This window comes from Microvirga sp. Mcv34 (assembly GCF_024519725.1).
GTDB lineage: Bacteria > Pseudomonadota > Alphaproteobacteria > Rhizobiales > Beijerinckiaceae > Microvirga.
Genome location: NZ_JALJRK010000005.1, coordinates 1 through 57,671 on the forward strand (window position 1 = coordinate 1; position 57,671 = coordinate 57,671).

A 57,671-nucleotide genomic window follows, 5' to 3' on the forward strand; every position below is an offset into this window, starting at 1 on the left:
GCTCGACCCGCCGGTATCGTCGATGGAGGCGATGCGTCCAGGCAGGACGTTGAGCGCGCTCAACCCCTCGGGGCGGCGGAGGGAGAGAATGATGTCGCGGGCCCGCAGGCGCACGCGCAGGGTAGCGCCGATGAGGCGATCGACCCGTGGGACGGTCAGGGGACCGGCCTTGGCCTGAAGGATGGTCAGGCCGAAATCGTCCTCATGTCGCAGGACTTGAGCCTCGACCAGGGCGCCGGCTTCCGCTGGACCGGCCTGCGCGAAGAGATCGGTGTGCCGCAGGATTTCCGAGGCTGGCCCCGATGCCGTCACGCGGCCTTCGGACAGAACGACGATGGACGTGGCAAGCCGCGCGATCTCGGCCACCGAGTGACTGACGAGCACGATGGGCACTGCGCCCTCGTCGCGCAGGCGCTCGATATAGGGATAGATCTCGGCCTTTCTCGCCTCGTCGAGCGACGCCAACGGCTCGTCCATGAGCAGCAGGTGCGGATCGGCCAGGAGCGCCCGCCCGATAGCGACCCGCTGCTTCTCGCCGCCCGACAACGTGGACGGCCGCCGATCGAGCAGATGCCCGATGCCGAGGAGTTCGACCACGTGATCGAAACTCGCCGCCCGTTCCTGCCGGGGAGTGAACCAGCGCCCGAAAAGCAGGTTCTGGCGCACGTCCAGATGCGGGAAGAGACGTCCTTCCTGAAAGACGTAGCCGATCCGCCGCCGGTGCTTCGGCACGAAGAGGTTCTTCTCCGTATCGACCAGCACGCGATCCTGCACGACGATACGGCCGTGACGCGGCCGGATGAGACCGCCGATCGCGTTCACGATGGTCGTCTTGCCCGAACCGGACGGGCCGAACAGGGCCGTCAGACGGCCGCCGGATTGAAAGCGCGCCTGCAGAATGAACCCGCTCTGCTCATGCCGGATGTCGACCCCGAGGATCATCGCGCATGCACCCGCAGGCGCGCGCGGCGGGCGAGCCACTCCGACATCCAGAGCGCCGCGATGGAGATGACGACGGACACGAGCGTCAGGCGCATCGCGCCGCTCTCGCCTCCCGGCACCTGCGTATAGGCATAGATGGCGCTCGGGATGGTCTGCGTCTCGCCGGGGATGTTGGACACAAAGGTGATCGTCGCCCCGAACTCGCCCATCGCTTTCGCAAAGGACAGCACCATGCCGGCGATGACGCCGGGAAGGATCAGCGGAAGCGTCACGATCGCGAAGACCCACACGGGATGCGCACCCAAGGTGCCGGCCGCGTCCTCGAGCTTGCGATCAACCGATGCGATGGACAGGCGGATGGCGCGCACCAGCAGCGGAAAGCCCATGATGGCGCAGGCGAGCGCGGCGCCCGTCCAGCGAAAGGACAGGACGATGCCGAACTGCTCGGCAAGAAACGCCCCGAAGGGTCCGCGCCGCCCGAAGCCGATGAGAAGAAACCAGCCGACCACCACTGGAGGCAGCACGAGGGGCAAGTGCACGATGACGTCGAGCGCCTGCCGCCCCCAGAAGCGGCCGCGCTCCAGAAGCAGCGCCACGGCGATGCCGGGGATGAGACTTGCCGTCATCGCCACGAAGGCGACCTTCAGGCTAAGGCGAACCGCCGTCCATTCTTCCGGAGAAAGCCAATCGGTCACGAACCAGAGGTCGCCTTGCCGACATAGGTGAAGCCCTGCTTGTCGAAGAACGGTCTGGACTTGTCCGAGCGCAGGAACGCCAGGAACGCCGCCGCGTCAGGATTGGCCGAGTCCTTCGTGAGCGCGACCGGATAGACGATGGGCGGATGGCTTTCCGCCGGGAAGGTCGCGACGATGCTCACATTCGGATCGGACACGGCATCGGTCCTGTAGACGATGCCGAGCGGCGCCTCCCCGCGCGACACGAGCAGGAGAGCGGCGCGCACGTTGTCCGCCTGCGCCACCTTGTCCTTCAAGCCGGCCCAGACGCCGAGATGCTCGAGCGCAGCCTTGCCGTATTTGCCCGCCGGCACTGCCTCCACATGACCCATGGCCAACCGATCGTTGCCGAGAATGGCCGCGAGATCGATCCCGGGCTGGAGCGCGACCTGCAGGGTCGAGCCCTTGGCCGCTACGAGAACCAGCGCATTGCCGAGCAGGCTGACGCGGCTCTCCGGCGTGATCAGCCCCTTCGAGGCCAGATAATCCATCCAGTCGAGATCGGCGGAGAAGAAGAGGTCCGCCGGGGCGCCCGCTTCGATCTGCTTGGCGAGCGCATTGCTGGCCGCATAGGAAATCGTGACCCGCTTGCCCGTCTCGCGCATCCAAGCGGCGCCGGCATCATCGAGCGCATTCTTCAGGCTGGCCGCCGCGAAGACCACCACGTCCCTGGTCTGGGCCGAAGCCCCGCCGGCCAGGGTGAAGCCCGAGAGAAGCAGCCCGAAGAGAAGCGTCTTCGCGAAATGGCCGATCGAAGCTCGTGTCGAACGCATCCCTTGTCTCCCGCTTGGCATTGGCCTGCCCTGCTGCATCATCCTAGCGAAGCTGTCGAGGCCTTCAAGCGGGGCGCCTTCGTGGAGACGGCTTCTTCACCATCGGGCGGACCAGCCGGTAGCCGAGCAGCGCGGCCACGATGGCCGCGTAGACGAGCGGTTCGGGCGGCCAGGACTTCACCACGAGCAGGAAGTGCAGCGCCGCCCCGATGGCCGCGACATAGACCAGGCGGTGCAGCTTTGCCCAGGCCTGCCCGCCCATCCGCCGGATCGCGGCATTGTTGGAGGTCACCGCCAGGGGAATGAGGATGACGAAGGTCGCCATGCCGATGGTGATGTAGGGCCGCTTCACGATATCGGCCACGATGGCCGCCATGTCGAGCCCCTGGTCGAGCACCAGATAGGTGGTGAGATGCAGCGCTGCATAATAGAACGCCAAAAGGCCCAGGGCCCGGCGGTAGCGCAGCAGATTGACGTTGAAAAGCTGGCGCAGCGGCGTGATCGCCAGGGTGGCGATCAGGAAGCGCAAGGCCCAGAGCCCCAGGGCCTGCTCCAGATAGCGCATCGGATCGGCGCCGAGCCGATCGTCGATGCCCGCATAGAACAGCCAGACGGCTGGGATGAAGCCGACGATATAGACGGCGATCTTCGGCACTTGAGGCAGGGCAAACCCTTTCTTCTCGCTCTGAACGGAAGCTCGTCCCACCATCAGTAGAGCTTTCGCAGGTCCATGCCGGCATAGAGGCTCGCCACCTGCTCGGCATAACCGTTGAACATCAGCGTCGGACGGCGTTTCGCGAACAAACCGCCCTCCCCGATACGCCGCTCCGTCGCCTGGCTCCAGCGGGGATGGTCCACATTCGGGTTCACATTGGCATAGAAGCCGTATTCGCTCGGCGCCTGCTTGTTCCAGGAGGTCGGCGGCTGCTTCTCCACGAAGCTGATCCGGGTGATCGACTTGATACCCTTGAAGCCGTATTTCCACGGAACGACGAGGCGGATCGGCGCGCCGTTCTGGTTCGGCAAGGTCTCGCCGTAGAGCCCGACGGCCAGAAGGGTCAGGGGGTTCATGGCCTCGTCCAGGCGCAATCCCTCCACATAGGGCCATTCGAGCACCGGAAAGATCGAGTCGAGGCCAGGCATCTCGTCGGGCCGGAACGCGGTCTCGAAGGCGACGTATTTGGCGCTGCCCAGGGGCTCCACCCGCTTGACCAGGTCCGCCAGCGGGAACCCGACCCAGGGGATGACCATGGACCAGCCTTCGACGCAGCGCATGCGGTAGATGCGCTCCTCCAGAGGCGAGGACTTGATGAGATCCTCAAGGGCGAATTCGGCAGGCTTGCCCACCATGCCGTCAACCTTGACCGTCCAGGGCGAGGTCTTGAGGCTACCGGCCTTGGCCGCCGGATCCTCCTTGCCGGTCCCGAACTCGTAATAGTTGTTGTAGCTCGTGACGTCCTCGCGGCTCGTCTTCTTCTCGTCCGTCGAGAAGGGGCTCTTGGCCGCCGACAGGGGGGCGGCCTCCAGGCCCTTGGGAAGGGAAGCGGCCAGGGCCAGCCCGGCCGCGCCGGCCATCCATTGGCGGCGGTTGAAATAGACCTCCCGGGGGGTGATCTCGGAGGGCAGGATATCGTCAGGGCGGCGGATCAGCACGGCAGAACCTCGTTTGGAACCCATTGTGAATGGGTACACCCGAGAACGCCAGAAGTGGTCTCACGTTTGCGTTACAGATTTTCGTTCAAGGCTTTATGGCCTGGACGAACCGACGGGTAATCTCGCGCGGGTTGGTGATCGCGGTCCCAACCACCACAGCGTGAGCCCCACGCCGGAAAGCCTCGGCGACGAGATCGGGCGTATCGAACCGCCCCTCCGCGACGACCGGCGCCGAAAGTTCCGCAACGAGAGCCGACAGAAGCTCCAGATCGGGGCCCGATCCCTTGCGGGCCGCCGTTTCCTCCGTGTAGCCGGCCAGCGTGGTCGCGACATAGGTCGCGCCTGCCGCCTGCGCGGCCCGCCCCTCCTCCAGGGTCGAGATGTCGGCGAAGACCTCCCGGCCCAGCTCCGTCCTGATGCGGCCGATCAGGCGCTCCACCGGATCGCCGTTGCGCGGGCGCGGCGTGGCGTCGATGCCGACGATGTCCGCGCCGGCTTTCGCGATCTGCTCCGCCTGCGCGAAGCCCGGGGTGATGTAGACCGGGAAGCTTTCGTCCCAGACCTTGGAGATCCCGATGATCGGGAGGCCCGTCACGGCACGGATCGCCGCTACGTCGGCCTCGCCGTTGGCACGGATGCCCCGCGCGCCGCCCGCTTCCGCGGCCTGCGCCATGGCGGACATGTGGATGGAGCCGTGCAGCGGGTTGTCGGCCCGGGCCTGGCACGAGACCACGAGGGCGCCGTTCGGGATCAGCATCTTTCGTCTCCTACTTCACGGCGCCCGCGGTCATGCCCTGGATGAACTGGCGCGACAGGGCGATGTAGAGCAGCGTGATCGGCGCCGCCGCGATGGTGAGGCCGGCGAACAGCATGCCCCAATCGGTGGTGTATTCGCCCATGAAGGTGGTCAGGCCCTGCGGCAGGGTCTTGCGGCTATCCGTCTGGATGAAGACCAGCGGGAAGAAGAAGTCGTTCCAGATCGGTACCGCATTCTGAATGGCGGCGATCGCCATGGGCGGACGCGCCAGCGGCAGCATGACCGACCACATGATGCGGGGCTCGGAGGCGCCGTCCATGCGCGCCGCGTCCTCGAGTTCCGCCGGCAGGGTGCGCAGGAAGCCCGCCATGATGAACACGGTCGAAGGCAGGCCGATGGCCGTATAGGTGACGATGAGGCTCCAGCGGCTGTCGAGAAGGCCGAGGTCGCGCAGCAGGATGAAGAGCGGGATCACCGCGAGCTTCAAGGGCAGCATCAGTCCCGCCAGGAAGAACAGCAGGATGAAGGTGTTGGTGCGCGACTCGTAGCGCGCCACCGCGTAGCCCGCCATGGTGCCCAGCACCAGGATCAGGATGATCGATGTGCCCGTGACGAGAAGCGAGTTGACGAAGTAGGTCGGCATCGCGGTCTCGCCGAGCACCTTGGCGAAGTTGCCGACCTGCGTGAAATCGGGCAGCGCGAACGGATGCTCGAAGATCTCGCCCGTCGTCTTGAAGGCGGACAGCACCATCACCACGACGGGATAGAGCATGATGAAGGAATTCGCGATCAGGATGACCTGGGCGAGCAGGACGAACGGAATGGCCTGGCGCGTGGCCGGCGTATCGGACGTGATGGCGGTCAAAACTGGATCTCCCGACGGCGCAGCCACAGGGTCAGCATGGACGCGAAGACGACGATGAAGAGGAAGAGGAGCGTGGCCAAGGCCGAGCCCAGGCCGAAATTCTGGATGCTGGCGCTCTGGTTGCCGAAGGCCGTGCGGTAGAAGACAAGGCCGAGCACGTCCGTAGAACCGAAGGGCGAGCCGTCGAGGCCGACCATCACGTAGGGAATCTCGAACCAGTTGAACGCGCCGATGAAGAGCAGCGTGAAGAGAATGGTGGTGCTCGGCGCCACCAGGGGCCACACAATATTCTTCAGAAGCTGCCACTCATTGGTGCCGTCGAGCCGCGCCGCCTCGATGATCTCCGTCGGGATGCGTTGCATGCCGGCGAGATAAACGAGCGCCGGAAAGCCGACGAAGTGCCAGGCATTGGCGAGGATCAGCGCTCCCAGGGCCGTCGAGGAATCGCCGAGCCACGGCTTGGCCCATGAATCGAGTCCGAGAGAATAAAGCGCCTGATTGATGATGCCGAAATTCGGATTGAGAAAGAGCTTCCAGAGAAAGCCGACGATGATCGTCGACAGCACCACCGGCACGAAGACCGCAATGCGGTGGAAGCGGAAGCCGAAAGGCTCCTTGTAGAGAAGCCAGGCGAGAAGGAAGCCGCCGCCGTTCTGGATGATTATCAGGGCGATCAGCGCATAGACGTTATGCAGGAAGGCGTTCCACACCACCGGCGCCATGGTGACGCCGAACAGGACCTCCTTGAAATTCTTCAGACCGACGAACGGTCCGCGCGCCAGTCCCTGCCAGTCGTAGAAGGCATAAGCGAAGGCCGACAGGATCGGATAGACCACGAACAGCGACATGAAGACGATGGGCGGGACGACGAGAAACGCCACCCATAACCGGTGCTTCAGCGTGCGGGGCTGTTGGCGCGAGGCGTGCATGATTGAAACCTTACGGGGTGAACGCCCGACAAAACACCGACCTCATCCTGAGGAGCAGCGCAGCTGCGTCTCGAAGGAGGATCCAGAGAGCACTGGAGGCGCCCTGATCCTTCGAGACGGTCACTGACGTGACCTCCTCAGGATGAGGGCTCTCGTGGCCTTCTTCTGGAGCTTGAGCGGCAGCGAACTCATCCGTTCGCCGCCGCTTGTGTCAAACACTTACTTCTGGAAGGGCTTGTAGTAAGTCGCGATGCCCTTGTTGATCTCGGCCGCGGCCTGCTCGGGAGTCTGCTGGCCGGCGAGCATCTTCTGCACGTTCGACTGCAGCAGCACCGAACCGCTCGGCTCCTGATAGCGGAAGCGTACGAGCATCAGGTACGACATGGCGTTCTCGGCAAGCTTCGCCACGTCCTGGGTGATCGGATCCTCGATCTTGATGCCCTTGATCGGCGACAGGTTCTTGAGGGTGTTGGTGAAGGCCGTGCCGTATTCCGGCGTAGCGAGGAAGCGCACGAACTTGAGGGCCGCGTCCTTCTTCTCGGTCTTCGCGTTCACCGCGTAGCCGCCGTCGTAATAGGTGGCGATCAGCGCCTGATCGCCCGCCTTCAGGACAGGAGCCGGAAACACGCCGAGATCAAGCGTGGGGTTCTGGTTCTTGAAGTTCGCCACCTCGTAGGAACCGCCCGCAAACATGGCCGCGCGGCCCGCCACGAAGAGCTGCTGCGAGGACGGATAATCGACGCCGATGAAGTTCGGCGCGAAGTACTGGCTGATGTCCTTCAGCTTGGCGAGCGCGCTGACGAAGCGCGGATCGGTGAAGTTCGCCTTGCCGGACACGATGTCGGCCTCGAACTCCTTGCCGAGCATGGACGAGAGCAGGCCGCCCACGATGGTCTCGTTCTGCCAGGCGGTCGCCGTGCCGTTGGAGAACGGATTGATGTTCTTGGCCTTCAGGGCCTGAGCCAGGGCCATCATCTCGTCCCAGGTCTTCGGCGGGTTCAGGCCGTTATCCTTGAAGATCTTCTTGTTGTAGACGACGAGCTGCGCCTGCATGGCGAAGGGAACCGCATAGACCTTGCCGTCCGAGCGCAGGGTCTCGGCCGCGAGCGCCGCTTCCGGGAAGTTCGCCAGTTCCGGCACGTTCTGCTTGTCGAGGGCAAGCAGGTAGCCGGGGGTCGCGATGGTCTCCAGGTTGCCATAGGCGCGCACCTGGATCACGTCCGGGCCGCGACCGGCGGCGAGCGCCGTGGACAGGATGGTCTGGTAGTTCTCCGGCGCGTAGGTCTCGAACTTCACCGTGATGCCCGGCTCCGCGGCCTGGAACTTCTTGATGATGTCTTGGTAGAACGCCTTGTCTTCCTGGCGCCAACTCCAGAAGGTCAGCTCGGTCTGGGCCATGGCGGCCGTGCCTGAGAGCATGAAGCCCGCAGCGGCGGCGCCCATCAGAATGCGTCGGGTCAGTTTCATTGTCGGTTCCCTCATCGTTGAAGTCCTTGTCCTCCCACCGCCGGCCCGGTCCTCGACCAAGCCGGACGGAATTTTCATCGGCCGTATGGCTCGGCCGAGATCACGAGAAATGTCGCGTCGTCGTGGGTTTTAACACGTGGATAGGCGCCCGCCATGTGGTCGCCCCGCTCCCTTTCCCGCAATTCCTGCATCAGATCGGCTCCCTGGCCGGCCGCGAGCCGGGCATGGAGGGCACCCTCCGTATAGGCTCCGAATACATCGACGAGCCGCATGAATCCGTCCGTCGCCAGCACGACCGGGGCGCCTGATTCCACCAGCGCGTCGAAGATCAATTCCCGCCCGGCCCATGGGCGGCGCGGGTTGACGACCCAGTAGCCGTCGGGCCGGTTGAGCCTGCCGCGGTTCTCGAGAATCTGGCGCCTGACCGCCTCGGGGATCGAGCCCGGCTCGTGCTCCCTGGCCCCGAGATCCGCCAGGGTCTTCCTCTCGAAGGGCTTCGCCCGCTCGTCGCTCCACCGGACGACGCCCTGTTCCGTGGGCACAAGGGCGATCACGTCGCCGAGAAAGCGCCCCTGGATGCCGACACGTCCGCCCTGCTCCGGCCGGGCCTCGATCAGACCGAGGCAGGCGGAGGGTGTCTGATGGTCGTCGATGTCCCGGATATGGGCCGTCGCCTCCCGGAAAACCGCCTCGATGGCGCCCTCCAGCCGGTCCAGCACCGCTTCGGCGCTCCTCTCCCCGGCGAGGTTCGTCAGCCGCTCGCCGATCATGCCGGCAAGCCAGGCGGCATCGCTGCCTCCCGAAGTGAGTTGCTCGTCCGACAGACCCGTGGCCCCATCGATTACCCAGGCGAAACGACCATGCAGGCCGATCCCGTCCTCGTTGAAACGGGAGCCTGGCAGGGACATCCGGTCCAGGGACCGGAAAAGAGAAAGGGGACCAGTCGAGTTCACGGCTTAACTGGTCTCATATTGGTCGCTTCGTGTCTATACTGGTCTTAAGGGGTGTTCACATGCTTTGAGAGCCAAAAAAGCCTTCCGGACGCTCGGTTTGATCGAATTCCGCACCTAAGCGTTAGTGCTTTGATCAACCTGTTGTCGAAGGAAGAGCCATGGTCACATTGGAAATCGACGGCCAGGCCGTTGCCGTGACGAACGCGGACGAGGGGCAGGCCCGCGAACTCTTTTTCAGTGAGAGCTTTAAAGATGACTTAAAGTCGTTTAAGAGCGAGGGCCGATCCCTCTGGGACGGCTCAGCTGCCTTGACGACACGGCCCGCATCGGAACATGAGATCGATGCCTTCTATGAAGCCCTGGACGAAGAGGACGAGGTCGAAGAAGACGACGAAGACTATGACGGCGACCTCGATATCGATGTCGTGTTCCTGGTGTCCATCGACGAAATTGACGACGCCGCCGCCTCCGGCTGATCATCCTTACCGGAGCCTTTAGGAGGCTCCCCAAACACGGTTCAGCCCTATTCACATGCCTTTTCCCAAGACCAATCCAAGCCTCGAACGTGCCCTTGCCGACCGAGGCTACAACGACCCGACGCCCGTCCAGGCCGCCGTGCTGGAGCCTGATGCCCGCGACCGCGACCTCCTCGTCTCCGCCCAGACCGGCTCGGGCAAGACCGTTGCCTACGGCCTCGCGATGGCGTCCACCCTCCTGGGCGATGCCGAGCGCTTCGAGGCGCCCCGCGAGCCCCTGGCCCTGATCATCGCCCCGACCCGCGAGCTGGCCCTCCAGGTCCACCGGGAGCTCATCTGGCTCTATGGTCCGGCCGGAGCGCGGGTCGCCTCCTGCGTCGGCGGCATGGACGTGCGCCGGGAGCAGCGGGCCCTGGCCGATGGCTGCCACATCGTCGTCGGAACCCCGGGACGCCTGCGCGACCATCTGGAGCGCGGCCGCCTCGACACCTCGAAGATGCGCGTCGTGGTGCTCGACGAGGCGGACGAGATGCTCGATCTGGGCTTCCGCGAGGACCTGGAATTCATCCTCGACGCCACGCCTGAGGACCGGCGCACGCTCCTGTTCTCCGCAACCCTGCCGAAGAACATCATCACCCTGGCCCGGCGCTATCAGCGCGAAGCGCATCGCATCGACACCCTGGTCGAGAACGAGCCGCACGGCGACATCGAGTATCGCGCGCTCCGGATCGCTCCCAACGAAGTGGAGCATGCGGTCGTCAACGTGCTGCGGTTCTACGAGAGCCGGGGCGCCATGGTGTTCTGCCACACCCGCGAGGCGGTGCGGCACCTGCATGCCAGCCTGATCGAGCGCGGCTTCGCGGCGGTCGCCATCTCGGGCGAGCTGACCCAGAACGAGCGCAGCAACGCCCTGCAATCCCTGCGCGATGGCCGCGCCCGCGTCTGCGTGGCGACCGACGTAGCGGCCCGCGGCATCGACCTGCCCGATCTAGGCCTGGTGATCCATTTCGACCTGCCGAACGACCACGAGACGCTTCTGCACCGCAGCGGCCGCACGGGCCGTGCCGGCCGCAAGGGCGTCTGCGTGATGCTCGTGCCCTATACGCGCCGTCGCAAGGCCGAAAGGCTGATCGACATGGCCGGCGTCGACGTCACCTGGGCCGGGGCCCCCTCCGCCGACGATATCCGCCAGCGCGACCGCGAGCGGATGATGCAGGACCCGATCTTCTCCGAAGAAGCGACGGAAGAGGATCTCGCCATGGCGCGGGCTCTCCTTGCGGAACGCTCGGCCGAGGACATCGCCAACGCCCTGGCGCGGTTCTTCCGTGCGCGCCTGCCGGCGCCGGAGGAGATCGTCGATGCGGGCGGAGACCGCGAGCCGCGCCAGCGCAAGGACAAGCGCGAGCGCCAGGACGAGCGCCAGCGCGGCTTCAAGGAGAGAGGTCGCGGTGGTTCGGACGAGGGATTCGAACGCTCGTCGGAGGACATGGTGTGGTTCCGCATGAGCGTCGGACGCCGCAACAACGCCGATCCCCGCTGGCTGCTGCCGATCATCTGCCGCCTGGGCCACGTGACGAAGAAGGAAATCGGCTCGATCAAGATCTTCGATCGCGAGACCAAGTTCGAGATCGCCAAGTCCCACGCGCCGAAATTCGCCTCGGCGGTCCGCAAGTCCAACGACGAGGACATTCGGATCGAGCCCGCTGATGCCGGACCGGGCAAGGCCCCCGACAGGCGGCCCCGCGAAGGCAAGCCGTGGGACAAGCCGAAGGGCAAGGGCCCCCAGGAGCGAAGCGGCCCTCCTCCCTTCCGCGCCGCGAAGGACAGCAAAGGTCCAAAGGACCACAAGCGCCCGAAGGACAAGAAGCGGTCCGCCGATAAGCGCCCCTGAGGAACGAAACAGGCCGGGACATGCTGATGTCCCGGCCTGAATTTTTTTTTGCGACACAGAAGCGAGCGGAGAGTTCCCTATCGTGTCGGCTTCTCAAGACAAACGGCCCAGTTCCAGACGAACGACAGGAAGGCCGCTTGCCATGACGCAACGCAGCAAACATATTGTGCATTGCAACATCGACCCCATATGAGGCGTTGGCTTTGAGATAACTCCTTACCCGAAAGGGCCCAGTCATTATGCAACGCTTAGGGCAAATGATTCGCCAATTGGCGCATTACCGCCGCCAGTGGGAAACCGCGATGAACGCATCGAACGCGGCTTCCCCTGCAATGGGAACTCCATCGATGCCGACCCGGCTGAACGAAGTCACCGGATTCGGCTCCAATCCTGGCAATCTGAGAATGTTGACTTACGTTCCGGAAAGTCTGCCGCCCTCACCTGCCCTCGTGGTCGTCCTGCATGGCTGCACGCAGACGGCGGCCGGTTACGATCACGGCTCCGGCTGGTCGTCGCTTGCGGACCGCTACGGCTTCGTCCTCCTCTATGCGGAGCAGCAGGAGACCAACAACCCGAAGCGCTGCTTCAACTGGTTCCAGCTTGCCGACATCGAACGCGATCGCGGCGAGGCCCATTCGATCCGGCAAATGGTCGAGCATGCGGTCGAGCATCACAGCCTGGATCGCGACCGGATCTTCGTGACCGGACTTTCGGCGGGCGGCGCCATGACCGCGACCATGCTGGCAGCCTATCCGGAGGTCTTCGCGGGCGGCGCCATCATCGCTGGCCTGCCCTATCGCTCCGCCACCAGCATTCCGGAAGCCTTCGAGAGCATGTTCCAGGGGCAGACGCGTTCCGCTGAGGAGTGGGGCGCTCTCGTACGCGAAGCGTCCCCGCACAGGGGTCCGTGGCCCAAAGTGTCTGTCTGGCACGGCAGCGCCGACGCGACGGTCAAGCCAATGAATGCGGGCGAGATCATCAAGCAATGGACGAATGTCCACGGCCTGCCTGCGGAGGCGAGCCGCAGCGACATCGTGGACGGCTATCCGAGGCGCGCCTGGACCGATGGCTCGGGCGGCGAGATCATCGAGGAATACGTCATCACCGGCATGGCCCACGGCACTCCCCTGGCCGTCGGGAACGACGAGCACAATTACGGAACGGCAGGCCCCTTCCTGCTCGATGTCGGCATCTCGTCGAGCTATCGGATTGCCAAGTTCTGGGGATTGACGGAAGGCTTCGAAGGTCAAGCATTCCGCAGGGTCCCGGATGATGCCGTCGCACAGAACACGACAGCGACCATCCACGCGCTTCCCACCGCAAGGGATGAGCCGGTCCGGGAGGATGCCGCGCGCGACGCACCGCGGGGCAACCGGCCGCCGCCGTCTCACCTGGATATCGGCTCGGTGATCACGAAGGCACTCAGGTCCGCCGGCCTGATGAAGTAAACCGCGCGCTAAGGCGTGGGAGGCCATTCCGCGAGGAGCGAGGCTTCATCGAAGGTTCGAACAGGCATTCTGATCACTTCGGAATGCCTGTTCGACTCGTTGGACCTTGCGCCTTTCAGGGCTTCTTCTCCTGGCTCAAAAGGTCCTCCTGCTTTCGCTTCTCACCAGTGATGCAGTTCATGCTTCCCGCCTGAGCCGGGACGATCATGGAACGCGCGCCGCCGGTCCCCGCGACCTCACGCATGATCTTCGTGCGGACCACCATGGCGAACTGTTCCGGATCATGCACGGGGATCACGAAAGAGCCGGCCCCACCGATCACGCATTCCCTATAATAGAGATCCAGATCCTCCTGCTCCGCATTGCCGGTGCCGCGATTGAACATGATGGGCAGGCCATTGATGATGATGCCGTCCGCAACCGCCTCATCGCGCGCATAGGTGACATGGCGGCCATCGTTGTTCGGACCGTCGCCGGATATATCGACGACGCGGCGGAGCGGTGCGCCTCCCAACTGATCGAAGAGCTTGCGGCTTTGGTCGATGACCCCGGAGATCGAGGTCATCCCCGCCTGGCGAATGGGCTGGTAGGCGAGTTGGTTTGAGAACGACCTCGCCTTCTCAGGACTGTCGATGACCATCCAGGGCACGATGACCCGCTGATCCTTGACGCCCGACCATTCGACATAGGTCACCGCGATGCGGCCATTCAGGCCGCTCCCGATGGCTTCATGGACGAGGGAGGACCGGAAAGCGTCGATGAAACCTTCCCGCTGGAGTCCCTGCTCGTCGCTCTCCATGGAGGACGACACATCGACCGCGATCACGAGGGCGACATCGAGCTGGGTTTCCGGAGCGACAGGACTGGCGGCAAGAACTTCACCGGCCAGCAGAAAGAACGCGAGAGTACTCAGGAACCTATTCGCCATGACCACCTCCGCTCCCGGCCCTTGATCATGCGATCGTGGCCAAGATTACTGTGCATCAACATTCCACTGAGTCATTTGATACGCACACTTGGCCGATAAATCGGCAAATCTACTTCAAGCGATCGCTCGTCCTTTTCGACGATCCCCTGCAGGGCGTTCCACTCCGCAACCCTCCGGTACGACGTAATAAAATCCACCCTCTATACGCAGAGCAGACAGGGGGTAACCGTTCGAGTAATGATTTCTTACGCTACGCAAAGGGCAAAACCATGAAACCTGATATGGATATGATCGGCGCTCTCACCAGTTTCTCCGTTGGTACGCTCGACGGCCGTGATGCGATGATGGTGATCGAACTCGCGACAACGCCTGAAGAATACGAGCAGGGCATTCGCCATCAGATGCCGGTTGCCATGACCCCCGAGCATGCCCGGGAGTTGGGCGAGGCTCTCCTGCTCGCCGCCAGGGCGGCCGAGATGGGCGAGGCGCCGAGCTACGCGTTCAACTGATCGAAGCGTTCCCCTCAGAAAGCGTAAACACCAGTCGGCCGACACCGACCTGCCTCTTCCAAGTTCACATTGAAACGAAAGTGCTCGTGTGGAGCCTCATTGCGGTCAGGGCTGAGCACAGAAAAAATTGCGTATTGTTCCTTGGCGCATCGTGTGCCCCTCGGCCGCTCCGGATGATGCGTCACTTGAGAGCTCGAGCATCGGCTGCGTCCCAAAACCGGGCCCGCTTTGGGGCCGATGCTTCAGAACGTTCTTCGGTAAAGCTGATCCTACTCGCCGCCTCAAGATGTCGCGCGAAAACGCAGTGAGTTGGCGTTACGCGAATGGATGGATTTCTACATCAAGACGAATTGTCGAAGGGCGGATTTATCCCCTGCCCCATGGTCATTTATCTTCGTCAAGGCCGACTGACCGGAACGTTACCTGCAATGTCGGCGGATGTTCACGGCGCAGCGAGCGCCCGAAGCCTCTCGATTTCTTGCAGAACGGACCACGTCCACCGCTACACTCGGAAAGACGACACCACTTCGCAAACGAAAAGAGCAAGGCGGAGACCGCCTTGCTCTCTGGCTGGAGTTAGCCGGAACGCGCGTCAGACGCTGTTCCCTCGTGACCAGGATCAGATGGATTCCTTGAGGTCCTTGGCCGCGCGGAAGGCGATCTTCTTCGAAGCCTTGATCTTCACCGGCTCGCCGGTCTGCGGATTGCGGCCCATGCGGGCGGCGCGCTTGCGCACCTGGAGGATGCCGAGGCCCGACAGGCGAATCTTGTCGCCCTTCTTCAGGCTCTTGGTGATCATCTCGACGACGTGAGTCAGCATCTCGTTGGCTTGGCGCTTGGGAAGCTCGTGCAGCTCGGAGAGCTTCTCGGCGATATGGCGCAGCGTCAGGATCGGAGACGATGCCGAGGAGGATGCCTTCGCAACCTTCTTCACAGCCGCCTTCTTCGCCGGTGCCTTGGTCGCAGCGGCCTTGGTCGCAGCAGCCTTGCTGGCGGCCTTTGCCGGTGCCTTGGCAGCCTTCGACGATGCCTTCGCTGCAGCCTTAGGGGCCGCAGCCTTCTTGGCCGGGGCCTTCTTGGAAACCTTGGTTGCAGTCTTGGCCATCAGAAACTCCTTATTGTAGATGGTGAATGCGTAAGACAGCAGAATCTCAATAACGCGTTCAGCCAAGAATTAAAGATGGCAAAGCCAGCTTTCCGCACAATAGTACGGGTTACTTGTCGATTTCTCGTCAAGAAGGGCCTGAATGCTGGTGCTACGAGGCTTTCAAACGCGCTCGCAATCCGAACCCGGACGGGGATCGAAGCGGCTTGAGGGCAAAGAACTCGCGCTCGCAGAACCGCATTTAGAGCCCGCCCGTGGAATATCGCGCGAATGGCCTGCCTCTTCCTCGTCTTAGGGCTGGACATGCAGGGATATTTTGATGTCACCTCCCTTGTCGCAAAATCGCAGTATTCCGGTTATGGGATCGGAAATGGGCTGACGCTCACAACAGTCAAAAAAGTAGCGCCACGGTGGAAACATGACAAAAGTCGCCTGCATCGGTGAATGCATGATCGAGCTTCGTGAGGAGGCCGACGGCCGGTTGTCGAGGGGCTATGGCGGCGATACGTTCAACACCGCCGTCTATCTGGCTCGCCTCGGAACCCGGACCGACTACATCACCGCGCTGGGAGACGACAGCTGGAGCGATGAGTTGATCGCGGCCTGGAACAAGGAAGGCGTTGGGACGCAACGGGTGCTGCGCCTGCCCGGTCGCCTCCCGGGTCTTTACATCATCCAGACGGATCCGAAGGGCGAACGTCGCTTCTCCTACTGGCGCGAAACAGCGGCTGCGCGTCTGCTCTTCCAGGCGCCGGAAGCCGCGAGCATCATCGAAGCCATCGGCAGCTACGATCTCATCTATCTCTCGGGCATTTCCCTCTCGCTCTATGGGGAGAGCGGGCGCGAGCGCCTGTTCGACGTTCTTCGCGATGCCCGTTCCAAGGGCCGTCGCGTGGCCTTCGACACGAATTTCCGCCCGCGCGGCTGGCCGGATCCAGAAGTCGCGCGAGCCGCCTTCCGCGAGGCCTTCGCATGCGCCGACATCATCCTCGCGTCAACGGAAGACCTCGACCTGCTGTTCGGCGACACGGGGGGCGAGGAACTTCTAGCCTTCTCCGACCGTGCCGAGATCGTCCTCAAGCATCCCGACCTGACCTGCCGCGTCCTGTCGCAAGGAGAGGACATTCTCGTGCCCGGCAAGCCGGCGGAGGACGTGGTCGACACCACGGCGGCCGGCGACAGCTTCGCCGCCGCATATCTGAATGCGCGCCTGTCGGATGAAAGCCCGCGCTCCGCTGCGGCGGCAGGCCATCGCCTCGCCGGGCAGGTCGTGCGCTATCGCGGCGCGATCATCCCGCGCGAAGCCATGCCATAGTGCCCTATAACCGCTTTATCCAGGGAGTCCCTCTCATGCCTCAAGACCCGAAGGATCTCGCCAGCGCCCGCAGCAAGACGCTGGCCGATCTCCTCCGCGCCGGCCCTATCGTTCCGGTGATCACGCTGGAGCGCGTGGAGGACGCGGTTCCCCTCGCGCGGGCTCTCGTCGCGGGCGGGATGCGCCTGTTGGAGATCACCCTGCGCACTGCCGCTGCGGCAGAATCAGCGGAAGCGATCATCCGGGAGGTGCCGGAGGCCATCGTCGGCATCGGAACCGTTCTGACACCGAAGGATCTCGAGCGCGCTCAGTCCCTCGGCGCCCGCTATGCCCTGAGCCCCGGCGCCACGCCCGACCTGCTCGAAGCGGCGAGCCGGAGCGAGATGCCGTTCATTCCCGGCATCGCCACCGCGTCCGAACTCATGGCGGCCTTCGCCCATGGCTTCCAGACCGTCAAGTTCTTCCCGGCCGTCGCATCCGGCGGCATTCCGGCTCTGAAAGCCCTTGCCGGACCGTTCCCGCAGGCGCGCTTCTGCCCGACGGGCGGGATCGACGAGAAGAACGCCCGCGATTGGCTTGCCCTGTCGAATGTCGTGGCCATCGGCGGATCGTGGGTCTGCCAGACCTCCGACATCCGCGCCCAGGCCTGGGGTGAGATCACGGCGAAAGCGCAGCGCGCCATGATGTCGATCAAGGAATGAGGCGCCGCTGGCCGGTCAGCGACTGACACTTCGTAGCATTGTCAGTCTCCCGTCTCCTGGCGATACTCATCACCGGGAGAGGAAAGCCAATGACCTCAACGATCTACGATACGCACCTCGACAAGAACCCGGCAAATTATCAACCCCTGACGCCGCTCTCCTTCCTGGAGCGGGCGGCGAGCGTTCATCCGGATCGTCCGGCCGTGATCCACGGCTCTCTGGTTCGCGACTATCGTGACTTCTACGCACGCGCCCGCCGGCTCGCGTCGGCGCTCGCACGGCGCGGCATCGGGCGCGGCGATACCGTCTCGGTCATGCTTCCCAACACGCCCGCAATGCTCGAATGCCATTACGGTGTGCCGATGGCCGGTGCCGTGCTCAACACGCTGAACACCCGCCTCGATGCCAAGATCATCGCCTTCTCCCTGGAGCACAGCGAAGCCAAGGTGCTGATCACGGACCGGGAGTTCTCGGCCACCATCAAGGCAGCGCTCGCGCAATCCTCGGTAAAGCCCTTCGTCATCGACTACGACGACCCCGAATTCACCGGCCCGGGCGAGCGGCTGGGAACCCTGGAATACGAGGAGTTCCTCGCCCAAGGCGATCCCGAGTTCGTCTGGAGCCCGCCTCGGGACGAGTGGGACGCCATCACCCTGAACTACACCTCGGGCACCACGGGCGATCCTAAGGGCGTCGTCTATCACCATCGCGGCGCCTATCTGCTCGCCATGGGCAACATCCTCACCGCCGGCATGGGCCAGCATCCCGTTTATCTGTGGACGCTGCCCATGTTCCATTGCAACGGCTGGTGCTTTCCCTGGTCGCTCTCCATCGTCGCGGGCACCCATGTCTGCCTGCGCGCCGTGCGCGCGAAGCCTATGTATGACGCGCTGGCCGATCACGGAGTTACGCATCTCTGCGGCGCGCCCATCGTCATGTCGACCCTGCTGAATGCGCCCGCCTCCGAGAAGCGTCCCCTGCCTCATACGGTCAAATTCCTGACCGCCGCCGCACCGCCGCCGGAAGCGGTGCTCGCCGCGATGAAGGCCGCGGGCTTCGACGTGACGCATCTCTACGGCCTGACGGAGGTCTATGGGCCGGCGGTGGTCAACGAATGGCACGATGAATGGGATGCGCTCGACCAGGGCGGCTATGCGGCCAAGAAGGCCCGCCAAGGCGTGCGCTATCCGGTACTGGAGACCCTCGACGTGCTTGACCCGGAAACCATGAAGCCCGTGCCCGCCGACGGACGGACCCTCGGCGAGGTCATGTTCCGCGGCAACGTGGTCATGAAGGGCTACCTCAAGAATCCATCCGGCACGGCCAAGGCCTTCGAGGGCGGCTGGTTCCATTCCGGCGATCTCGGGGTGAAGTATCCCGACGGCTACGTGCAGCTGAAGGATCGCTCCAAGGACATCATCATTTCCGGCGGCGAGAACATCTCGTCCATCGAAGTGGAAGATGCCCTCTACAGGCACCCCGCCATCCAGGCGGCCGCCGTCGTTGCGATGCCGGATGAGAAATGGGGCGAGACGCCTTGCGCGTTCGTGGAGCTGAAGCCCGATCAATCAATCCCGGCGGAGGACATCCTAGCTTGGTGCCGCCAGCATCTCGCCTCCTACAAATGCCCCCGCACGGTCATCTTCACGGAGCTGCCCAAGACCTCAACGGGCAAGATCCAGAAGTTCCAGCTGCGGGAGATGGCACGGGCTCACAAGGCGGCAGGCTGATCGGGGACCGTCACCGCCCCTTCCACACGGGCTTGCGCTTTTCGATGAAGGCATCGATGCCCTCGCCGGCATCCTCCGCCATCATGTTGCAGGCCATGACGTCGCCCGCATAGGCATAAGCCTCCTCCAGGCTCATGGAGCGCTGTCGGCCGAACATGGCCTTGCCCGTCCGGATCGCCACCGGACTCTTGGCGCAGATATCCGCCGTCAACGCGGCGACGGCCTCATCCAGGCCGGCATCGGGCGCCACCCTGTTGACGAGACCGAATGACAGGGCCTCGGCGGACGAAACGAAGCGTCCCGTCACCAGCATATCGAAAGCATGCTTGGGCGAAACGTTGCGGGACAGCGCCACGGCGGGCGTGGAACAGAAGAGCCCCACATTGATGCCGGAGACGGCAAAGGTGGCGCTCTCGGCGGCGACCGCCAGATCGCAGGAGGCTACCAGCTGGCAGCCTGCCGCGGTCGCCATGCCATGCACCCGGGCAATCACCGGGACCGGCAGGTCGACGATCCCCTGCATCACCCGGCTGCACTGCGCGAACAGCGCTTGGTAATACTCCTGACGCGGGTTGGCCCGCATCTGCTTGAGATCGTGCCCCGCACAGAAGGCCCTGCCGGATGCAGCCAAAACGACGCAGCGAACCGCCTCATCCTGCCTCAGATCGTTCAGCGCGTCTTGAAGCGCCGACAGCATTTCCTCGGACAGGGCGTTGAACTGGGATGGTCGGTTCAGGGTCAGCGTCACAACCCCGCTCCGCTCGTCGCGCAGCAGAATGTCGGTGCTGGAAACGGCCTGCTGGGCACTCATCGGCATTCTCCTCCGGATCGTTCCTAAAGCATCGGACCCAAAAGTGGATTCGCACTTTTGGGATTGGATCCGATGCTTCCTCTCTAGATGAGAGCATTGTTTGCAGGATCCAACCTCAATAAGCTCGGTCTGGCAACAAGACCCTTGAGGAACGCCACCTTGTTTCAGGCCCGCAACAAGAGGTGACATTCGTGAGCAAGCCGCCGATCAGCCGCTTTCCCGCCCCCGAGATCTCGGATCTGCCTGAGGATATCCGCACACGGATCCTGGCGGTTCAGGAGAAGTCGGGCTTCGTGCCGAACGTCTTTCTCGTGCTGGCCCGCCGCCCGGACGAGTTTCGCGCCTTCTTCGCCTATCACGATGCCTTGATGGACAAGCCCGGCAATCTCACCAAGGCCGAGCGCGAGATGATCGTGGTGGCGACGAGCAATGCCAACCAATGCCAATATTGCGTCATCGCCCACGGGGCGATCCTGCGGATCCGGGCCAAGAACCCGCTGATCGCCGACCAGGTGGCGATCAATTACCGCAAGGCTGACATCACACCGCGACAGAAGGCGATGCTGGATTTCGCCATGAAGGTATCCCTCGAAGCCTATGCAGTCGGCGACGCCGACATTGAGGCATTAGCCGCCCACGGCTTCACGGAAGACGATGTATGGGACATCGCGGCGATCGCGGCGTTCTTCGCCATGTCGAACCGCCTCGCCAACGTCACCAGCATGCGGCCCAACGACGAGTTCTATTCGCTCGGCCGAGGCTGAACGCTCAAGCCGAAAGAACCTTACCTGGATTGAGCCGGTTGTCGGGATCGAGCGCCCGCTTGATCGTGCGGGCGAGCTCCATCTCGGGCGCTGCGCGGTAGCGCGCCAGCTCGCCCACGCGGTACTGGCCGATGCCGTGCTCCGCCGAGATGCTGCCGCCGAAAGCCGCCACGACATCGTGCACGATCCGGTTCACCTGGCCGGCGTCATGGCTCGCATCGACGAGAACGTTGTAGTGGATGTTGCCGTCTCCGAGGTGTCCGAAGGCGTTCACGCGCGCGACTGGCACGCCGGTGGCCAGGGCCTGCCCGGCTTCGACGAGGAAGCGCGGGACCTCCGTGAGTGGAACGGAGACGTCGTGCTTGACGCTCTTGCCCTCCCGCGCCTCGGATTCCGTCACATGCTCGCGCAGGGCCCAGAGCTGGGCGGCCTGGGCGCCCGATTCGGCAATGGCGCCGTCGAGCGCAATCGCCTGCTCGAAGGCCGCGCCCAGCATCGTCTCGGCAGCCTCCCGCAGGCCCGCAAGGCTGGACGCTGCTTCGATCAGCACGAACCATTCGCCTTCCGCGATGGGTGCTTTCAGGCCGGCATGTTTGGCGACGAGCTGCAGGGAGGTCGCCGAAATCAGCTCGAAGGCCGAGATCTGATCGCCCAACTCGTCCTGAGCGAGCTCCAGAAGGCGCAGGGCCGCCGCAGGGTCGGCGACCGAGAGCAAAGCCGTCACGGAATGCTTCGGTCGCGGCAGAAGCCTCAGGACCGCCGCCGTGACGATGCCGAGCGTTCCCTCGCTGCCGATGAAGAGCTGCTTCCAGTCGTATCCTGCATTGTCCTTGCGCAGCTTCCGCAGTCCATTGGCTATGGTCCCATCGGGCAGGACCACCTCGAGCCCGAGCACGAGGCTGCGGGTCATGCCGTAGCGCAGGACGTTCACGCCACCCGCATTGGCCGCGACCACACCGCCGATGGTGGCCGAACCCTCGGCCGCCAGGCTCATAGGCAGCAGGCGCCCCGCCGCAGCGGCGGCATCCTGAGCGACCTTCAGGATGCACCCGGCCTCGGCCTCGATGGTCAAGCCGACCGGATCGACGGAGCGGATGGCGGCCATGCGATTGAGGGAGAGAACGACCTGCCGGCCTGAGGCATCCGGCACCGCGCCGCCGGCCAGTCCCGTATTGCCGCCCTGCGGGACGATGGCGGCACCGGCCTCGCGGCAGATCTGCACGATCTGGGCAACCTGCTCGGCCGTTGACGGTCGGACGACACAGGCGGGCCTGCCCGGAAAGAGCCTGCGCCAGTCGACCGCGTAAGGCTCGAGATCCGCCCCTTCCGCGATGACGGCGGAGGGACCCAGGAGGCTCATCAGTCGCTGCGGCAGGTCCGTCGCATTGGTCATGGCAAAATCCCTCGCGGTCGCATCACCGCTCCTGACCGATCAGGGCGCGATCGTCAACGTGGCACGCGCGAGGGATAGTGGAATGGAACTGCGACGGAACGGCGATCAACGCTGGCCCGATCCTGGCTCGGCCATCTTGCGGTGCTGCTCGGCAAGCATGCCGGCCGGCGTCACGTTGGCCAGGATCGTCGTGAACTTGTTCTTCCAGCCGCTCACCACATCGCCTTCGCCGTTCATCATGGCATCGAACCCGACCTTCGCCACGAAGGCGGGATCGTCCTTCTTGGCTTGCCCGACCTGCGTGTCTTCCATGCCGGCCCGCTCAAAAAACTCGGTATCGGTCGCACCGGGCATCAGGCACGTCACTGTGATCTTCGTGTCCTTCAGCTCATTCCTGAGCGCGAAGGAGAAGGAATCGATGAATGCCTTGGTGCCGTTGTAGACGGCCTGGAATGTCCCGGGCATGAAACCGGCGATCGAGCCGGTGATGAGAATCCTGCCCTCGTTCCTGGCCCGCATGTCCCGGCCGACCTTCTGGATCAGATAGAGGGTGCCGGTGATGTTGGTGTCGATCACATGGCGCGCCTCGGTGAAATCCTGATCGAGAAAGGCGTGACCGAGGCCATGGCCGGCATTGGCCAGGAGCGCGCCGACCGGCCGTCCATGGGCTGCAGCATAAAGCTTGTCGACGCCTTCGAGGGTCGAAAGGTCAGCCTCGACGGCATCGACCTTGGCGCCCAGAGCCTGGAAGTCCTTGGCCGCATCGTGAATCGCCGCCTGATCGGCCGCGATCAGGAGATCGTATCCGTTCTCGGCACAGAGTTTGGCAAGTTCATACCCGATGCCCGAGGAGGCTCCGGTCACGATGGCAAGCGGCTTTGCGGTTTCGGGCATGACATTTCCCTGGCGGTTCGAAGGACTGGGCCGGTCACGAGCGGAGAAGCGCAACCGGCATGTGGTGCTTGAACTCACGACGGGCGCTACAGTTCAAAAATACGAGCCAAGCAGCCGAGCCTCGCAGACGGCGAGCCTTGGCAGTTCAGTCCAGTCAAAGACCAGTTCCTTTAAGATATCGGGCAGTTGCTTTCGTCATGGGGGCAAGTTACCTTCACCATAACAATAAAAGAAAGCTTAGGCCCTCAAGGGCTGTGGCTGGGAGAAGCGCTCTTGGGTCCGCAAGAATCGGCGACGTTCGGCGTCGCGGTGAGTGGTGGCGCATGCGGGCATGACATGGCCCGAAACGCGGTGGAGCGTGGCACCGCGACGACGTCCCCATACCCCATATCGGCTACTCCCAAGATTGCCTCTCGAGCCGGGGCATGCCGATGACTCTTGTGCTCGATGGCGTATCGAAGAAGGTCGGGGCCGCGACCCATATCGACGATGTTCACCTGAATCTGGAGCGTGGTTCCCTCAATGTCCTGCTTGGGGCGACGCTTGCCGGCAAGACGTCGCTTATGCGGCTCATGGCCGGGCTCGATGCCCCGACCAGCGGCCGTATCCTCGTCGATGGGCAGGATGTGACCGGCTGGCCAGTACAACGTCGCAGCGTAGCCATGGTCTACCAGCAGTTCATCAATTATCCGTCGCTCGATGTCTACGAGAACATCGCTTCGCCTCTGCGAGTTGCCAGGCTGCCGAAGGCAGAGATCGACGCGCGCGTCCGCGAGGCCGCCAAGCTCCTGAAGCTGGAACCCTATCTCGACCGGAAGCCCTTGAACCTCTCCGGCGGCCAGCAGCAGCGCACCGCCATTGCCCGTGCGCTCGTGAAGCGCGCGGATCTCGTCCTGCTCGACGAGCCCCTGGCCAATCTCGACTACAAGCTCCGCGAGGAACTGCGCGAGGAACTGCCGCGTGTCTTCGCGGCATCGGGGGCTGTTTTCGTCTATGCGACGACGGAGCCGTCGGAAGCCCTGCTCCTGGGTGGCAATACGGCGACCTTGTTCCAGGGCCGGGTGACGCAGTTCGGGCCGACGCCGCAGGTCTATCGCCGTCCTGACGATCTGATCACCGCCCGCGTTTTTTCCGATCCGCCGCTCAACACCATGACGGTCCGGAAAAGCGGCGGCAGCGCGATCCTGAGCACGGGTGCCGAGATCAACGCGACGGGACCACTCGCCTCGGTCGCGGACGGAGAATACACGATCGGTTTCCGGGCTCATCACCTGACTCTGGAGCCGACGGGCCCCGATGGCATATCGATTCCGGCCATCGTGTCCGTATCCGAGATCACGGGATCGGAGAGCTACGTGCATCTGGATGCCAGCGAGCATCGGCTCGTGGCGCTCATTCCAGGAGTGAGGCGGCTGGAGCCGAAATCCCCTGTCACCGTCCATATCGATCCGCGACACTTGTTCCTGTTCAACATGGCAGGCCGCTTGGCCGTCACCGACCCGGCCCAGAAAGCGGCGTGAGGAGCGACGGATGGCCCGCATCACTCTCGATCATCTCGCCCATGCCTACAGGCCTGATCCCCACACGGCGGACGACTACGCCCTCAAGGAGATCAACCATGTTTGGAGCCAGGGCGGCGCCTATGCGCTGTTGGGTCCGTCCGGCTGTGGCAAGACCACCCTGCTCAACATCATCTCGGGGCTGGTCCGCCCCACGCGCGGACGCGTGCTCTTCGACGATCTCGACGTGACGGACCTGGCCACGGAGGCGCGCAACATCGCCCAGGTGTTCCAGTTCCCGGTCGTCTACGACACGATGAGCGTGCGCGAGAACCTGGCCTTCCCGCTCAAGAACAGACACGTCCCACGAGACAGGACGGCCCAGCGGGTGGAGGAGATCGCACGTCTTCTCGACCTGACCCGTGTTCTCGATCGGAAAGCGAGCAACCTCACGGCGGACATGAAGCAGAAGATCTCCCTCGGGCGCGGCCTCGTGCGTCCGGACGTCGCGGCCATCCTGTTCGACGAGCCGCTCACCGTGATCGATCCGCACCTGAAATGGCAGTTGCGCTCGACCCTCAAGGAGATCCACCGCGCTCTCGACATTACCATGATCTACGTGACCCACGATCAGACAGAGGCGCTGACCTTTGCCGACAAGGTCGTGGTCATGCATGACGGCGCCGTGGTGCAGACGGGAACACCCGACGAGCTGTTCGAACGTCCGGCCCACACCTTCGTCGGTCACTTCATCGGCTCGCCGGGCATGAACATCCTGCCCTGCAGGGTCGAAGGCGCCACCGCCTTCATCGGCGATCAGACCGTCGCCCTGCAGCGGACCTATCGCCCCCCCTATGGAGAGCGGATGGAGCTCGGTATCCGTCCGGAATTCGTGCGCCTTCAGCCGAGAGGAACGGGACTGCCGGTCAGGATACGTCGCATCGACGACATCGGCCGCGCCCGCATCGCCCGCGTGGAGATGAGCGGACGTGCTTTGGCCGCCAGCGTTCCCGACGGGATATCCTTCGACGGGGACGAGGCGGCTCTCGCGCTCGATCCACGTCAGATCCACATCTATGCGAATGGCCACCTCGTTTCGGGCGAGTCGATCGACGGAGGCCGGGCATGACGAAAACCGTCAACAACAAGGCCTGGGTCTTCGTCCTGCCGGTCTTCGCCATCGTGGCCTTCTCGGCCGTCCTGCCGCTGATGACGGTGGTGAACTACTCGGTCCAGGACACCTTCGGCAACAACCAGTTCTTCTGGAATGGGATCGGCTGGTTCCAGGAACTGCTCGATCCTTCGACGGAGCTGGGAGGACGTTTTTTCGGCGCCCTGTGGCGCACCCTTCTCTTCTCGGCGATCATCCTCATGATCGAAGTGCCGCTCGGCATCGCGGTGGCGCTCGCCATGCCGCGGGAGGGCTGGACGGTCGCGCTCTGCCTCGTCCTGATGGCCCTGCCGCTCCTTATTCCATGGAACGTGGTCGGCACGATCTGGCAGGTTTTCGCCCGCGGCGATATCGGCCTTCTCGGCTGGACGCTCAATCATCTCGGGATCGATTACAATTACAGCAACGACCCGATCGACGCCTGGGTGACACTCGTCGTCATGGACGTGTGGCACTGGACGAGCCTCGTGGCGCTTCTCTGCTATGCCGGGCTGAAATCCATTCCCGACGCCTATTATCAGGCGGCTCGCATCGATGGCGCATCGCGATGGGCCGTCTTCCGCACGATCCAGCTGCCGAAGATGCGACGCGTGCTGCTGATCGCGGTGCTCCTGCGCTTCATGGATTCCTTCATGATCTATACCGAGCCCTTCGTGATCACCGGCGGCGGCCCGGGCAACGCCACCACATTTCTGTCCATCGATCTGGTGAAGCTGGCCCTCGGGCAGTTCGATCTCGGCAAGGCGGCCGCCATGTCGCTGGTCTACAACCTGATCATCCTCGCCATCTGCTGGGTCTTCTACACCGTCATGACCAATGTTGACGCCCAGCGTGAGAGAGTCGAAGCATGACCGGAACCATCGCCGTCGACGCCTCCGAAACGAAGCCCGTCACGGTTCCTCTTGCGGCGAACCGAGCCCTGTCAGGCCCCCGCATCAGCGGGCGCGTGGTGGTGATGACACTCTACCTGCTGTTCCTGATGCTGCCGATCTACTGGCTCCTCAACATGAGCCTGAAGACCAACATGGAGATCACGTCCGGCCTGACCCTTTGGCCGAAAGAGATCACCTTCGACAACTACATCAGGATCTTCACCGATCCGAGCTGGTATTCGGGCTACATCAACTCGCTCACCTACGTCGTCATCAACACGGTGCTGTCGATCTCCTTCGCGCTCCCGGCCGCCTATGCCTTCTCGCGCTACAGGTTTCTCGGCGACAAGCACCTGTTCTTCTGGCTGCTCACCAACCGGATGGCGCCGGCTGCGGTCTTCGCCCTGCCCTTCTTCAATCTTTATTCCGCCATCGGGCTTTTCGATACGCCCTGGGCCGTGGCCCTTGCCCATTGCCTCTTCAATGTGCCGCTGGCCGTGTGGATCCTAGAAGGGTTCATGTCGGGCGTCCCCCGGGAGATCGACGAGACCGCCGCCATCGACGGCTATTCGTTTCCGCGCTTCTTCGTGAAGATCTTCATGCCGCTGATCGCCTCGGGCATTGGAGTCGCGGCCTTCTTCTGCTTCATGTTCTCCTGGGTCGAGCTGTTGCTGGCGCGAACCCTGACCTCGGTCAACGCCAAGCCCATCGCCGCCACCATGACACGCACCATCTCGGCCGCCGGCATGGATTGGGGCCTGCTCGCCGCCGCCGGCGTACTCACCATCGTGCCGGGCGCGCTCGTGATCTGGTTCGTCCGCAACTACATCGCCAAGGGCTTCGCCCTGGGCCGGGTTTGAGGAGAGCGCCATGCCTGATCTCGCCTGGATGGCCTGGACGTGGCAGACGGGCCTCTTCTTCGTCGGCATCGCCAGCCTCCTGCTCGTCATGACCCTGCTGGCAATCCAGCGCCCGGAGACGGAGCGTGTCGGCGTTCTGCGCATCCCGACGACACGCGGCGACCGTCTCTTCATCTCGCTTCTCGGTGCGGCTTTCATCCACCTCGCATGGCTGGGCCTCGTTGGCCCGGACCTATGGTGGGCATCAGGCCTGTCCCTGCTCTACGCAGCCGCCGTGTTTCGCTACGTCTAGGAGGAATGGCTCACTAAAAACCTCCGGTTTGCCCGGACCGGAAGGATCAAGACCAGCGCACAAGCCGGCCAGGGCATTACTTGGGAGGATCGAATGAAACTCACCCAATCTCACCGGCATCTGAAACTGTTCATCTCGACGAGCGTCCTGGCGATGGCGCTCGGCTCCAGCGCTGCTCTTGCGGGCATGGAAGAGGCCCGCCGCTGGATCGACACCGAATTCCAGCCGTCCACACTCTCGAAGGATGAGCAGCTGAAGGAGATGGAATGGTTCGTCAATGCGGCCAAGCCGTTCGTGGGCCAGGAGATCAACGTGGTCTCCGAGACCATCACGACCCATGAATACGAAGCGAAGACGCTCGCCAAGGCCTTTTCGGAGATTACGGGAATCAAGCTCACCCACGACCTGATCCAGGAAGGCGACGTGGTGGAGAAGATCCAGACGCAGATGCAGTCGGGGCGCAACATCTACGATGCCTGGGTCAACGATTCCGATCTCATCGGCACCCACTTCCGCTACAAGCAGGCGATCCCGCTGGACGACTGGATGGCCGGCGAAGGCAAGGATGTGACCTTGCCGACGCTCGATGTTGCCGACTTCATCGGAAAATCCTTCACCACCGCTCCCGACGGCAAGATGTATCAGCTGCCGGACCAGCAGTTCGCCAACGTCTACTGGTTCCGCTACGACTGGTTCCAGCGCCCGGAGTTCAAGGAAAAGTTCAAGGCGAAATACGGCTACGATCTCGGAGTTCCGGTCAACTGGTCAGCGTATGAGGACATCGCCGAATTCTTCACCAACGACGTGAAGGAGATCGACGGCGTCAAGGTCTACGGCCACATGGATTACGGCAAGAAGGATCCGTCGCTTGGCTGGCGCTTCACCGATGCCTGGCTCTCCATGGCCGGCAACGGCGACAAGGGCATCCCGAACGGCCTGCCGGTGGACGAATGGGGCATCCGCATGGAAGGCTGCCGCCCCGTCGGCTCCTCCATCGAGCGCGGCGGCGACACCAACGGCCCGGCGGCCGTCTATGCCATCGCCAAATATCTCGAGTGGATGAAGAAATATGCGCCGCCCCAGGCGGCTGGCATGAACTTCTCCGAGTCGGGCCCGGTGCCGGCGCAAGGCAACATCGCCCAGCAGATCTTCTGGTACACCGCCTTCACGGCCGACATGGTGAAGCCCGGTCTCCCTGTCGTGAATGCGGACGGCACGCCGAAATGGCGCATGGCGCCCTCCCCGCACGGATCGTACTGGAAGGATGGCATGAAGCTCGGCTACCAGGATGCCGGCTCGTGGACCTTGCTGAAGTCCACGCCCGTTGAGCGGCGCAAGGCGGCTTGGCTCTATGCGCAGTTCGTCACGTCCAAGACGGTCTCGCTGAAGAAGAGCCATGTGGGCCTCACCTTCATCCGAGAGAGCGACATCTGGGACAAGAGCTTCACCGAGCGCGCGCCCAAGCTTGGCGGTCTGGTCGAGTTCTACCGCTCTCCGGCCCGCGTGCAATGGACCCCGACCGGCAACAACGTGCCGGATTATCCGAAGCTCGCCCAGCTCTGGTGGCAGAACATCGGCGACGCGGCATCCGGCGCGAAGACCCCGCAGGAGGCGATGACCTCGCTGGCCAACGCGCAGGACGAGGTGCTCGGCCGCCTGGAGCGCGCCAACGTACAGGGTGAATGCGGCCCAAAGCTGAACCCGAAGACCTCCGCCGAGGAATGGTTCAAGAAGGCTGAAACCGCCGGCACCATCGCGCCCCAGCGCAAGCTCGCGAATGAGAAGCCCAAGGGCGAGACGGTGGATTACGACACGCTCATCAAGAGCTGGCCCGCTTCCCCGCCGAAGCGCAGCTGACGAAAACCAGCCCCGCCCCTGTAAGGGCGGGGCTTTCTCATAGGACTGGCTTCGAAGCGCTCAAGCCACACCCTCCCGAAACTGCCGATCACGGCTCTGCCCGCGTTTCCCTTTCGTCCAACCATGACAGGTCGAGCGTGAACAGCTCCTGCGGCCGCGCGACGCCCCTCAGGGCATAACGGCCCACCGACACCAGGCATTCCCGATCCTCACTTGCGGCTGCCGAGAAGAACGCGGACGACACGAGGACATCCCTCTCCACAGAGCGGCACAAGGCGCCGATCCGGCTCACCTCGTTCACGGCCGGTCCGACGACGGTGAAATCCAGCCGGTCCTGGCTGCCGATATTGCCGTAGAACACCTCTCCGATATGCAAGCCGAGATAGGCCGAGGTGACCGGGAGGTTGCAAGACAGGCGCTCCTCGTTCAGCGCCCGTATCCTCGCATGCATCAGGCGCTCAGCCTTGAGCGCGCACCGGCAGGCCTGAACGGGATCATCCTCCTTGAAGATCGCGAGCGCACCATCCCCGATCAGCTTCAGGACATCGCCGCCCGCCTCGTAGATGGAGGAGATGATCGCTTCCGAATAATCGTTCAGGAACGGGATGATCTGCTCGGGATCGGCCGTCTCCGTAATATGCGTGAAGCTGTGAAGGTCACTGAACCACAGGACCGACTGGATCCGGTCGGTCACGCCACGGGCGATCCGCCCGCTCAGGACGAGCCGGCCCGCATCGCGACCGAGATAAGTCTCGACGAGGGTTTTCGCGATGCGCGCCAGCGAGGCGCATTTCATGGCCAGCATCAGGGGCGAGGCCAATTCGCGCAGGAGTGCGATCTCGTCGTCGGCGAAGCCGGAAGGCGCGTCGGTCGTCCAGGACGAATAGAAGGAATCCATCTCACCGATGGCGCCCTCGACTTCGAAGCGATGGATCAGGACGAGATAGTCCGTCTGGCCTTCAGCGCGGAGATCCGCGAGAATCGAGAAATCCTCGATCTGCCCGGGGCCGATCCGCCGCCGCAGGAAGTCCTCTCCGGTCGACCAGAGATGATAATAGGTGCTCCGGCGCCAGTTCTCCGCCGCCTGCCCTTCCACGTTGGTCCGGCCGTACTCGACGATCGGATCGAGACTGTCCTGGTCGTCACGGCGCCAGCGGAAGACTCGGCCCTCATGGATCGGGTGCAGCGTATCGATGATGATGTTCACCTGCGAAATGGGCAATCCCTCGCCGGTCAGCCTGGTGCAGAATCCGCGCAGGAGCTCGAGCTCCGACATGCCAACCAATCCGGCTTCGGTGACCCATTTCGCAATATGTGCCGCCTGAGCTTTGTCCATGGGGCTCTCTTCACGATGCCAGTGCATCCAACCTTCACCTTCAGCATATCGGGCGAAGGGGCAAAGTCGAACACCGATACGCGCGTCGCGGACACTCCCTCTACTCGGCGGGGTTGGGTTGGGTTCCCAACGAGTCGGCCCGCTTCGAACCTGGGCGTCTGAAGAGACGCAGAACCACGAGGCGAACCGCAACGTAGAAGACGGGCGTCAGGAACAGGCCGAACACGGTCACGCCGAGCATTCCCGAGAACACGGCCGTGCCGAGAGACTGGCGCATCTCGGCGCCGGGGCCGGTCGCGATCGCGAGCGGCAGCACGCCGAGAATGAAGGCGAAGGCCGTCATCAGAATGGGCCGCAGGCGCAACCGGCACGCCTCGACCACCGCTTCCACCGGCGTCTTGCCGTCGAACTCCGCCTGCCGGGCGAATTCCACGATGAGGATGGCGTTCTTCGCGGCCAGGCCGACGAGGACCACAAGGCCGATCTGGGTCAGGATGTTATTGTCCTGGCCTCTGATCATGACGCCGATCAGCGCCGAAAGAACGCTCATCGGCACGATCAGGATGATCGCGATGGGCAACGACCAGCTTTCATACTGGGCCGCCAGCACGAGGAACACGAAGAGCACGGACAGCGCGAAGATGAACACCGCCGTGTTGCCGGTCTGCCGCTCCTGGAACGCCAGTTCCGTCCATTCGAACCCCATGCTCGGCGAGAGATTTTGCCGGACCAGCGTCTCCATGGCATCGAGCGCGGTGCCTGAGGACACGCCCGGCCCCGCATTGCCCTGCAGGGCCACCGAGGTGAACATGTTGTAGCGCTGCACCAAGTCAGGCCCCGACACCTCCCGCATCTCGACAAGGGTGCCCAGGGGCACGAGAGCGCCCGTGGATGAGCGGACCCGCAGCCGGTTGATATCATCCTGGTCGATCCGGAAACGCTGATCGGCTTGCGCCCGCACCTGGTAGACCCGGCCGAACGCATTGAAGTCATTCACGTAGGCGGTGCCGAGATTGATGCGGAGGGTTTCGAAGATGTTCGGGATCGGCACGTTCAGGATGCTCGCTTTCTGGCGGTCGATCTCCAGATAGACCTGCGGCGAGTTGGCCGAGAACGTGGTGAAGACGCCGGCCAGGTTCGGGTTCTGCCGCGCCTGCCCCATCAGCTGAGAGGCGACCGCCAGGATGCCGCGCACATCGTCGCCGGTGCGGTTCTGGATCTGAATCTTGAAGCCGCCGGAATTGCCGAGGCCTCGGACAGGGGGCGGCGGGATGGCGATGATGAACGCCTCCTCGATCTGCTGCATGCGCGCGAACAGATCGGCGATGATCTTGGCCCCGGATTCACCCGCTTCGATCCGCTCGTCGAAAGGCTTGAACCCGGCGAAGATCGCCGCGGCATTAGTCGCGTTGGTGAATGTGGCGCCGGAAAACCCCGCGAAGGCGACCGCGTTCTTTACGCCGGGCGTCTCCTGCATGATCTTGGACGCCCGCTGAACCACCGCATCCGTGCGCGCCAGGGACGCCCCATCCGGCAACTGGATCACCACGATGGCATAGCCTTGGTCCAAGGTCGGGATGAAGCCGCGCGGCACATGGTTTGCCGTCCATAACGTCCCGGCCAGGAGGCCGACATAGACCGGCAGCACGATGAGCTTGTGCCGCGCCAGCGTTCCGACCGCCTTCGCATAGCCGTTGGACGTGGCGTCGAAACCGCGATTGAAGCCGTTGGCCAATGTTCGCCCGAAGCGGGCAGCCGGATTCCTGGAATGCTCGTGAGTGTGCGGCTTCAGCAGAAAGGCGGCCAGGGCCGGCGAAAGTGTCAGGGAATTGAAGGCCGAGATGACCGTCGACACGGCGATGGTCAGGGCGAATTGTCGATAGAACTGGCCGGAGATGCCCGGAATGAAGGCGGTGGGCACGAAAACCGCGACGAGGACCAGTGCAATGGCCACGAGAGCGGCTCCGACCTCGTCCATGGTCGTGTGTGCGGCATCGCGCGGACTCATTCCGAGTACGATGTTACGCTCCACGTTCTCCACAACGACGATCGCATCGTCGACAACGATGCCGATGGCTAGAACCATGCCGAACAGGGTCAGCGTATTGATCGAGAAGCCGAGGGCCGCCATGAAGGCGAAGGTGCCGATCAAGGAGACCGGGATCGCCACGATGGGGATGATCGCCGTGCGCCAGCTCTGCAGGAACACGAAGACCACGATCACGACGAGAGCCGTGGCCTCGAACAACGTCTTGTAGACCTCGTTCACGCTTTCGGAGATGAACTCCGTGGGATTGTAGACGATCTGATACGCGATGCCCGGCGGAAAGTTGCGTTTGAGCTCCTCCATGGTCCGTGTGATCTGCTCGGAGGCGGCGAGCGCATTGGTCCCCGGGCGCTGGAAGATGGCGAGCGCCACCGCAGGATTGCCGTTCAGATAGGAATTCGTGACGTAATCCTGCGCGCCGAGTTCGATACGGGCAACGTCCTGCAGCCGCACGAGGCGGCCCTGCGGGGTCGCCTGGACGATGATCTGCCGGAACTGGCGCGGATCCTCGAACCGGCCCTGCGTCGTCACCGTCAGCTGAAAGGCCGCATCCGTCGGCGTCGGCTCCTGCCCCAGGGCGCCGCCCGACACCTGGACGTTCTGCTCCTGGATCGCCCGCACCACCTCGCTCGAAGTCATGCCGTATGAGGCAAGCTTCTCGGGATCCAGCCAGACGCGCAGGGAATATTGACGCTCACCGAAGATGATGAGATCCCCCACGCCGTCGAGCCGCAGCAGGATGTCGCGCACATAGTTGCGGGCATAGTTCGAGACGTAGAGCTGGTCGTAGGACCCGTCCGGCGAGAGCATGTGCACGACCATCATCAGGTCGGGCGAACTCTTGAGCGTGGTCACGCCGAGCCGACGGACCTCTTCGGGCAGGCGCGGCGTTGCGATCGCCACGCGGTTCTGGACAAGCACCTGGGCCTTGTCGAGATCAGTTCCGAGCTTGAACGTGATCGTCAGCGCCATAGCGCCGTCGCCGGTAGAGTAGGAGGACATGTAGAGCATGTCCTCGACACCGTTGATCTGCTGCTCCAGCGGCGTCGCGACGGTGGCAGCGACCGTCTGCGCATCGGCTCCCGGGTAACTGGCTCTGACGACCACGGTGGGTGGCGCGATATCCGGGTATTGCGCGACCGGCAGCGTCGAGTAGGCGATCCCTCCGATGATCAGGAAGAGCGCCGACAGGACGGTCGCGAAGATGGGGCGATCGACGAAGAAATGGGCAAAGCGCATGGAAGCGCCCTCCTCGCGTGGGATCAGCTTCCGTTTCGCTCCCGCACCGGGGGAAGCGTCGTCATCTGCGGCGTCACAGGCGCGCCGGGCCTTACGCGGACGAGGCGGTTCACGACCACCGTCTCGTTGCCGGTCAGCCCGTCGCGGATCACCCTGTAGCCGTCGATCCGCGGGCCGATGCGCACAGGCTTGAGATTGACCGTGTTGTTCTCGCCGAGCACATAGACGATCCGCCTGTCCTGGTCGCTGCCGATGGCTTCATCGGGCAGGAGGATGCCCCGGTAGGGATCCGATGCGCCAACCGTCACACGGCCGAACAGGCCGGGGGTCAGGAAGCGGTCCTTATTCTCGAACACCGCACGCACGCGGATCGTTCCGCTGGCCGAATCAAGCCGGTTGTCGACGAAGTCGAGATGTCCCTTGCGCGGCTCCAGACGCTCATCCGTCAATCTCAGCACGACCTCATTGGTCTCTCCATTGGCAGAGCTGTTCGTGCCTCCGCGGGATTGCCGGGAGAAGGCGAGGAACGAACGCTCGTCGACATCGAAATAGAACTGGATCGGGTCGAGCGAGAGAACGTTCGTCAGGATCGTCTCGTTGGCATTGACCAGGTTGCCTTCGGAGACGAGCTTGCGCGAGATGCGCCCCGACAGCGGAGACTTGATCTCCGTGAACTCGACGTCGAGCTGGGCCTGCCGCAGCGCCGCCTGGGCGCGGTCCAGCTCCGCCTTCGCCGTCAGGAAAGACTGGCGGCGCTGATCGTAGAGCTGGTCGGTGATGTTCCCGGTCTTCCGCAGCTGTTCCGCGCGATCGAGGTCGCTTTGGGCGAATTCCAGGCGGACCTGGGAGGATGTGACCGCCGATTGCGCCTGCTCGAGCGAATTGCGGTAGGGACGCGGGTCGATGGTGAAGAGAAGATCGCCAGCCTTGACGAAGGTGCCGTCCTGGAAGTGGACCTTGTCGAGATACCCGGACACCCGGGCGCGGATATCGACCTGATCGATCGCCTCGAAGCGTCCGATAAAGTCGTCCTGCTCGACGATGTCCTTCACGAGGGGTTTTGCGACAGTCACAGGCGGAGGTGGCGCGGGGCCGCCTTGCGCCATGGCCAGGCTCACCGCTGCAACCCACGAAAACAGAACGCTGGAAAACAACACGGACCGAGGAAAGCGCATGCGTAACCTCCTGATCGACATGATGGACGCAGCACTAAGCCTCCGAATTCCAGCTTATGATCCTATGCGCAGAGGCACGCAGAAGAGCTTTTGTTCTTATTGCAACGCAATATTGCGCATTGTCGAGGCGCTGACAAGATGTGCAATGATGGTACGATTCATTGTGCTTGAGGCCCGTCAATATGAGGTACTGGATCGTCAGGTATAGGCGCTGCGCAGGTCGAGCGTGCTCTTCTTCCCAATGAACTCGTAGTTTTCGGAGAGCCATGTGCGCGCCGCATTCCTGCCGAGATCCTTCAGCTCCTTGAAGAAGCTCCATTGGGCGCTAAGGCGCGACGCCGCCGTGAACTCGTCGAGCCTCTCGCCGCCATGAATACGATGCATGAGAACGCGTTTGTAGTCGGCAACCGAGAGCTTGCCCTCGTCGATCAGACGCGTCACGAACTCGACCGCCCTGAACTGCTCCAGCAGATTGGCATTGAACGTGATCTCCGTCAGGCGGTTCTGAATTTCCTGCACGCTCCGTGGAGTCGAGCGGCGCTCGATCGGATTGATCTGCACCAGCAGGATATCGTCCGACTGCGTTTCGTAGAACAGCGGAAAGAGGGCCGGATTTCCGGTATAGCCTCCGTCCCAGTAGGGTTCGCCATCGATTTCAACGGCCTTGAAGAGCATCGGCAGGCAGGCCGAGGCCAGGACGTGATCCACGGTCAGTTCAGGGCCGGTGAAGACCCTGATCTTCCCCGACCAGACGCTTGTCGCCGCGATGAACAGCTTCGCATCCTTGCAGGCCCGCACCCGTTCGAAATTGATCAGGCTGTTGAGAGCATCGCGCAAAGGGTTGATGTCGAGAGGGTTGAGATCGTAAGGGCTCGCGACCCGGGACCAAGCATCGAACCAGAGATGCGAAGAGCCGTTCATGCTCCAGTAGCTCAACAGGCGATCAAAAAGCGACCTCTGGATCGGCGAGAGCACGCCATCGAGGCTCACGCGCTTCCAGAACTTGCGCAGCTGCTCCCGCGCCCCGTCGCGCCCGCCCTCGAGCCATCCTTCGAAGAGGACGACCGCATTCATCGATCCCGCGCTGGCCCCCGTAATCGCCTCGACCGTCAGTCGTCCATCTTCGAGGAGATAGTCGATCACACCCCAGGTGAACGCACCGTGCGCGCCGCCACCCTGCAGCGCCAGGGATACGGATTTCTCGGCATTGGGGCACACGAGCCCCCGCACAGGGTTCCTACGGATTTGAGCTCGACCAGTCATCGCGGCCTCCAGGTCTCGGCCGCCAGATTACCACCCGAATGCCTCCCGGATGCAAGCCGCACATCACCCTGGCAGAGAGAGCGGCTATTCAAGTTCGATCGATAATGTGGTCAAGCTTGGCCTTCGCGTTCTGTCCCGTCGTACAACGGCGAAGGGCTTGATGGCCATGGATCATCGAGGCTCCACGCCTCAAAATCCCGTCACTCCTGCGCCGCCAGGATCTTGTCGATCGTGATCGGCAAGTCCCGGATGCGCTTGCCGGTCGCATGGTAGATCGCGTTGGCCACGGCCGCTGCCGTGCCGACGATGCCGATCTCCCCCAGTCCCTTCACGCCGATCGGGCTCGCTTTGTCGTCGTGCTCGTCCACGAAGATCACGTCGATATCGTGAATGTCCGCGTTCACCGGCACATGGTACTCGGCAAAATTGTGGTTCATGAAGCGACCGAGATTGTGATCCGTAAAGGTCTCTTCATGAAGCGCCATGCTGATCCCCCAGACCACCCCGCCGAGGATCTGGCTTCGCGCCGTTTTCGGGTTGAGAATTCTGCCGGCTGCGACCGCGTTCACGATGCGCGTCACCCGCACGACGCCGAGTTCCTCGTCGACTCTCACCTCGGCGAAGACGGCCGAGTGGGTATAGGCGGAATAGCTCTGCTGATTGATCTTGCTCGGGCTCACCGTCTCCTGAGCCTCGATTCTGTCGACCCCACCCGCCTTCATGGCAGCCACGAGGGTCACGGACCGCGACGGATCGGCCGTCAGGACCATGCTTCCATTCGTGAAAGTCACCTGATCGATCATGGCATCCGCTAGAGGCGAGCCATCCATCTTCTGGGCATAGGCCAGAAGTTGCTCGCGCACGATCCGGCAGGCCGCGTCGACAGCCGTGCCGGCCGAAGCCGCTGTCCAGGAACCGCCCTCGACGGGGGATTTCGGCAGCGCCGAATCGGCGAGCAGAGCGGTCACGTTCTCCATCGGCAGGCCGAGGGCATCCGCCCCGATCTGCGTCAGGATCGTGTAGGTGCCGGTCCCGATATCGGCCGTCGCCGTCGCGACTTCAAGCTTGCCGTCGATGGTCAGGACCGCGCGGGCGCTGGTCTTGTTCATCTGCGCTTCCCACACGCCCGTCGCCATGCCCCAGCCGATGAGTTCACGGCCCTCGCGCATGGATCGCGGCTCGGCGCTTCGCTTCGACCAGCCGAACCGTTCGGCGCCGACCTGATAGCAGGCTCGCAGCTCCTTCGAGGTGTAGGCCTTGTTCTCGTTCTCGTCCCGCTCGGTGTAGTTCCTCAGGCGCAGCTGCACAGGGTCGATCCCCGTGGCATAGGCGAGCTCGTCCATCGCGCTCTCGACCGCGAAGGTGCCGAGCGGCGCGCCGGGCGCGCGCATGTCGCCGGGCGTGTAGGTGTCGACCTGAGCGATCTTGTAGGTCAGCTCGACATTGTCGGCGTGATAGAGCAGGCTCGACCAGTTGACGACGACCTCCTGGTAATCCTCGAAGCGCGAGGTCACGGCGACGGCCTCGTGCTTCAGGGCCAGCAGCGTCCCGTCCGGGTTCGCTCCGAGCCCGACCGTGTTGATCGTCTCCGGCCGATGCACGAAGGTGAACATCTGGTCTCGGGTGAGCTCGACCCGCACGGAGCGCTCCAGGTCGAGGGCGGCCATCACGGCGAGGAAGAGCTGGTATTGCGGCCGGAGGCCGGAACCGAAGGCGCCGCCGATGAACGGGGAAATGACCCGCACGTCATCCTTGGACAAGCCGAAGACGTTCGCCACGTAGCCTTGCGTGTTCAAGGCGCCCTGGATCTTGTCATGGACGGTGATCTTGCCGTCTCCCTGCCAGACGACCGTCGTCGCGTGCGGCTCCATCGGATTGTGGTGCTCGGTCGCAATCGCGTACTCGCCCCAGATGCGCACCGGAGCCTCGCTGTAGGCTTTCATGGCGTCGCCGCGAGGCTTGGGCGGCGGCGTGATTCCGGAACGCTTCTTCGGCGGCACATAGGCCTTCGCGCGCACCACCCGCAGGTCCGTCTCGTGCGGCTCGGCCTCATAATCCACGCGGACCAGCGAGGCGGCATAGCGGGCCGTCTCGAAATCATCCGCCACGACGAGGGCGACCGGCTGGCCGCTGTACTGAATCTCATTGTCGTAGAGCGGCCGGAACGGTTTTCCGGGCGGCGCGACTTCGTCCTGGTAGTTGTGGCTGAACCAGGCGGTGCGCGGCCGATTCTCATGTGTGAACACCTTGAGCACGCCGGGTACGGCTTCCGCATCGCCCGCATCGATCCGGCTGATGCGCCCGCGGGCGACGGAGCTCGATACGACATAGCCGTAGGCGAGATCGGGAGCCTCGAATTCAGCCGCGTATTTGGCCGTGCCCGTGACTTTCGAGGGCCCGTCGACACGGTTACGCGGCGAGCCGATATGGGGATCGTTCTTCAGCATGGCGGCCTGTTCCTCAGCGGATGCGCTTGTCGACTTGCGATTGCGGCGTGCTGGCCGCGGCCTGCGCCAAGGCTCGGACGATGGCCTTTCGCGCCAGCTCGATCTTGAAGGCGTTGTGCTCGTAGCCCTTGGCGCCCTCAAGCAGCAGGTTTGCCGCCGCCGCGAACGTGTCACTGCCGGCGGGCTTGCCGGCGAGCAGGTTTTCGGCGTCTGGCCGGCGCCAGGGCTTGTGGGCGACGCCGCCCAGCACAATGCGCGCCCGGCGAACCGTACCGCCGTCGATGTCGAGCGCCGCCGCGACGGAGACGAGCGCGAAGGCGTAGGACAGGCGGTCGCGTAGCTTGAGGTAGGTGTAGTTCGTAGCGAAGCCTTTGGCGTCTGCCGGCAGTTCGACGCCCGTGACGATCTCGCCCTGCGCCAGGGTGGTGTCGATCTCCGGTCGGTCCCCCGGTAGCCGGTGGTACTCGGCCATCGGAATGGTACGGGCGCCGCCGGGCCCGGTGACGTGAACGACCGCCTCGAGCGCCGCGAGCGCCACGCACATGTCGGACGGGTGCGTGGCGATGCAATGCTCGCTCTGGCCGAGGATCGCATGGATGCGGTTGACGCCGTCGATGGCCGGGCATCCCGTTCCCGGCTCGCGCTTGTTGCAGGGCGTTCCAGCATCGTAGAAATAGTAGCAGCGGGTACGCTGGTTGAGGTTGCCACCCGTCGAGGCGGCGTTGCGCAGTTGCGGCGTGGCGCCGGCCAGGATCGCGCTGGAGAGGAGCGGGTAACGCTCCTCGATCCGGGGATCATAGGCTACGCCGGTATTCGGCACGAGGGCGCCGATGCGCAACCCACCGCCATCCGTCTCCTCGATGGTGGAGAGGCCCGCTATCCGGGTCACGTCGACGAGGCTTTGCGGCCGCTCGACGTTGTATTTCATCAGGTCGATGAGGTTCGTGCCGCCCGCGATGACCCTGGCGGCCGGATCGGCCGCAAGAGCGTGGACGGCCTCATCGAGATTTCCGGGGCGGAGATAGTTGAACCGGTTCATTCGGCAGCCTCCCGCTGGTTCGCACCAGATTGCGCGAGCACGTCCTCGATGGCGTCGACGATGTTGGGATAGGCCCCGCAACGACAGATGTTGCCGCTCATGTATTCCCGAATCTCGTCGCGCGTGCGCGCCCTGCCCTCCTGGATCAGCGCGATGGCCGACATGATCTGGCCGGGCGTGCAGTAGCCGCATTGAAAGGCGTCGTGTTCGACGAAGCTCTGCTGCATCGCATGAAGCTGGCCATCCCGTGCCAGACCCTCGATGGTGGTGATCTCGCGGCCGTCCTGCATCACGGCCAGTTGCAGGCAGGAATTGACTCTTTGGCCGTCGATCAGCACCGTGCAGGCGCCGCACTGGCCGTGATCGCAACCTTTCTTCGTGCCAGTGAGGCCGAGATCGAGGCGCAACAGGTCGAGCACAGTGGTCCACGGCTGAACCTTGAGCTGACGGGTCTCGCCGTTCAGGACCACGGTCACGTCAAGGGCATCGGATGAAGCTGTCATGGGGCTTTCATTCACGGGAGTTCTCCGGCTCGTGAAGAACCCGTCGAAGGGATGCGGACATTCGCGGGACCAGGGATGGACCACACGGAATCGCAACCGGCCTCGGTCGGATGATCGTTTCGGGACAGGCGGTAACGTTTGTTAATGCCGCAAAGGTTCAACCCGTTCCGTGGGGACCTGCGGTCTCGGATTACTAGGCCCGCATGGGCCTCGGTTGACGGATCGCGGAGCTTGGGACCATATCGGCCGATGAGCAATGTCGCGGCCATCCTTCTCGCCGCCGGTCGGGGCACACGCTTCGGGTCGGACCCGAAACTGCTGGCTCGCGTGGGCGGCAGGCCTCTGGTGCATCATGCGGCCAGCGCCGCCGTCGGCTCACGGGCCGACCCCGTAATCGTGGTCACCGGCCACCACGCCGAAGAGATCGAGCGGGCGTTGGAAGAGCTCCCGATCCAGATCGTCCGGAATACCGCCTTCATGAACGGGCTTTCGACATCGCTGAAGGCCGGGTTCGCGGCCCTGCCGCCCCAATCCCGGGCGGCCATCGTTCTCCTGGGAGACATGCCCATGGTCGAAGCCCGCCTGATCGATGCCCTCGTGCAGGCCTGGCACGACATGGGTGAGCCGATGGCGCTAGTCCCGACCATCGAAGGCCGGCGCGGGAACCCGGTCGTGCTCTCGCGCGACCTCGCAGACCAGATCGAACGTCTTTCGGGCGATAGCGGCGCGGGACCGATCCTGCGCGGGCGATCCGATGTGGTGGAATACCCGGTCGACGATCCGGCCATCCTTCAGGATGTCGATACGCCGGCGGATTTCGACCATGTCGGTGGCAACCCGCGGCGGAGCTAGGGAACCTCGCCGGTCCGCCCTACCGGCCGGCGGGCCTGCCGCCTCTGAGAATTCGCAGGCTGCTTGTCACGCAGCCGACGAGAGACAGGACCGCTCCGAGCCATAGGATGACGGTCGTCGGGCTGCCGGGAACCAGTCCGAAGAGAACCGCCGCTATGGCCGCCCCAAGGGACTGACCAACCAGCCGAGCCGAGGATTGCATGCCGCTCGCCCCGCCGCTGCGCTCCGGCGGCGCGCTGGTGATGATGGCCTTGTTGTTGGGCGATTGGAACAGGCCGAACCCCAGGCCGCAGATCGTCAGCCGCCAGACGATATCCGCCGTCGATGGATTGTCCGGCAGCATGGCGACGAGGGCCAAGCCGGCCGAGAGCGTGGCCAGCCCGAGCCCGCCCAGCAGGCCCGGCGAGAAGCGGTCGGCCAGGCGGCCGGCGATGGGAGCCGCCACGGCGATCGCCAGGGGCCAGGGCGTCATCAGCATGCCCGTTTCGGCAACGCTCCGGCCCAGCTCGTCATGGAAGTAGAAGGGAAGCGCCAGGGTGGCGAGCGCCTGCGTGGAGAACGAGCAGATCGACGTCATCATCGACAGGGCAAAGACCGGCAGCCGCAGGAGATCCAGGGGCAGCAGCGGCATCGCCAGCGGCAGCTGGTAGCGCACGAACACGAACCCCGCCACGACCGCGCCTGCGATGGCGAAGAGCGGATATGTGAAGCTGCCGGTGCTGAGGGCGTCAATCCCGGTGATCAGGAGCCCGAAGGTCAGGGCGTTGAGAGCGACGCTCCAGCCGTCGAGCCGCCGGGTGGAACGCGGCGTGTCGGGCAACGTCCGGGCCGCCACGATGAGCGCGAAGATGCCGAGAGGCACGTTGATCAGGAAGAGCCAGGACCAGGACGCCACCGACAGGATAGCCGCCGCCACCGTGGGACCGGCGGCCGAGGAGATGGCCACCACGAGAGCGGTGTTCCCGACGCCACGGCCCAGGAGCTTCGCCGGATAGATGAAACGCACGAGGGCGATGTTGACACTCATGATCCCGGCCGCGCCGAACCCTTGGAGCACGCGCGCGGCGATCAGCATCGGAAAGGACCCGGCGAGCGCACAGCCGAGCGAGGACAGGGTGAACACCAGGAGCCCGGCCCAGTAGATCCGCCGGTAGCCCAGGCTGTCGCCCAGGGACGCGAGGGGCAGAAGGGAAATGGTGATCGCGAGCTGATAGGCGTTGACCGCCCATACGGTCGTGGCCGGATCCACCTGAAGCTCCCGCGCCATCACCGGGAGAGCCACGTTGACGATCGCGCTGTCCAGAACCGCCATGGTGAGAGCAATCGCAATGGCGAGGAAAGCCAGGAGCCGCTCGGGATTGGGCAGGCCGTCCGTAATGCCGGCCGCAGGCGAAGTCCGGGGTGAAGTGGTGTCCATGGTGAGCGCTGTCGATCGGCCGGCTCGGGAGGGATCTTCGAGAATCGTGCGAGCTCCGGCCGAGCTTGCATGATGTCCCAGGCGCGCCGGCGGCCAGGAGCCGTCTTCGAGCGCGAGGGCTGCCGCCAATGCCCTAACGCATGCGGAAACCATTGTGAACCAAGGAATTCACTCCCTCGTCGCAAGGAAGGGATCGGCAATCGCTATTTCGCAGCCTGCGTCGGAGACCCAGAGCCGCCACCGGCCGAAAGCCTCAGGCGGGGTACTTTGATCTTGGTCAATGCCTCCTCGCGCAGAGTGACCATGATTTTCCCAAGCTTGTCTCCCCGTGTAGCGTCGGGCTGATTGATCCGCCCGGGATGATCGGCCGCAGGTCCGGATAATGCCGTTTATTCATTGAGGCGATGCCATGAAGGCCATGGTCCTCCGCGCGGTGCGTACGCCTCTCGTCCTGGAGGAACGCCCCCTCCCCGAACCTGGAGAAGGCGAGATCCGCGTTGCCGTGGAAGCCTGCGCGGTATGCCGGACCGACCTCCATGTCGTCGATGGCGACCTGCCGCATCCCAAACTTCCCGTCATTCCAGGCCACGAGATCGTCGGGCGGGTGGATGCGCTCGGTCGTGGAATTCGCAACCGCGCATTGGGCGAGCGCGTCGGCATTCCTTGGCTCGGTCACACCTGCGGCCATTGCCCCTATTGCATGTCGGGACAGGAGAACCTGTGCGACGAGCCGGTGTTTACGGGATACACGCGGGACGGCGGCTTCGCGTCTCATGCGATCGCCGATGAAGCCTATGCGTTCAGTCTTCCGGAGGATGGTGATCCCGTCGCGCTCGCGCCCCTTCTCTGCGCCGGCCTGATCGGCTGGCGTTCTCTGGTGGCCGCGGGACCGGCTGAGAAAATCGGCATCTTCGGGTTCGGCGCGGCGGCTCATATCATCGCTCAGGTCTGCAACTGGCAAGGACGCCGCGTCTTCGCCTTCACGCGACCCGGCGATTTTGCAGCTCAGGATTTCGCCAGATCCCTTGGAGCCGTCTGGGCCGGCGGTTCCGATCAGGATCCTCCCGAGTGCGTCGACGCGGCGATCATCTTCGCGCCCGTGGGCGATCTGGTACCCGTCGCGCTGCGTGTCGTGAGGAAGGGCGGACGGGTCGTATGCGGCGGCATCCACATGAGCGACATTCCGCAATTTCCCTATCGGCTTCTCTGGGGGGAGCGCCAGATCCTGTCCGTCGCCAACCTGACCCGACAGGATGCCTTGGATTTTCTGTCCATCGTTCCCAAGGCCCGCATCAGAACGCAGACGACTTGCTACCCGCTGGAAGCCGCCAACGAGGCCTTGAACGATCTGCGATCAGGACGGCTTCAGGGAGCCGCGGTCCTGATCCCCTGAAGAGGACGACGCCGATGTCATTGCAGCCGGCCGCAGACCCCAACGTGCAAAGTGAGAATTTCATGATCCAGAACATCCGCAGCATCCTGATCGGGATTACGGAAGAAGGTGATGCCGAGGAGCGCTCTTCCGCCCTGCCCTATGGGCTCTCCCTCGCCCGGCACGCGAACGCCCATGTGACCGTCCAGGCGGCGTCGCTGAAGGTCACGCTGACCCATGCCTTCGTCAGTTCCTTTGCAGAAGGGCTTGTTGCCACCGAGAACCGCCGGCTGAACGCTCTGGCGCGCGCGGCCGCAGAATCCTCGCAGCGCGCCGCGGCGGCCACGGGCATCGCTTGCACCGCGCAGGCGCCGCAGCTTGCCTATCCGGACCTCTTGAGGAGCTTCACCTCCCTTGCCCGTGCGCACGACCTGACCGTTCTCGACCTGGAGCCGATATCTCTTGCCGTCGACCGAGGATTGATCGAAGCCGTCCTGATGGAGAGTGGACGGCCGCTCATCGTCGTGCCCGAGGGCCGGGAAGCCTTTGGAGGAGACCGGATCATCGTCGCATGGGACGGCAGCGCCAAGGCGGCGCGCGCCCTCAACGATGCCATGCCGTTCCTGCGCGCTGCCTCGCAAGTCGAGCTGATCAGCGTCACGGGCGAGAAGGACTTGGCGCATACGGTGCCGGGTGCGGAGATCGCCCCGCATCTCGCCCGCCACGGCGTCACCGTGAATGTCCTGGCCCTTCCGGCCGTGAAGGGTGACGTGGCCGAGACCTTGCGCAACCACGCTCACCTGACCCGGGCCGACATGATCGTGATGGGAGCGTATGTTCATTCACGACTGCGCGAAATGGTGCTCGGTGGCACGACCCAGTCACTGCTCAAGAATGCTCCGGTGCCGCTGTTCCTCTCCTACTGACGAGAGAGGATCGGCGGCCTGACATGTTTCTTTTTCCGAGGAGGCACGCATGTACAAGAATATCCTGATCGCCACCGATGGATCGTCCCTGGCGGGACGGGCCGTCGAACACGGAACCAACCTCGCCAAAGCGTTGCATGCTCACGTCGTGCTCCTGACGGTGACCGAACGGTTCCACGTCTTCGCGCTCGAAGCCGATCAGGTGGAGGAAACGCCATCCTCCTTTCGCGAGCATATGCGCAAGCAGGCCGAGCGCACCCTCTCCGAGTCCTCCGACATCGCGCGCAATCTAGGCGTCGATGCCACGACGGTTCACGTGGAGGACGACACGCCCTACCATGCGATCATCCGCACGGCGGAAGACAAGCGTTGCGACGTCATCGTCATGGCCTCGCACGGACGCGGCGGCGTCTCAGCCTTGCTCTTGGGCAGTGAGACCATGAAGGTGCTCACGCATTCGAAGATCCCCGTCCTCGTCGTCCGGTGAGACGCCGCAGCAATCATCGCGGAATGATCAGCGAGCCTGTTCTTCGGATCTATCCTTCAAGGCATTCCGGATGCGCCGGATGACGACGGCTTTGGCTTTCCTGTCGGCTGCCGCCTCGACGGCCTCGTTGATCTCGAGAAGCAGCTGCGCATAATCGTTGTGCCAGTCGCGATGTCCCGCGCTCGCGCCTGACAGGCGCTCCTCATGGCGCTCGATCCGAACCGCCTGCTCCCCCGCCAGATCGTAGACGTCGTCGATCTGCGGAATGACGGCGCCGGGCACATGGGGGAGATCGGCGAGGGACGATTGCAGCGCCTTCAAGGCCGGATCTTCTCCATGGACGAGGAAGACGCCGCGTCGAACCGGCAGGCGATCCGTGAGCCAAGCCTTCAGCTCGGGACCATCCGCATGGCCTGAATACAGATCCAGAGTCCGCATGCGCGCCCGGACCTTGATCTCCTCCCCTTGGATCCGGACCGTCGAGGCGCCTTCCTGAAGGATCCGCCCGAGCGTTCCCTGGGCCTGAAAACCGACGAAGAGAACGGTGGCTTCGTCCCGCCAGAGCCAAGCCTTCAGATGGTGCCGGATGCGGCCCGCCTCGCACATGCCGCTGGCGGCAATGATGATGTGGAAGCTGTGAATGCGGTCGATGGCCTTGCTCTGCTCGACGGTTTCCGTGAAGCGGACAGAGTGGGAGTCGAGCGCCTCGATGAGGTCCGAGCCGTTCCTGAGTTCTCCCGCATGACGCTTGAAGACGGCACTCGCCTTCGAGGCCAGCGGAGAATCGATGAAGATCGGAATGGCCGGCAGTTCACCCGCTTCCACGAGTTCCATGAGATCGACGAGGAGTTCCTGCGTTCGCTCGACCGCAAAGGATGGGATGAGCAGAACCCCGCTCGGGCGCATGGCCGCGCGAACTTCGTCGCGCAGCATCCGCCGGCGGCGCTCGATCGTGGTGCCGGCCCGGTCCGTATCGCCATAGGTGGATTCGAGTACGACGTAATCGAGATCGCGCGGCCCGTCCGGATCAGGTTGAAGGAGCTTGTGATCGGGTCCGACATCTCCGGAGAACAGGAGGCGAAGCGGCTTCTCGACCCCACCCTGTGCCACCTCCATTTCGATGGAGGCCGAGCCGAGAAGATGGCCCGCGTTCCAGTAGCGCGCCCGGAATCCGGGAACGACATCCAGCCACTGGCCGTAAGCCACAGGCCGGAACTGCTCGAGGCATGCGACCGCGTCCTCTTCCGTGTAGATGGGAGACACCGTCTCGCGCCCGCGGCGGCTGTTACGGCGGTTGAGCTGGTTGACCTCCATCTCCTGGATGTAACCGGAATCCGGAAGCATGATGGACGCGAGGTCAGCCGTTCCGGCCGTCGCGTAGATCGGCCCGTCGAACCCGGCCTTCACGAGCTTCGGCACAAGACCGCTATGATCGATATGTGCGTGAGTGAGGCAGAGGGCGCTGATGCCGCCGACCCGAAACGGAAAGGGCTGGTAGTTGAGCTCCCGCTCGGATTTGGACCCTTGAAACATTCCGCAATCGACCAGGACGCGAGCCGTGTCCGTTTCGAGCAGGAAGCAGGATCCGGTCACCGTCCGGGCGGCACCGTAGAAGTGAAGGCGGAGCGACAAGAAAACCTCCTGGAGATGAGGATGCGTCCAGCCGGAACCATCGCATCTTGGTCCATCTTCGTCGAGCGGCTGGCGGCCTTTCTGGAATTGCGGATCGAACCACTGCAGAAGCGCCGCTGATCGCGATCAGGACGGCTCCGGTCCCCACAGGGCCCGCAGGGCGTTGAGGATCACCGCGACATCGATGGCCTCCTGGATCAGGGCCCCCTGAACCGGGGTGATGTAGCCCAATCCTGCGGCGATCATGCCGACGACCGAGAGGCCGATCCCGGCATAGACGCTTTGGAGCGCGATGCGCCTGGACCGTCTCGCCACGAGAATGGCGGCAGGAAGCTTGTCGAGTTGATCCACGAGGAGAACCACGTCGGCCGCTTCGGCGGAGGCGGCCGCGCCCCTCGCACCCATGGCGACGCCGACATCGGCTGCCGCAAGGGCCGGGGCGTCGTTGACGCCGTCGCCGATCATCATGACGGGCCCGTGTCGCTTCTCCTCCTGCACGATGGCGATCTTCCGGTCCGGCGTGAGCTCGGCGTGGACCCCGTCGAGATGCAGGCCGACCGTAACGGCCTGGGCCACCTCGCGGCGATCTCCGGTCGCCAGGACAATCCGGGTCACGCCTAGCCTGCGAAGGCTGTCCACCACCAGGGCGGCCTCCATCCGCAAGGGATCGGCCAGGATCAGGAGCCCGGCCTCCTGGCCGTCGACCGACACGGCGACGATGACGGCCCCGGCGGGCCTGTGGTTCTCGGACACCGTCTGCACGATTCTGGGAACACGTTGCGAGACGTATCGAACCCCGCCGACGGCAACCCGGCGGCCGTCCACGATTCCTTCCAGGCCCTCGCCCGGTATCTCCACGACCTCCGTCGGCGGCAGAAGATCGAGCCGCCGGTCCCGCGCCTCGGCAACGAGCGCATGAGCGATCACGTGTTTGGAGGCCTGATCGAGGGATGCGGTGAGCTGAAGAAGTCTGTCGGCCGACAGATCGGCAACGGGGAGGATCTCGACGAGCCGCGCCTGCCCATGCGTGAGCGTCCCGGTCTTGTCGATGACCAGGCCCGTCACGCGGGTGAGCCCCTCCAGAGCCCTCCCGCCCTTCACCAGCACCCCGGCCTTCGCGGCCCGGGAGACTCCAGAGACGATCGCCACGGGAACTGCGAGAATGAGAGGGCACGGGGTTGCGATGACAAGCACGGCCAGCGCCCTGATCGGATCGCCGCTCCACAGCCAGGCACCACCGGCGAGGCCGACCGTCAGGGCCAGAAACGCCATGGCGTACCGATCCGCCAGGCGGGCTATGGGAGCCTTCGAGCGCTGGGCGGCCTCGATCAGGCGCACGACACCGGCATAGGTGCTCTCGGCCGCACGGCGCGTGGCCGTCAGGTCGAAGGCATCGCCGGCATTGGTCACGCCGCTCATGACCGGCTCGCCCGCCCTCCTCTGAACGGGAAGCGACTCGCCCGTCAGCGCCGATTGGTCGAGAACGGCGACCCCGTTCTCGACGAGTCCGTCGACGGCAACCACGTCGCCCTGTCGGACGAGCAGGCAGTCGCCTGGCGCGACGGCTTCGAGCGCGACTTCTTCGAGCCTGCCGTTGCGATGCCGGAGGGCGACACGCGGCACACGTGCCAAAAGCGCCGTCATTTCGCGGTTGGCGCGGCGCTCGGCGAAGCTCTCCAGGTATTGCCCGCCGGCATACATCAGGGCCACGACCACGGCCGCGAGGTGCTCCCCGAACGCGAGCGCCCCGGACATGGAGAGGGCTGCGACGATGTCCAGGCCGACATCGCCGCGCCGCAGGCTGGCGACGATCTCGATCAGCAATGCCGCGAGGACCGGAAGGGTGGCGAGCGCCCAGACCATCCCGGCGGCCTGCCCGCTCCCGGCGATCCGCATCCCTAAACCCAGCGCGAGGCCCAAGGCGGGCACCATGACCAGGATAGGGCGGACAAGCCTGTGAAGCTCCTGCAAGGATGGAAGGCCCGATGTCCGGGAGAGCCCGAGCCAGGAAAGAGCCGGCGGATCGGTTTTCTCAAGACCGGGCATCGTCAGGTCCATTCAGGGCGCAGGGATCGACGTTCCCCACGGATCTGCGCGACGTCCGCCAGTCTGTGAGCCATCGTCGCGCCCTGCAAGAAGAACGCATCGTACATTCTGGTCATCGGGCTCTCTTGCCGAGATCGCGCAAGGTGGCGATCCAGGATTTCCGTTTGCCGTCGCTCATGCCTTCGATCGTGCCGACCAGTGTGTGCCGGTTCGGGCCGATTCCGACCAGCGACAGGATGCTGCGCTTGAGGCTCTTGAGGCTGTGCGCCCCGAAATACCATCGGTAGACGAAGGCCGGCATGCCCATGGTGACGACGATCCGCGACGAACGCCCTTTGAGCGCAGTCTTCCAGTCGCCGCCTGCTTGTCCGCCGCTCATGAAGGCAGGCCGCAGGGCCTGTTCGAGGAACGCCTTGAGAAGGGCCGGCATGCCTCCCAGCCAGAGGGGATAGACGATGACGAGGTGCTCGGCCCATGCCATCGTTCCCTGCGCCTCCGCGATGGCGGCGGGCGGCGGGGCAGCGTCCCAGTCGGCCTTCTCGTTCAGCAGCGGAAAATCGAGATCGGCCACAGGAATGATGCGGACGTGATGGCCGCCGGTACGCGCTCCTTCAGCATAGGCCTCCGCGAGCGCGTGGCAGAAATGCCCGCCGCCGGGCGTCGGATGGCCCTGAATGATGGCGATGCGCGTCACGACGACGTTCGCATTCCAAGGCCCGGGAACGCTCCCTGGGGCGACATCAATGCGCAATCAGCAAAGGACTTGCCGCCGTATGCAGCACATCCCGAGTCGCGCCTCCGAAAACCTGCTCTCTCAGCCGGGCATGACCGTACCCGCCCATGATGACGAGATCGGCGGACAGGCGCTTTGCTTCGTCCAGGATGACCTCGCCGATGCCGCGGTCCCCGCTCTCTGTCGAAACCACGTCCGCGACCACGCCATGGCGCGCGAGATGGAGTTCCACCTCGTTCCACGGCTCGCTGTCCTCAGGCGGGTCGACGACGAGCACGATGGTACGAGCCGCCTGCTCGATGAAGCTCAGCCCTTCGCGCAGGGCGCGGGCGGCCTCGCGGCTGCCGTTCCAAGCCACCAGCACGGTCCGGATCGGCCCCTGCCGATGGCGACCGGGCGGCACGAGCAGGAGCGCGCGTCCGCTGCCGAAGAGCACCGCCTCGGCGAGATCCGACCAGTCGGTGATATCGGGCTCCCGGTGCGGGCGCGTAGCGATGAAGAGGTCGGCACACCGCGCCAGCTCCGCGACCTTTTCGGACAGGACACCATAGGTCTCGTCGAGCCGGCGCAGCTCGTGCGGCACCTGGAGGCCGGCGAGACGCTCCGTCAGGCGCGTTGCGGTCGCGTCGCCATCCCGGCGGGCGCGCTCGTCCAGCTCCGCGAGAACCTGCATGGCGGCCGCGCCTCCATCCATCGGCATGGGAATAGTGAGGTCCGGCAGCAGGTTGGTGAAGATCCCGATCAGATGGGTCTGACCCGCCGTCGCAAGCGCCTGCCCGTATTCCAGCCGGATCTCGTCCTCGGCGCTTCCGTCGAGATGCACCATGATGTCCTTGGTCATCGGCTCGTCCTCCATCGGCCCGGACACGACCTCGTGCGGAGCCATTGGGGGCATCATGCGGTCGGAACGGGAGCCGCGCCTTGATCTGGAGCAATCTGTCCTGAACGGGCAGAACCGTGGCCGCGACCTATGGCGTGATCGCCACCTTCAGCACGCCGTCGCGCTGATGGGCGAACAGGTCATAGGCCTCCTCGATCTGGTCGAGCTTGAAGCGATGCGTCACGAGAGGACGCGTGTCGACACGCCCCGAGGCAATCGCGCCGATCAGCCGCCGCATCCGTTCCTTGCCGCCCGGGCAGAGTGTCGTCCGGATCGTATGATCGCCCAACCCGGCCAGGAAACCGTCGAGCGGAATCCTGAGATCGCCCGAATAGACCCCGAGCGACGACAGGGTGCCGCCGGGACGGAGCACCCGGAGCGCCGCCTCGAAGGTCTGCTGGCGCCCGAGCGCCTCGATGGAGACGTCAACGCCGCGCCCGTCGGTGAGGCGCCTGATCTCCTCGACCGGGTCCGCTTTCGTGAAATCCACCACGTGATCCGCCCCCATGCGGCGCGACATCTCGATCCGCTCTGGGACGCTCTCGACTGCGATGATGGTGGTGGCGCCCATCAGCTTGGCCCCGGCCGTGGCGCAGAGACCGATGGGGCCCTGGGCGAACACGGCCACCGTGTCGCCGATGCGGATGCGCCCGCTCTCCGCTCCCGAGAAGCCGGTCGACATGATGTCCGGGCACATGAGCACCTGCTCGTCCGTCAGCCCGTCGGGGACCGGGGCGAGATTCGCCATGGCGTCGGGCACCCGCACGTATTCGGCCTGGCACCCGTCGATGGTGTTGCCGAACTTCCAGCCGCCTATGGGTTTCCAGCCATGTTTCGTGCCGGCTCCGTCCTGCGAGTGGCAACCGCACAGGCAGGCCTCGCTGTGCCCGCTCGGCGTGATGGCGCCGGCGATGACCCGCTGGCCCTCGCGATAGCCCTGCACGGCCGAGCCGAGCTTCTCGATGATTCCGACCGGCTCGTGACCGATGGTGAGCCCACGGGCGACCGGATACTCCCCCTTGAGGATATGGATGTCCGTGCCGCAGATCGTCGTGGTGGTGATGCGCACGAGCGCATCGAGCGGCCCAACATCGGGGATCGGCTTCTCGTCGAGAACGATGCGTCCAGGCTCGATGAAAATGGCAGCCTTCATCTTGGGCATGTCCAGCTCTCCCAAGGCTGATTTGCCCCTATCATAGCACAGGCGAGCGCCGTGTCTGCCAACCTGAGCCGGACTAGCCCCGATCACGCATGAGCCGAAGATGTCCCGTCGCCGTGCCTATGACCTGTGCCATCATGAAGGCCGAGAACGGCCTGGAAGAGGTCCAGGAACCTGCCGACACCATGAATGGCGGCGACGGTCTGCCTGGGGATGGCGACGACCGCCACCCCCATGCTTTGCCGGTGCTACGACTTCGGCATGATCACAGTGTCGATGACATGAATGACGCCGTTCGATGCGTTGACGTCGGCCTTGGTGACGACGGCATCGTCCACCTTCACGGCGTTGCCGCTGGCATCGATCCGCACCGAACTGCCCTCGACGGTCTTGGCGTTGGTCGTCTTGCCCTTGAGATCGCCGGACATGACGTTCCCGGGCACGACGTGATAGGTTAGAACCTTCTGGAGCTGGGCCTTATTCTCGGGCTTCAGGAGGTTCTCGACCGTTCCGGCCGGAAGCTTCTTGAAGGCTTCGTCGGTGGGGGCGAACACCGTATAGGGGCCATTGCCTTTGAGCGTTTCGACCAACCCTGCGGCCTGAAGGGCTGCCGTAAGGGTCTTGAAGCTGCCGTTGCTGACAGCGGTTTCGACGATGTCCGCCGCTGCAGCCGGACTGGCTGCGGCGAGCATGGCAGCTATGGCGTAAGCACTGTACTTCGCGCTCATTGTTCTATCCTCCGATCGCTGCGCCCCTTCGGTTCACCGGGCCAGCTTCGATGGATATGTCCGGGGCACGAGTTCGTTTGCATCGGGAGTTTCCCGAGTGAATCCGGATAATTACCGTAGCGCTGCCCTCCACTCCTCTTAGCAGGGGAAGTCCGCGGACATCCGCGATATACTCCTCTCCGTCAGCCCGGAGCCGAGGTCGAGGCAAGAATGGACCATATCACTCCCGACGAACGCTCACCCTTGGACCATCCAGGAGCCCCCAGGCGGGTTCGGGCGACCGCAGGAGCGCAGGAGCCCCATGGCCTGCCGACCTTGATCGCGCCCGACGTGGAGCCAGAGGCGTTGCTGCGCTCCACCCTGGATGCCCTGTCGGCTCACATCGCGGTACTCGACGAGGCAGGCACGATCGTCGCCGTCAACCAGGCTTGGCGGGCTTTTGCCCACGCCTCCGGCTACACCGACGAGAACCATGGTGTCGGGATGAATTACCTGGCGGTGTGCGAAGCGGCCGCCGCCGTATCGAGGGATGCGGCGCGAACCGCGAAGGCGCTGAAGGACATCATGGCTGGGCATCGATCCGAGTTTCGGATGGAGTATCCCTGCCGCAGCCCGCAGGGGCCGCGCTGGTTCCAACTCAGAGTCACCCGTCCGGACCAGACACAGACCTGCCGAATCGTCATCGCGCACGAAGACATTACTGAGGTCAAACGCACGCAGGAGGAGCTGGCCCGGCTCAGCGGCCGCCTCATGCACCTGCAGGACGAAGAGAGGCGCGCCATTGCACGGGAGCTCCATGACACCACGGCCCAAAATCTCCTGGCCATCACTCTGAACGCCACACGTCTGCACAAGGGGCTGCGCGAAGCGGGCGATCCCACCCGTGGCGTCCTCGCGGAGACCCTGGAACTGGCCGAGCAGAGCCTCCAGGAAGTCCGCACATTGTCCTATCTGCTCCACCCTCCTCTCCTCGACGATATCGGGCTTTCCGCGGCATTGAGCTGGCTCGCCAGAGGCTTCTCGGAGAGAAGCGGCATTCAGGTCGACATCGGTATCGAGAACAGCGGTGAGCCATTGCCACGTCCGACGGCAACCGCCCTCTACCGAGTCGCTCAGGAGGCGCTGTCGAACGTTCACCGCCACTCGGGCAGCAAGCGGGCCCGGCTTGCTCTCTACCGGACCGAGGATATGGTTCAGCTCGACATTGTGGACAGCGGCACAGGGCTCAGAAATCCCCAAAAGGCCGGCGACGAGGTCCGGCACATCGGCGTCGGCATTTCAGGCATGCGACTGCGCCTTGAACAACTCGGCGGGCAGCTCGACATTCGCTCTGGCCCATCGGGTACACATGTCAGCGCCAGGGTACCGCTCGCGCCCCTGGAGGAAGATCAATCGTCCCGAGATGCGGCTCCATCAGCCGGTTAGGATTCATCATGCTTCGCATTCTCCTCGCCGACGATCACGATATCGTGCGGCGCGGCCTCAAGGATCTCCTGGAACAGCAGGTGGGCTGGCATGTCTGCGCGGAAGCCGCAAACGGCAGGGAAGCCACCGAACTTGCCCTCCAGCACAGGCCTCAGGTCGCGGTCATCGATCTGTCGATGCCCGAACTCAACGGCCTCGAAGCGACGCGCCGGATCCGACAGAGCCTGCCGGAGACCGAGGTCCTGATCTTCACGATGCACGAGAGCGAGGAACTGATCCGCGAGGTGCTCGGGGCTGGCGCCAGGGGCTACCTGCTCAAGTCCGATGCCGTGCGTCAGCTGATCCCAGCAGTCGAAAGCCTGTCGCAGAAAAAGCCCTACTTCGCGGGACGTGTCTCGGAAGTCGTCCTGGAGGGTTTCCTCAAGGGAGGACAGGCTAGGCTGGAAGGCCCATCGACCGAGCGCCTAACCTCCCGCGAACGCGAAGTCGTGCAGCTCCTTGCAGAAGGCAACAGCAACAAGCAGATTGCGCGTCTCCTGGACCTGAGCGTCAAGACGGTGGAGACGCATCGCACCGCCGCGATGCGGAAGCTGGAACTCAAGTCCCTGCCCGACCTGGTTCGCTACGCCGTCAGGATGCAGATCATCCAAGCCTAGATCTGTCTCTCCTTGCGTGGAATAAGCCCTCTTCTTCGATCAACGGCATCGTTGCTGTGAACAGGATCCCCTTCACCGAAAATGCTCACGGCCGCGCTTCCTCGTTGACGGATCAGGAGGCGGCCAGAATTCTCATTCAGAGACTTCTCAGTCCCTTGAACAGAGCTGCGAATTCCGAGGAAGCTCTATAGAACACCGGCGGTTCGCCGACGGGCGCGTCGACTCTGACCTCCTGCCCTCCCGCGAATGCCCTGCCCGACCAGACATGGACCCACGCCGCGCCCTCCGGAAGATAGGTGCTCCACTCCGATTTGCCCGCTTGCGAGACGGGTGCGACGAGAAGGTCGGAACCGTAGAGATAGGAATCCTGGATCGCGTAGGTGTGCAGATCCTCCTCGAAATGGAGGAATAAGGGGCGCTGCACCGGCCAGCCCCGCGTCGAGGCCTCCGCCACGAGCGTTTTCAGATAGGGCACGAGATGGACGTAGATCCGTGTCATCCTGGCGAAATGCGCGAGCACCTGCGGATCCTGGTCGATCTGCAGGTTGTCGCGCGGACGGTTACCTTCATGGGTGCGCATGACGGGCGTGAACGCTCCCATCTCGGCCCACCTCATGATGAGCTCCGCCGTGCGCACATTGCCGAAGAGGCTCGTATACCCGCCGATATCCGAGTGATGATAGGCGTTGCCGAGAAGTCCCGACGACAGAGCACCCGACATCACGGTCACGAGCCCGTCGTGACGGCTGAAATCGACCGACTGATCCCCGCCCCACAATAGAGGGCAATGCTTCTGGACCCCCGTGAATCCGGCCCGCATGAAGAACAGAGCCTCACCGGTCTTGCCGCGGTTCGCCACGGCGCGCGCATTCACTTCGGCCCAGAGCGTCGGCCATGCATTGTGCATCAGCTTGGCATCGATTCCGTTGGCGAGCGTCACATCGATCGGCAGATACTCTCCGAAATCGGCCATCCATCCGGACAGACCGAAATCGAGCATGTTCTGTCCGATCACCCGCTCGGCGAACCAAGCGGCTGCGTCCGGATTGGTAAAGTCGACGACGCCGCAATCGAACTCGCCGAAATCCACGAGCGCCGTTTGTCCGCTCTCGTTCTTGGCGAAGTAGCCCGCAGCCTCCGCTTCCGGAAACAGTGAGCCATCCACGGCGATATAGGGGTTGACGTAGCCGAGGAAGCGGATGCCGCGCTGTTCCAGCTCAGCAATACGCTCGCGCAAGCCGGGATAGCGCTCGTCGTTGGCTTTCCAGTCCCAGAACAGGCGCGCGCCGAATGAGGTATGGCGCAAGCCGACCCAATCCTCGCACCAGAGCCCCGATACCTTCGTGCCCGCCTTGACGATGACATCGAGCCGCTCGAAGGAATTGGCTCCATCCTTCAGGCCGATGATCGCCCCGTTATAAATCCATTCGGGCAGCGGCGGCTGACGGCCGAAGCGCTCCGACATGGCTTCGACGAGATCGATGAAGGTGGGACGCGCCGTGAGTTCGATCCGCTCCGGAACGGCCCAGATCTCGATTTCGTGAAAATCTCCGCGGCGGAAATCGAAGGCCGAATAGGCGGTCGTCTCCACGTGCAACGCATAGCGCCGGGACGAGAGATAGGTCGGCTGCGGGTAGTTCGTGTTCCAGTAATCGCCGCCCGACTTGCCGGTGACGTCGGCCTTGAACGTGATTTCCGTGGTCTTGTCGCGGCCGACTCCAGGCTCCGACGTCCAGAGCGGGAAGCGGCGCCCGCGCATGTCGAGATACGACATCTGCTCGCCGCCGCCCCACACATGCTCGCCCTCTTGCGCGTGGATGCGGATCCAGATCCGGTTGATGGTGGCATCCTCGGACCGGAAGGCGATGGCGCCGTTGCTGTCGTCGCCCGACATCTGGAGGATCATCCTGGCCGGCTGTCCCGGAGCGGCGGAAAAGGCAATGTCGGACCCGGACACGACAGCATGGGCGAGCGGCGTACGCTCGATGACATAATCCTCGATGTCGAAATTACCGCGATACATGTCCATCCGGGCGTCACCCTGCCCGACGAAGAGACACGGCGCATCGACACGATGCCTCAGGATCAACCTTCCATCGAGGACGAGATCGAAGCCGCCGTCGGTCGTCAAGATTGGCATGGGACTCTCTCAGTTCTGGGTCAGGCCGGCATCGACGATGAAGTTCGCGCCCGTGCAGCCGCTGCTCTCATCGGAGCCGAGGAAAAGGGCCATCTTGGCCACGTGGCTGGCATCGAGCCGAAACTTCAACGCCTGAAGGTCGAGAAATTGCTGGTTCATTTCAGGCGTGAGCCAGAGCTGCTTTTGGCGCTCCGTGAGAATGGCACCCGGCACGATGCAATTCACCCGGATGTTGGACGGCCCAAGCTCGCGGGCGAGCGTGCGGGTCATGCCGTTGATCGCAGCCTTGGCCGTCGTATAGCCGACCATGCCGGGACGTCCGCGCATCCACGAGATGGAGCCGAGCATGACGACGGAGCCCCTGCCCCGCGCCGCCATGCCCTTTGCCACCGCCTGCGTGGCGAAGAACTGGTGATCGAGATTGAGCGCGAGCGCCCGACGCCAGTAATCCGGCTCCACATCGGCAAGGTCGTGCCGGTCGTCCTTGCCGGCATTGTTGACGAGCACGTCCACGCCGCCCTGCTCGCCTTCGATCCTGGTCAGCACCGCGCGAAGCGCCGGAATGTCGGTGACATCGCAG

The 57,671-nt window shown here is 64.0% G+C and carries 51 protein-coding genes (1 of these 51 running past the window's edge); 20 read left to right on the forward strand and 31 right to left on the reverse strand.

Translation table 11 applies throughout. The features are described from left to right. From modC to OC446_RS04405, 10 genes are all read right to left on the reverse strand, one after another. Positions 1-942: molybdenum ABC transporter ATP-binding protein (gene modC / locus OC446_RS04360; protein ID WP_262027982.1), on the reverse strand; the 942-nt coding region annotated here is incomplete at its 3' end. After that, positions 939-1,637: a molybdate ABC transporter permease subunit gene (gene modB / locus OC446_RS04365; protein ID WP_262027825.1), complete on the reverse strand. Its 699-nt coding sequence runs from the start codon at positions 1,635-1,637 to the stop codon at positions 939-941. The genes modB and modC, both read right to left, overlap by 4 nt. After that, complete coding sequence (gene modA / locus OC446_RS04370; protein WP_262027826.1) at positions 1,634-2,470, reverse strand: molybdate ABC transporter substrate-binding protein; 837 nt, start codon at positions 2,468-2,470, stop codon at positions 1,634-1,636. The genes modB and modA overlap by 4 nt, the downstream gene beginning before the upstream one ends. A 43-nt stretch (positions 2,471-2,513) precedes the next feature. Further along, the gene (gene msrQ / locus OC446_RS04375) at positions 2,514-3,158 is read right to left on the reverse strand and encodes a protein-methionine-sulfoxide reductase heme-binding subunit MsrQ (RefSeq protein WP_262027827.1); all 645 of its coding nucleotides are present in this window, start codon (positions 3,156-3,158) and stop codon (positions 2,514-2,516) included. Continuing rightward, a complete protein-coding gene (gene msrP / locus OC446_RS04380) occupies positions 3,158-4,102 on the reverse strand; it encodes a protein-methionine-sulfoxide reductase catalytic subunit MsrP (RefSeq protein WP_262027828.1) in 945 nt (314 codons plus the stop codon). Before msrP ends, msrQ begins: the two co-directional genes overlap by 1 nt. Before the next feature lie 85 nt (positions 4,103-4,187). Then, positions 4,188-4,859, reverse strand: a complete 672-nt coding sequence (locus OC446_RS04385; RefSeq protein WP_262027829.1) for an N-acetylmannosamine-6-phosphate 2-epimerase — start codon at positions 4,857-4,859, stop codon at positions 4,188-4,190. 10 nt (positions 4,860-4,869) lie between these two features. Next, positions 4,870-5,724, reverse strand: coding sequence for a carbohydrate ABC transporter permease (locus tag OC446_RS04390; protein WP_262027830.1), 855 nt, complete (start codon positions 5,722-5,724; stop codon positions 4,870-4,872). Continuing rightward, a complete protein-coding gene (locus OC446_RS04395; RefSeq protein ID WP_262027831.1) occupies positions 5,721-6,653 on the reverse strand; it encodes a carbohydrate ABC transporter permease in 933 nt (310 codons plus the stop codon). Before OC446_RS04395 ends, OC446_RS04390 begins: the two co-directional genes overlap by 4 nt. A gap of 219 nt (positions 6,654-6,872) precedes the next feature. Beyond that, the gene (locus OC446_RS04400) at positions 6,873-8,120 is read right to left on the reverse strand and encodes an extracellular solute-binding protein (RefSeq protein WP_262027832.1); all 1,248 of its coding nucleotides are present in this window, start codon (positions 8,118-8,120) and stop codon (positions 6,873-6,875) included. Between the two features lie 74 nt (positions 8,121-8,194). Next, positions 8,195-9,073: a hypothetical protein gene (locus OC446_RS04405; protein ID WP_262027833.1), complete on the reverse strand. Its 879-nt coding sequence runs from the start codon at positions 9,071-9,073 to the stop codon at positions 8,195-8,197. A 158-nt stretch (positions 9,074-9,231) separates the two neighbouring features. Between OC446_RS04405 and OC446_RS04410 the strand changes: the two genes are divergently transcribed. The 3 genes from OC446_RS04410 (at position 9,232) to OC446_RS04420 (ending at position 12,888) form a co-directional block, all read left to right on the forward strand. Then, positions 9,232-9,549, forward strand: a complete 318-nt coding sequence (locus OC446_RS04410) for a hypothetical protein (protein ID WP_009763969.1) — start codon at positions 9,232-9,234, stop codon at positions 9,547-9,549. Positions 9,550-9,604: 55 nt separating this feature from the next. Further along, positions 9,605-11,440: a DEAD/DEAH box helicase gene (locus OC446_RS04415; protein WP_262027834.1), complete on the forward strand. Its 1,836-nt coding sequence runs from the start codon at positions 9,605-9,607 to the stop codon at positions 11,438-11,440. A gap of 239 nt (positions 11,441-11,679) precedes the next feature. Then, positions 11,680-12,888 carry an alpha/beta hydrolase family esterase gene (locus OC446_RS04420; RefSeq protein ID WP_410055001.1) on the forward strand — a complete coding sequence of 403 codons (1,209 nt, stop codon included), beginning with the start codon at positions 11,680-11,682 and terminating at the stop codon, positions 12,886-12,888. Positions 12,889-13,003: 115 nt separating this feature from the next. On the opposite strand, the gene OC446_RS04425 is transcribed toward OC446_RS04420, so the two are convergent. Beyond that, on the reverse strand, positions 13,004-13,816 hold the full coding sequence (locus tag OC446_RS04425; protein WP_262027836.1) for a DUF1194 domain-containing protein: 813 nt from the start codon (positions 13,814-13,816) through the stop codon (positions 13,004-13,006). Between the two features lie 269 nt (positions 13,817-14,085). Between OC446_RS04425 and OC446_RS04430 the strand changes: the two genes are divergently transcribed. After that, the gene (locus OC446_RS04430; RefSeq protein ID WP_262027837.1) at positions 14,086-14,325 is read left to right on the forward strand and encodes a hypothetical protein; all 240 of its coding nucleotides are present in this window, start codon (positions 14,086-14,088) and stop codon (positions 14,323-14,325) included. 619 nt (positions 14,326-14,944) lie between these two features. Here OC446_RS04430 and OC446_RS30830 read toward each other — a convergent pair. Beyond that, positions 14,945-15,430, reverse strand: coding sequence for an HU family DNA-binding protein (locus OC446_RS30830; RefSeq protein ID WP_315986479.1), 486 nt, complete (start codon positions 15,428-15,430; stop codon positions 14,945-14,947). A 418-nt stretch (positions 15,431-15,848) separates the two neighbouring features. Here OC446_RS30830 and OC446_RS04440 point away from each other — a divergent pair, with 418 nt between their 5' ends. From OC446_RS04440 to OC446_RS04450, 3 genes are all read left to right on the forward strand, one after another. After that, on the forward strand, positions 15,849-16,745 hold the full coding sequence (locus OC446_RS04440) for a sugar kinase (RefSeq protein ID WP_262027838.1): 897 nt from the start codon (positions 15,849-15,851) through the stop codon (positions 16,743-16,745). 35 nt (positions 16,746-16,780) lie between these two features. Then, positions 16,781-17,446: a bifunctional 4-hydroxy-2-oxoglutarate aldolase/2-dehydro-3-deoxy-phosphogluconate aldolase gene (gene eda / locus OC446_RS04445; protein ID WP_262027839.1), complete on the forward strand. Its 666-nt coding sequence runs from the start codon at positions 16,781-16,783 to the stop codon at positions 17,444-17,446. Positions 17,447-17,535: 89 nt separating this feature from the next. After that, on the forward strand, positions 17,536-19,176 hold the full coding sequence (locus tag OC446_RS04450; RefSeq protein WP_262027840.1) for an acyl-CoA synthetase: 1,641 nt from the start codon (positions 17,536-17,538) through the stop codon (positions 19,174-19,176). A gap of 10 nt (positions 19,177-19,186) precedes the next feature. On the opposite strand, the gene OC446_RS04455 is transcribed toward OC446_RS04450, so the two are convergent. Further along, positions 19,187-19,987 carry an enoyl-CoA hydratase gene (locus OC446_RS04455; protein ID WP_262027841.1) on the reverse strand — a complete coding sequence of 267 codons (801 nt, stop codon included), beginning with the start codon at positions 19,985-19,987 and terminating at the stop codon, positions 19,187-19,189. A 191-nt stretch (positions 19,988-20,178) separates the two neighbouring features. Between OC446_RS04455 and OC446_RS04460 the strand changes: the two genes are divergently transcribed. Continuing rightward, positions 20,179-20,751, forward strand: a complete 573-nt coding sequence (locus tag OC446_RS04460) for a peroxidase-related enzyme (protein WP_262027842.1) — start codon at positions 20,179-20,181, stop codon at positions 20,749-20,751. 4 nt (positions 20,752-20,755) lie between these two features. Here the strand turns inward: OC446_RS04460 and OC446_RS04465 are convergent, their stop codons facing one another. Next, on the reverse strand, positions 20,756-22,144 hold the full coding sequence (locus tag OC446_RS04465; RefSeq protein WP_262027843.1) for an FAD-binding oxidoreductase: 1,389 nt from the start codon (positions 22,142-22,144) through the stop codon (positions 20,756-20,758). A 105-nt stretch (positions 22,145-22,249) separates the two neighbouring features. Next, entirely contained in the window at positions 22,250-23,038 is a 789-nt protein-coding gene (locus tag OC446_RS04470) for an SDR family NAD(P)-dependent oxidoreductase (RefSeq protein ID WP_262027844.1), read from the reverse strand. 431 nt (positions 23,039-23,469) lie between these two features. On the opposite strand from OC446_RS04470, the gene OC446_RS04475 reads away from it, so the two are divergent. The 6 genes from OC446_RS04475 to OC446_RS04500 all read left to right on the forward strand — a co-directional run bounded on the left by OC446_RS04475 (position 23,470) and on the right by OC446_RS04500 (position 29,589). Then, positions 23,470-24,558, forward strand: a complete 1,089-nt coding sequence (locus OC446_RS04475; protein ID WP_262027984.1) for an ABC transporter ATP-binding protein — start codon at positions 23,470-23,472, stop codon at positions 24,556-24,558. Positions 24,559-24,568: 10 nt separating this feature from the next. After that, positions 24,569-25,666: an ABC transporter ATP-binding protein gene (locus tag OC446_RS04480; protein WP_262027845.1), complete on the forward strand. Its 1,098-nt coding sequence runs from the start codon at positions 24,569-24,571 to the stop codon at positions 25,664-25,666. After that, the gene (locus OC446_RS04485; protein ID WP_262027846.1) at positions 25,663-26,559 is read left to right on the forward strand and encodes a carbohydrate ABC transporter permease; all 897 of its coding nucleotides are present in this window, start codon (positions 25,663-25,665) and stop codon (positions 26,557-26,559) included. The genes OC446_RS04480 and OC446_RS04485 overlap by 4 nt, the downstream gene beginning before the upstream one ends. Positions 26,560-26,663: 104 nt before the next feature. Then, positions 26,664-27,440, forward strand: coding sequence for a carbohydrate ABC transporter permease (locus tag OC446_RS04490; protein WP_262027985.1), 777 nt, complete (start codon positions 26,664-26,666; stop codon positions 27,438-27,440). A 10-nt stretch (positions 27,441-27,450) separates the two neighbouring features. Further along, the gene (locus OC446_RS04495) at positions 27,451-27,732 is read left to right on the forward strand and encodes a DUF2160 domain-containing protein (protein ID WP_262027847.1); all 282 of its coding nucleotides are present in this window, start codon (positions 27,451-27,453) and stop codon (positions 27,730-27,732) included. Positions 27,733-27,885: 153 nt separating this feature from the next. Continuing rightward, entirely contained in the window at positions 27,886-29,589 is a 1,704-nt protein-coding gene (locus OC446_RS04500) for an ABC transporter substrate-binding protein (protein WP_410055009.1), read from the forward strand. 88 nt (positions 29,590-29,677) lie between these two features. On the opposite strand, the gene OC446_RS04505 is transcribed toward OC446_RS04500, so the two are convergent. The 7 genes from OC446_RS04505 to OC446_RS04535 form a co-directional block, all read right to left on the reverse strand. Then, positions 29,678-30,925, reverse strand: a complete 1,248-nt coding sequence (locus OC446_RS04505) for an adenylate/guanylate cyclase domain-containing protein (RefSeq protein ID WP_262027849.1) — start codon at positions 30,923-30,925, stop codon at positions 29,678-29,680. A 100-nt stretch (positions 30,926-31,025) separates the two neighbouring features. Next, positions 31,026-34,211: an efflux RND transporter permease subunit gene (locus tag OC446_RS04510; RefSeq protein WP_262027850.1), complete on the reverse strand. Its 3,186-nt coding sequence runs from the start codon at positions 34,209-34,211 to the stop codon at positions 31,026-31,028. A gap of 23 nt (positions 34,212-34,234) precedes the next feature. Then, on the reverse strand, positions 34,235-35,386 hold the full coding sequence (locus tag OC446_RS04515) for an efflux RND transporter periplasmic adaptor subunit (protein ID WP_262027851.1): 1,152 nt from the start codon (positions 35,384-35,386) through the stop codon (positions 34,235-34,237). Between the two features lie 198 nt (positions 35,387-35,584). Further along, entirely contained in the window at positions 35,585-36,649 is a 1,065-nt protein-coding gene (locus OC446_RS04520; protein WP_262027852.1) for a patatin-like phospholipase family protein, read from the reverse strand. Positions 36,650-36,849: 200 nt separating this feature from the next. Beyond that, positions 36,850-39,096, reverse strand: a complete 2,247-nt coding sequence (locus OC446_RS04525; protein ID WP_262027853.1) for a xanthine dehydrogenase family protein molybdopterin-binding subunit — start codon at positions 39,094-39,096, stop codon at positions 36,850-36,852. Between the two features lie 13 nt (positions 39,097-39,109). Beyond that, a complete protein-coding gene (locus OC446_RS04530; protein ID WP_262027854.1) occupies positions 39,110-40,135 on the reverse strand; it encodes an FAD binding domain-containing protein in 1,026 nt (341 codons plus the stop codon). Next, positions 40,132-40,638 carry a (2Fe-2S)-binding protein gene (locus tag OC446_RS04535; protein ID WP_262027855.1) on the reverse strand — a complete coding sequence of 169 codons (507 nt, stop codon included), beginning with the start codon at positions 40,636-40,638 and terminating at the stop codon, positions 40,132-40,134. The genes OC446_RS04530 and OC446_RS04535 overlap by 4 nt, the downstream gene beginning before the upstream one ends. A gap of 249 nt (positions 40,639-40,887) precedes the next feature. On the opposite strand from OC446_RS04535, the gene OC446_RS04540 reads away from it, so the two are divergent. Then, complete coding sequence (locus tag OC446_RS04540) at positions 40,888-41,490, forward strand: NTP transferase domain-containing protein (RefSeq protein ID WP_262027856.1); 603 nt, start codon at positions 40,888-40,890, stop codon at positions 41,488-41,490. 19 nt (positions 41,491-41,509) lie between these two features. Here OC446_RS04540 and OC446_RS04545 read toward each other — a convergent pair whose 3' ends face one another. Then, a complete protein-coding gene (locus OC446_RS04545) occupies positions 41,510-42,907 on the reverse strand; it encodes an MFS transporter (protein ID WP_262027857.1) in 1,398 nt (465 codons plus the stop codon). Positions 42,908-43,316: 409 nt separating this feature from the next. On the opposite strand from OC446_RS04545, the gene OC446_RS04550 reads away from it, so the two are divergent. The 3 genes from OC446_RS04550 to OC446_RS04560 all read left to right on the forward strand — a co-directional run bounded on the left by OC446_RS04550 (position 43,317) and on the right by OC446_RS04560 (position 45,692). Beyond that, the gene (locus OC446_RS04550) at positions 43,317-44,300 is read left to right on the forward strand and encodes a zinc-dependent alcohol dehydrogenase family protein (RefSeq protein ID WP_262027858.1); all 984 of its coding nucleotides are present in this window, start codon (positions 43,317-43,319) and stop codon (positions 44,298-44,300) included. A gap of 62 nt (positions 44,301-44,362) precedes the next feature. After that, positions 44,363-45,205, forward strand: coding sequence for a universal stress protein (locus OC446_RS04555; protein ID WP_262027859.1), 843 nt, complete (start codon positions 44,363-44,365; stop codon positions 45,203-45,205). Positions 45,206-45,254: 49 nt separating this feature from the next. Continuing rightward, positions 45,255-45,692 (forward strand): universal stress protein, encoded by a 438-nt coding sequence (locus OC446_RS04560; RefSeq protein ID WP_262027860.1) that lies wholly within the window; start codon positions 45,255-45,257, stop codon positions 45,690-45,692. A 27-nt stretch (positions 45,693-45,719) separates the two neighbouring features. Here the strand turns inward: OC446_RS04560 and OC446_RS04565 are convergent, their stop codons facing one another. From OC446_RS04565 to OC446_RS04590, 6 genes are all read right to left on the reverse strand, one after another. Beyond that, entirely contained in the window at positions 45,720-47,324 is a 1,605-nt protein-coding gene (locus OC446_RS04565; RefSeq protein WP_262027861.1) for an MBL fold metallo-hydrolase RNA specificity domain-containing protein, read from the reverse strand. Between the two features lie 126 nt (positions 47,325-47,450). Next, the gene (locus tag OC446_RS04570; protein WP_262027862.1) at positions 47,451-49,370 is read right to left on the reverse strand and encodes a heavy metal translocating P-type ATPase; all 1,920 of its coding nucleotides are present in this window, start codon (positions 49,368-49,370) and stop codon (positions 47,451-47,453) included. Positions 49,371-49,482: 112 nt separating this feature from the next. Beyond that, entirely contained in the window at positions 49,483-50,064 is a 582-nt protein-coding gene (locus tag OC446_RS04575) for an NAD(P)H-dependent oxidoreductase (RefSeq protein ID WP_262027863.1), read from the reverse strand. Positions 50,065-50,110: 46 nt separating this feature from the next. Continuing rightward, the gene (locus OC446_RS04580) at positions 50,111-50,989 is read right to left on the reverse strand and encodes a universal stress protein (RefSeq protein ID WP_262027864.1); all 879 of its coding nucleotides are present in this window, start codon (positions 50,987-50,989) and stop codon (positions 50,111-50,113) included. A gap of 82 nt (positions 50,990-51,071) precedes the next feature. Then, entirely contained in the window at positions 51,072-52,145 is a 1,074-nt protein-coding gene (locus OC446_RS04585) for an NAD(P)-dependent alcohol dehydrogenase (RefSeq protein ID WP_262027865.1), read from the reverse strand. 245 nt (positions 52,146-52,390) lie between these two features. Then, complete coding sequence (locus tag OC446_RS04590; protein WP_262027866.1) at positions 52,391-52,870, reverse strand: fasciclin domain-containing protein; 480 nt, start codon at positions 52,868-52,870, stop codon at positions 52,391-52,393. A gap of 210 nt (positions 52,871-53,080) precedes the next feature. On the opposite strand from OC446_RS04590, the gene OC446_RS04595 reads away from it, so the two are divergent. Then, the gene (locus OC446_RS04595; protein ID WP_262027867.1) at positions 53,081-54,295 is read left to right on the forward strand and encodes a PAS domain-containing sensor histidine kinase; all 1,215 of its coding nucleotides are present in this window, start codon (positions 53,081-53,083) and stop codon (positions 54,293-54,295) included. Between the two features lie 8 nt (positions 54,296-54,303). After that, the gene (locus tag OC446_RS04600; protein ID WP_262027868.1) at positions 54,304-54,951 is read left to right on the forward strand and encodes a response regulator; all 648 of its coding nucleotides are present in this window, start codon (positions 54,304-54,306) and stop codon (positions 54,949-54,951) included. Positions 54,952-55,087: 136 nt separating this feature from the next. Here OC446_RS04600 and OC446_RS04605 read toward each other — a convergent pair whose 3' ends face one another. Together OC446_RS04605 and OC446_RS04610 are read right to left on the reverse strand one after the other, a co-directional pair. Continuing rightward, on the reverse strand, positions 55,088-57,091 hold the full coding sequence (locus tag OC446_RS04605) for an alpha-glucosidase (protein ID WP_262027869.1): 2,004 nt from the start codon (positions 57,089-57,091) through the stop codon (positions 55,088-55,090). Between the two features lie 9 nt (positions 57,092-57,100). After that, positions 57,101-57,671 carry the 3' portion of an SDR family NAD(P)-dependent oxidoreductase gene (locus OC446_RS04610; RefSeq protein ID WP_262027870.1) on the reverse strand. The gene runs 194 nt beyond the window's last position, so 571 of the gene's 765 nt are visible here — the last part of the coding sequence; its start codon lies off the right edge, out of view; the stop codon is at positions 57,101-57,103.

What these genes read in the sequence shown, in the direction of transcription:
- OC446_RS04560 (WP_262027860.1), top strand. Translation starts at nt 45,255, where the DNA reads ATGTACAAGAATATCCTGATCGCCACCGATGGATCGTCCCTGGCGGGA.
- OC446_RS04595 (WP_262027867.1), top strand. Translation starts at nt 53,081, where the DNA reads ATGGACCATATCACTCCCGACGAACGCTCACCCTTGGACCATCCAGGA.
- OC446_RS04410 (WP_009763969.1), top strand. Translation starts at nt 9,232, where the DNA reads ATGGTCACATTGGAAATCGACGGCCAGGCCGTTGCCGTGACGAACGCG.
- OC446_RS04590 (WP_262027866.1), bottom strand. Translation starts at nt 52,870, where the DNA reads ATGAGCGCGAAGTACAGTGCTTACGCCATAGCTGCCATGCTCGCCGCA.
- OC446_RS04555 (WP_262027859.1), top strand. Translation starts at nt 44,363, where the DNA reads ATGATCCAGAACATCCGCAGCATCCTGATCGGGATTACGGAAGAAGGT.
- OC446_RS04530 (WP_262027854.1), bottom strand. Translation starts at nt 40,135, where the DNA reads ATGAACCGGTTCAACTATCTCCGCCCCGGAAATCTCGATGAGGCCGTC.
- OC446_RS04415 (WP_262027834.1), top strand. Translation starts at nt 9,605, where the DNA reads ATGCCTTTTCCCAAGACCAATCCAAGCCTCGAACGTGCCCTTGCCGAC.
- OC446_RS04490 (WP_262027985.1), top strand. Translation starts at nt 26,664, where the DNA reads ATGACACTCTACCTGCTGTTCCTGATGCTGCCGATCTACTGGCTCCTC.
- eda (WP_262027839.1), top strand. Translation starts at nt 16,781, where the DNA reads ATGCCTCAAGACCCGAAGGATCTCGCCAGCGCCCGCAGCAAGACGCTG.
- OC446_RS04480 (WP_262027845.1), top strand. Translation starts at nt 24,569, where the DNA reads ATGGCCCGCATCACTCTCGATCATCTCGCCCATGCCTACAGGCCTGAT.
- OC446_RS04420 (WP_410055001.1), top strand. Translation starts at nt 11,680, where the DNA reads ATGCAACGCTTAGGGCAAATGATTCGCCAATTGGCGCATTACCGCCGC.
- OC446_RS04425 (WP_262027836.1), bottom strand. Translation starts at nt 13,816, where the DNA reads ATGGCGAATAGGTTCCTGAGTACTCTCGCGTTCTTTCTGCTGGCCGGT.
- OC446_RS04455 (WP_262027841.1), bottom strand. Translation starts at nt 19,987, where the DNA reads ATGAGTGCCCAGCAGGCCGTTTCCAGCACCGACATTCTGCTGCGCGAC.
- OC446_RS04500 (WP_410055009.1), top strand. Translation starts at nt 27,886, where the DNA reads ATGGCGCTCGGCTCCAGCGCTGCTCTTGCGGGCATGGAAGAGGCCCGC.
- OC446_RS04570 (WP_262027862.1), bottom strand. Translation starts at nt 49,370, where the DNA reads ATGCCCGGTCTTGAGAAAACCGATCCGCCGGCTCTTTCCTGGCTCGGG.
- OC446_RS04495 (WP_262027847.1), top strand. Translation starts at nt 27,451, where the DNA reads ATGCCTGATCTCGCCTGGATGGCCTGGACGTGGCAGACGGGCCTCTTC.
- OC446_RS30830 (WP_315986479.1), bottom strand. Translation starts at nt 15,430, where the DNA reads ATGGCCAAGACTGCAACCAAGGTTTCCAAGAAGGCCCCGGCCAAGAAG.
- OC446_RS04465 (WP_262027843.1), bottom strand. Translation starts at nt 22,144, where the DNA reads ATGACCAATGCGACGGACCTGCCGCAGCGACTGATGAGCCTCCTGGGT.
- OC446_RS04505 (WP_262027849.1), bottom strand. Translation starts at nt 30,925, where the DNA reads ATGGACAAAGCTCAGGCGGCACATATTGCGAAATGGGTCACCGAAGCC.
- OC446_RS04520 (WP_262027852.1), bottom strand. Translation starts at nt 36,649, where the DNA reads ATGACTGGTCGAGCTCAAATCCGTAGGAACCCTGTGCGGGGGCTCGTG.
- OC446_RS04395 (WP_262027831.1), bottom strand. Translation starts at nt 6,653, where the DNA reads ATGCACGCCTCGCGCCAACAGCCCCGCACGCTGAAGCACCGGTTATGG.
- OC446_RS04400 (WP_262027832.1), bottom strand. Translation starts at nt 8,120, where the DNA reads ATGAAACTGACCCGACGCATTCTGATGGGCGCCGCCGCTGCGGGCTTC.
- OC446_RS04540 (WP_262027856.1), top strand. Translation starts at nt 40,888, where the DNA reads ATGAGCAATGTCGCGGCCATCCTTCTCGCCGCCGGTCGGGGCACACGC.
- OC446_RS04510 (WP_262027850.1), bottom strand. Translation starts at nt 34,211, where the DNA reads ATGCGCTTTGCCCATTTCTTCGTCGATCGCCCCATCTTCGCGACCGTC.
- OC446_RS04515 (WP_262027851.1), bottom strand. Translation starts at nt 35,386, where the DNA reads ATGCGCTTTCCTCGGTCCGTGTTGTTTTCCAGCGTTCTGTTTTCGTGG.
- OC446_RS04525 (WP_262027853.1), bottom strand. Translation starts at nt 39,096, where the DNA reads ATGCTGAAGAACGATCCCCATATCGGCTCGCCGCGTAACCGTGTCGAC.
- OC446_RS04475 (WP_262027984.1), top strand. Translation starts at nt 23,470, where the DNA reads ATGACTCTTGTGCTCGATGGCGTATCGAAGAAGGTCGGGGCCGCGACC.
- OC446_RS04535 (WP_262027855.1), bottom strand. Translation starts at nt 40,638, where the DNA reads ATGACAGCTTCATCCGATGCCCTTGACGTGACCGTGGTCCTGAACGGC.
- OC446_RS04440 (WP_262027838.1), top strand. Translation starts at nt 15,849, where the DNA reads ATGACAAAAGTCGCCTGCATCGGTGAATGCATGATCGAGCTTCGTGAG.
- OC446_RS04450 (WP_262027840.1), top strand. Translation starts at nt 17,536, where the DNA reads ATGACCTCAACGATCTACGATACGCACCTCGACAAGAACCCGGCAAAT.
- OC446_RS04600 (WP_262027868.1), top strand. Translation starts at nt 54,304, where the DNA reads ATGCTTCGCATTCTCCTCGCCGACGATCACGATATCGTGCGGCGCGGC.
- OC446_RS04605 (WP_262027869.1), bottom strand. Translation starts at nt 57,091, where the DNA reads ATGCCAATCTTGACGACCGACGGCGGCTTCGATCTCGTCCTCGATGGA.
- OC446_RS04430 (WP_262027837.1), top strand. Translation starts at nt 14,086, where the DNA reads ATGAAACCTGATATGGATATGATCGGCGCTCTCACCAGTTTCTCCGTT.
- modA (WP_262027826.1), bottom strand. Translation starts at nt 2,470, where the DNA reads ATGCCAAGCGGGAGACAAGGGATGCGTTCGACACGAGCTTCGATCGGC.
- OC446_RS04485 (WP_262027846.1), top strand. Translation starts at nt 25,663, where the DNA reads ATGACGAAAACCGTCAACAACAAGGCCTGGGTCTTCGTCCTGCCGGTC.
- OC446_RS04550 (WP_262027858.1), top strand. Translation starts at nt 43,317, where the DNA reads ATGAAGGCCATGGTCCTCCGCGCGGTGCGTACGCCTCTCGTCCTGGAG.
- OC446_RS04385 (WP_262027829.1), bottom strand. Translation starts at nt 4,859, where the DNA reads ATGCTGATCCCGAACGGCGCCCTCGTGGTCTCGTGCCAGGCCCGGGCC.
- OC446_RS04580 (WP_262027864.1), bottom strand. Translation starts at nt 50,989, where the DNA reads ATGGCTCCGCACGAGGTCGTGTCCGGGCCGATGGAGGACGAGCCGATG.
- OC446_RS04470 (WP_262027844.1), bottom strand. Translation starts at nt 23,038, where the DNA reads ATGCCCGAAACCGCAAAGCCGCTTGCCATCGTGACCGGAGCCTCCTCG.
- OC446_RS04545 (WP_262027857.1), bottom strand. Translation starts at nt 42,907, where the DNA reads ATGGACACCACTTCACCCCGGACTTCGCCTGCGGCCGGCATTACGGAC.
- OC446_RS04585 (WP_262027865.1), bottom strand. Translation starts at nt 52,145, where the DNA reads ATGCCCAAGATGAAGGCTGCCATTTTCATCGAGCCTGGACGCATCGTT.
- msrQ (WP_262027827.1), bottom strand. Translation starts at nt 3,158, where the DNA reads ATGGTGGGACGAGCTTCCGTTCAGAGCGAGAAGAAAGGGTTTGCCCTG.